Here is a 55,362-nt window from a genome sequence, read left to right as displayed (position 1 = left end):
AGATGGGCGGCAGCATCGGCGGCCGTGTGCAGCTCGCGACCCAGGGCGACAACTTGCGCCGCATGGCCGCCGGGGCGGACGGCCGCGTCACGATGGCCATGGGCAACGGTAAGGTCAGCGCGCTGATGGTCGAGGCGGTGGGCATCGATGCGGCCGAGGCACTCGGCTTCCTGCTCAGCCGCGACGAGCCCGTGCCCGTGCGCTGCATGGTCGCCGACCTGCGCGTGACCGAGGGCTATGCCGTGTCCGAAGCGCTTGTGTTCGATACAACCGATACGAATGTCACGGGCACTGCGAAAATTAACCTTGGCCGGGAGACCCTTGACATCGACATGCTGGCCCATCCCAAGGACCCGAGCCCCCTTTCTGCGCGCACCCGGGTGGGCATCGGGGGGACGTTCATCGAGCCCGCCGTGAAGGTCGGCTCGGAGGGCCTGATCGCCCGCGGGGCGGCGGTTCTGGGCCTCGGCGTGTTGCTCGGCCCGCTGGGCGCGCTGCTACCGTTGGTGGAGCTCGGACTGGGCGAGGACAGCCCCTGCGGCGCCCTTCTCCGGGAGGCCGGGAGAAAAGCGGACTAACTCCGGAAATCCACCTTCGGTCAAACTTACCTTAACCATCTGAACTGTAGCCTGCGCGCCATCGCCCACCCATGATGCGATGCGCTGCAGATCATGATCTCGACCTTGAAGGCCGGACACTTCCTCGCCATGGCTCTCGGAGCCGCCCTGCTGATTTCCGGCCCTGCCGCGGCGCGTCCGCCCGAGGCCGAGATCGTCATCGATGCCGGCACGGGCGAGGTGCTGCATTCCGAGAACGCAGACGTCCGGACGCAGCCCGCTTCGCTCACGAAGATGATGACGCTGTACCTGACCTTCGAGGCGCTGGACCGGGGCGATCTCCGGATCGACCAGTTCCTGACGGTCTCGGTGCATGCGTCCAACCAGTCGCCTTCGAAGCTGGGCCTGAAGCCCGGCGGGCGCATCATGGTCGAGGACGCGATCATGGGCCTCGTGACGCGGTCCGCGAACGACGTGGCGGTCGTGCTGGCCGAGGCTCTGGCCGGCTCCGAGAGCAGCTTCGCAGAGCGCATGACCCAGAAGGCCCGCGAGCTCGGCATGAGCTCCACGACCTTCCGCAACGCCTCGGGCCTGCCGAACAGCGGCCAGATCACCACCGCCCGCGACATGGCCACTCTGTCCCAGGCGCTGATCAAGAACCACCCGCGGCGGTACCAGTATTTCGGCCGCGCGCAGTTCGTCTATGACGGGCAGCAGATCCGCTCGCACAACCGGCTCATGTCGCGCTACGAGGGCATGGACGGGATCAAGACAGGCTTCGTCAACGCGTCGGGCTTCAACCTGGCGGCTTCGGCGCGCCGGGACGGGCGGCGGCTGATCGGCGTCGTCCTGGGCGGAAGCTCGGCCCGGTCGCGGGACGACCGCATGGCCGCCCTGCTGGACGATGCCTTCGGCGTCGAGCGGCTGGTCCGAAGCACGACGCGCGTCGCCGCGCTGCCTGAGCCGGCCGCCCCGCCGCGCCTGGCCCAGGGCGACACCGTCGCCTCGCGGGTACTGCCCGCCCCGGTCTCCAAGAAGGCCAGGAAGACCGCCGCGACCTGGACGATCCAGGTCGGTGCCTTCGGCTCCAACAAGCAGGCGCAGGTGAATCTCGCCACCGTCAGGCGCAACCTGACGGCGACGCTGCTGGGCGGCGCGAAGCCGGCGGTCGTCAAGTCCAACGGCAAGTACCTGGCCCGCTACACCGGCCTCGATCAGGACGATGCCGCTGCCGCCTGCAAGGCGCTCGAGCGGAAGGGCCAGGACTGCATGGTGCTCAAGAACTGACCAGGATGTCCTGAGGCCTCAGCCCGCCCCGCTCCCCAGCGGGGCGGTCTCACATAGCTTCCAGACGTCCCCCTGAAGGGCGAAGAGCATCGCGGAGGCTGGCTGGACGGAACGGTCCGTCACCACCCGGAACCGGCTTCCTGCGCATTGCCCGGCCGCCGCCGTCTCGACCGGCACCTTCACGTTCTTCGACCTCAGGCACGCCTCGGCGCCGCTCGGAACCGGGCCGCCGGCCTTCCCGGCCCGCTGCCCGTTCAGCAGCATGTGATAGTTCCTCACCTGCCCGCCGGCGACCTCGGCCATCACCTGGATCCGGGCGAAGCGCGAGCGGTACAGCCCTGCCTGCTGGTCGCCGTCGCCGCTGGGATTCTCGAGCGGCCGGAAGTTGATGGCGCCGCAGGACGGCGGCTGCTTGCCCGATTGGGCCGCGGCCGACCCGCCGGCCAGCGCCGCGCAGGCGGCCACCACCGCTGCGGCGGTCCAGAAGTTCCTGATCATCCCCGTCTCCATCAGACCTCGTTCGACTTCGCCGTGTCCGGCGCCTGGTTGGCCTGGTCCTCCGTGGGCTGCTGGTCCCGGCCGGATCGCCGGTACCAGGGTTCCGCGTCGGGGTTGCGCCGTCCCTTCGGGGCATCGCGCGGAGCCTGCCTGGAGCTGTCCCTGCCCATCTCTCACTCCTTCGATCGTAGGAAAGCGAAGCTCCAACAGGATCCGGGAACGCCCGTTACGGGGCGGCGGGCCCGAATCCGTCATGCCCGCAGATCCGGGAACAGCTGGTGAATTCGTGACCACCTGCGCCTTCCCGGTGTTTACCTCGGGGAAACGTCTTTCGAGGTGCCAATGAACTTCGTCGCCATCCGGGATGAGAGCGGACGCGAGGTCCGCCTGAACCCCGCAGCCGTCACGCTGCTGCGCACCGCCGGGGACGGGCGCACAAGGATCTGCCTGGGGCACGAGGACCACGCTGTGGTGGTCATGGGCGACCTGGACGCCGTCGAGGCGTTGCTGACCGATGCCGAGCCGCCGCCCGTCGACCCAACCCTGGCGCTGGTGTCCTGACATGCGTGTCGTCTATGCCTATACCGCCCCGCGCGACGAGGCGCTGGAGCGCGAGATCGCATCCGATCTCGGCAGCCGCTTCGGCGGCTCACGCCAGACGGACGCCATCGAGGCGTCGGGCGGAATCGTCACCGTCACGCTGGAGCTGGACGCCGTCGAGCACCCTGCGGATTCCGTCGCCGAGCGCATCCGGGTACGCCCGCGCGTGATCGACGCGGCGACCGACTCCCTCGGCGAGGGGGTCTGAGGGACGTCGGCTGCAAGGTGGCTGGATCCGGCGCGGCGATATGGCTAGCCTCGGTTCGTTCGACCGCAACCGGATGCGAGGATCCATGACCCAGTCCATCGAGAGCCGGCTTGCCCAGCTCGGGATCGAGCTGCCGCAGCCCGCAGCTCCCGCGGCCGCCTATGTGCCCACCATACGCACCGGCAACCTGGTCTACGTATCCGGCCAGCTTCCGGTCTGGAACGGCGAGATCCGGTTCAAGGGCAAGGTCGGGGCCACCGTGACGGTCGAGCAGGCTCAGGAGGCCGCCCGGCTCTGCGCGCTGAACCTTCTCGCGCAGGTGCATGCGGCCTGCGGCGGCAGCCTGGATGCGGTCCGCCGCTGCGTGAAGCTCGGCGGCTTCGTGGCCTCGGGGCCGGATTTCTACGACCATCCCAAGGTCGTCAACGGCGCCTCGCAGCTGATGCTCGACGTGCTCGGCGATGCCGGGCGCCATGCGCGCTTCGCGGTCGGCGCGCCCGCCCTGCCCTTCGACGTGCCGGTCGAGGTCGACGCCGTCTTCGAGGTTGCCTGATGCTGCATCGCACCCCAGTTTGCTGGGATGCCTGACACCTCGGAATCCCTGGAACTGTCGGTCCTGGATGGCATCGGCCGGGTCGATCCGGCCGAATGGGACGCCTGTGCCGGTACAGACAACCCGTTCCTGAGCCACGCCTTCCTGCTGGCGCTGGAGGACAGCCGCTCGACCGGTCCGAAGACGGGATGGCTGCCCCGTCACCTGGCCCTGCGCGACGCCTCCGGTCGGCTGATCGGCGGCGTCCCGGCCTATGTGAAGAGCCATTCCTATGGCGAGTACGTCTTCGACCATGCCTGGGCGAATGCCTATGAGCGCGCGGGCGGCCGCTACTACCCCAAGCTCCAGGTGGCGGTCCCCTTCACGCCTGTGACCGGACCGCGGCTGCTGGTCCGTCCGGACGCACCGGACGGAGCCGCGCGCCTGCTGATCGGCGGCCTGGAGCAGGTCGCCGAGCGGCTGGGCGTCTCCTCGGTCCATGCGACCTTCCCGATTGCGTCAGAATGGGAGGCCTTCGGCGAGGCCGGCTGGCTGCTGCGCCTCGGATACCAGTTCCACTGGCGCAACGAGGGATACGGCAGCTTCGAAGACTTCCTGGCCGCTCTGAGCTCGCGCAAGCGCAAGGCGATCCGAAAGGAGCGGGAATCCGTGGCGGCGAGCGGGCTGACGCTGCGCACGCTGACCGGGGGCGAGATCACGGCGCGGCACTGGGACGCCTTTCACCGCTTCTACGAGGGGACGGTGGACCGCAAGTGGGGCTGGGCCTACCTGACCCGCGACTTCTTCCACATGCTGGGCGAGCGGCTCGGGGACCGCGTCGTCCTGGTGGTGGCCGAGGACGACGGGCGGCCCGTCGCCGGGGCGCTGAACCTGCGCGGCGCGGACGCGCTGTACGGCCGCAACTGGGGCGCCGCAGGCGAGTACCCGAACCTGCATTTCGAGGCCTGCTACTACCGCGCCATAGACTTCGCCATCGCGCACGGCCTTGCCCGCGTCGAGGCCGGAGCCCAGGGCGAGCACAAGATCGCACGCGGCTACCTGCCGGTGCGCACCTACAGCGCCCACTGGATCGCCGATCCCGGCCTGCGTGACGCGGTGGACGATTTCCTCCGCCGCGAGCGCCCCTCCGTCGACCTCCAGATCGCGGCGATGATGGAGGAGAGCCCCTTTCGCAAGGAAGGATGAAGGTCGCCGCGGACGCGGCGGCAGGAAGGGCCGCTCAGGGCTGCGCGAGCGGCGCTTCCGGCGGGTCTCCGGGCCGCAGAAGGTGGATGCCGGTCCCCGCCGCGCCGAGCCCCAGCCCATCCTTTAGAACCTGCTGGCTGTCGTAGTGCCCGCCGTTCTGCCGCCGGTAGGGGATCGGCGCGTCCGTGAACAGGCTGTGCAGGCGGGCCCGGTAGCGCTCGGCGATCCCGGCCCAGTCATCGAGGGAGAGACGATCCGCCTGATAGATGACGAAGGGCTCGAGGACGGCCATGCCGGGATAGTAGAGGGTGCCGTGCTGGATCGGGAAGAGCAGGTCGTCCAGCATGCCGTTGACGCCTCGCGGGGAGTAGTGCGGCGCCCGGCCGCCAATCGTCACCGATACGAGCGCGCGCCGTCCCAGCAGCGTGCCCTCGCCGTAACGGTCGCCCCAGCGCTCGCCGCCGTGCTGGCCAACCCCATAGGCAAAGCCGTACGCAAACACGCGTTCGAACCATCCCTTGAGGATTGCGGGCACAGAGAACCACCACATCGGGAACTGCAGGATCACCGCATCGGCCCATAGCAGCTTCTTCTGCTCCGCCGCGACATCCTCGCTCTGGGAGCCGCCGAGATAGGCGCGCTTGGACTCGCGCCAGTAGACCAGGCGCTCCGAGTTCCCGGGGTCGGCGAAGTCGCCGGCGTCCGCCACCGCCTTCCAGCGCATGGTGTAAAGGTCGGACACCTGCACCTCATGCCCGAGTCCGCTCAGGGTGTCGACCGCAAGATCCTTTAGCGAGCCATTCAAGGACTTCGGCTCCGGGTGGGCATGGACAAGGAAGACGTTCAAAGCTCTCTCCATGGACATGAACGAATTGCCGGATGCGCCACCACCCTAGAGGGTTCCCCTGCCATTCTTGAAATCGGGACACCGGCGTGCTGCTATCCACCCGATGGATAGGAGCATCGACCTCAACCTGCTTGTCGCCCTCGACGCGCTCCTCGCGGAGAGGAACGTCACGCGCGCGGCCCGGCGGCTGAACCTGAGCCAGCCGGCGCTGTCCGCTCAGCTCGCCCGATTGCGCGACCTGTTCGGGGACCCGCTGCTCCTTCCGGCACAGCGCGGGATGATCCCGACGCAGCGCGCGATGGAACTGCAGGAGCCGCTGCGCCTTGCCCTGGAGGAAGTCCGTGGCGTCGTTCTATCGGGATCGCGGTTCGACCCATCCGCCGCGGAGATCACCGTTTCGATCGCCGCCAGCGACTATGGGCAATACTCAGCCTTGATGCCGCTCGCCTTCGCGCTCGCGCGCGAGGCTCCCGGGCTGAGGCTGGCCTTCCGCACCCTCGAGGCGACCGCACTCCTTTCACAGATGGAGCGGGGTGAGGTCGACCTCGCCGTGATGACGCCACAGACCGCGCCCGACCGGCTGCGCATGCGCGGCCTCTTCGAGGAGCGGTACGTGGCGATCACGCGCAGGAACCATCCGGCCGTCCTGAACGGGCTGGACCTCGACACGTTCTGCTCCCTGGACCATGTGATCGTCTCGCCGCGTGGTGGTGGCTTCGCCGGCCCGGCCGACGCGGCGCTCGCGGCGCACGGACGCACGCGGCGCGTCGCGTTGTCGGCGCCGGGCTTTCTGATCGTTCCGGAGCTCGTCGCCCGCTGCGACATGGTGGCGCTGGTGCCCTCGCGCATCGCGCACGAGCGTGCCGACCGGCTGCAGATCTTCGAGCCGCCGGTTCCCGTGCCCGGCTTCAGCATCGCAATGGTCTGGCACGACCGCACTGCGGACCACCCTGCCCAGAAATGGCTGCGCAGCCGGCTGGTGCAGCTCTTTGCCCACCCCGCTTAGTAGTGGATCCGGTCCTGCTTCGCCGCCCACTCGTCGAAGACGGCGCGCGCCTCGTCCGCCAGCAGTCGCCTGGACGGCATGGTGCGGGCGTCGATGGGCTTCGCGATCTCTCCGTAGAGGAAGCTGTCGTCGAAGCCGATGGCCGCGGCGTCGGCATGGCCGTTGGCGTAGACGAAGCGGTCCAGACGCGCCCAGTAGGCGGCCGCAAGGCACATGGGACAGGGCTCGCAGCTCGTGTAGAGGACGCAGCCCTTCAGCACATGGTCGCCGAGCTTGCGCGCGGCCGCCCGGATGGCCTCGATCTCGGCATGGGCCGTCGGGTCCTTGCCCGAGGTGACGCGGTTCCAGCCCTCGCCGACGATCACGCCGTCCTTGACCACGACGGCCCCGAAGGGCCCGCCCTCGCCCGCCAGCATCTTCTCCCGGCTCAGCGCGATCGCGCGGCGCAGGAAGCCTTCCTCGTCCATGCCTCGACCCCGTCAACGGCTCCAGGCGTCCAGGATCACCGCTGCCGCGGCCTCGCGCAACGGGGTCCGTGGCGGCTGGGGCGCGCCATCCAGCCGTAGTCCGAACAGCACCTCGACCAGATCGCCGCTTCGCCGGACCTGGCCACGCGCCGCGACTTGCGGATGTTCAGGGACCATGGCGGCGTCGAGGACCGGCTCGACGCAGCAGTCGATCCCGCGGAACAGCTCCGCCCAGTGGGAAAGGGGTCGGGAGGCGACGGCGGCGGCGACCTCGTCCGCCAGGCCGGTCTGCGGCAGCGGCTCGTCCTGCCGGGCGGCCCAGTCGGGCCGCCCCATGGCCTCGCAGAAGGCCGCCCAGAACTTAGGCTCCAGCGCGCCCACGGCGAGGAAGCCGCCATCCGCCGCCCGGTACAGCCGGTAGCAGGCCGTGCCGCCGTCGAGCAGGCCCTGCTCCCGCACCGCGGGCACTCTTCCGCGCGCAGCTGCCGTCAGCGACGCCGCCTGCCAGCCCAGCACAGTCTCCATCAGGCTGAGGTCCAGATGGGCCCCCTGCCCGTCCCGCTCGCGCGCGAAGAGGGCTGCCGCAACCGCGCAGGCGGCCTGGACCGCCGCGGCATGATCGGCTACCGGGGGAAATGCCATGGCCGGAGCCCCGGCGGGACCGGACCCCGACAGGCCGCCGCCCACCGCCATGTAGGTGATGTCGTGCCCGGCCCGCAGCCGGAAGGGTCCATCCTGCCCCCAGCCCGAGAGCGAGGCCACGATGAGGCGCGCGTTGATGGCACGCAGCCGCTCCAGCGGAAAGCCGAGCCTGTCGAGCGTTCCCGGGCGGTAGCTTTCGAGCAGGACGTCGGCCTGCGTCAGCAGCCCCGCCAGCAGCCCGGCCCCTTCGGGGTCCTAGAGGTCGATGCGCACCACGGTCTTGCCGGCGTTCAGCAGCTTGTACCAGGGCGTCATGCCATCGGCGTCGACGGGGCCGAGGACGCGCATGGGATCGCCCGAGGGCGGCTCAACCTTCACGACCTCCGCGCCGAGATCGGCCAGGATCTGGGTCGCCAGCGGCCCGGGCACATACTGGCTGAGGTCGAGGACGCGAACCCCCGCCAGCAGCCGGCGCGTCACGCCGGGGTCCCGCTGAACTGCAGAAGCGACGGCGCCTTGTCGATGATCTCCTCGAGAATTGCCTCGGCGGTCTCGAGATCGTTCCTGATATTGGCGTCCAGCCGTTCCTGCAGGTTGGGATTGCGGAGCTTCTCGTGGGCGTCGTAGAGGCTGCGCAGCTCCGAGATGAAGATCTCCCGCGCACCCAGCGGCAGCACCGTGTTGGCGGAAAGCACGAAGAAGAACTTCATGCTCGCCTTCACCAGGAGCGCGAGCATCAGAGTGTCGAGCCGCTCGTACTCGGCCTGGAGATCGTCCTTGCGGCCCTCGGCCAGGTTGCGGATCCGGCTCTCCACCAGGATGCAGAGCGCCTTGAACTCGCCGACCTTGTCCCGGAACTGCTGGTACGCGATGAAGCTCTGGCGGGCCGCCTCCTTCTGCGCGACAGCGGAGAGCTGCGCCGCCTCGCGCAGCTGGCGTTCCAGGGCCTGGAGAAGCCCGACCGCCTCGCTTCGGGAATAGGTCCTTCGCACCGTTTCGCTCCCGCGCCGACCGGGCATCGCTATAGCATGGGCGGACAGGCCCCGCCACGGGGCCGAGCGCCGCCCGTAACCGGCGGGCCGCGGCTCCGCCCGAGCAGCCGGCAGGCAAAAAGAAGGCCCGCCGGCGCTGCGCGCGGGCGGGCCCCGTAACAGGTCTGCGGAAGGCCGGCCGCCGCGCCCCATCCGGGACGGGCGGCCGGCGCGGCCGTCATTCGACCATTTCGGGCACCTTCTCCTCGTCCTCCTCGGACTTCGGCGGGTTCGGGTACTCGAAGCTCAGCTTGTCGTCCTCGACCGTCACGCGGACGAGGCCGCCCTTGGCGAGCTTGCCGAAGAGAAGCTCCTCGGCCAGCGGCTTCTTGATGTTCTCCTGGATCACGCGGGCCAGCGGACGGGCGCCGTAGAGCGGGTCGTAGCCCTTGTCGCCCAGCCACTCGCGGGCCTTGTCGGACAGCTCGATGGTGACGCCACGGTCGGCCAGCTGGGCCTCGAGCTGCATCACGAACTTGTCGACGACCTGCGAGATGATGTCCTTCGTGAGGGCCTGGAAGGGGATGATCGCGTCCAGCCGATTCCGGAATTCCGGCGTGAACAGCTTGTTGATCGCCTCCATGTCCTCGCCGATCCGCTTCTCGCGCTCGAAGCCGATGGCCGGCTTGGCGAGGTCGGCGGCGCCCGCGTTGGTGGTCATGATCAGGATCACGTTCCGGAAGTCGACCGTCTTGCCGTTGTGGTCGGTCAGCTTCCCGTGATCCATGACCTGCAGGAGGATGTTGTAGAGGTCAGGATGGGCCTTTTCGATCTCGTCGAGCAGCATCACGCAGTGCGGATGCTGGTCGACGGCGTCGGTCAGGAGCCCGCCCTGGTCGAAGCCGACATAGCCCGGAGGCGCACCGATCAGCCGGCTGACCGTATGCCGCTCCATGTATTCCGACATGTCGAAGCGGATCAGCTCGATGCCGAGCGTGCGGGCCAGCTGCCGCGCGACCTCGGTCTTGCCGACGCCGGTCGGCCCGGAGAACAGGTAGTTGCCGATCGGCTTCTCGGGGTCGCGCAGCCCGGCGCGGGCCAGCTTGATCGCCGAGGACAGCGCATCGATCGCCTTGTCCTGACCGAAGACCATGGTGCGCAGGTCGCGCTCCAGGTTCATCAGGACCTGCTTGTCGTCGCGGCTGACGGACTTCGGGGGGATGCGGGCGATCTTGGCGACCACGCCCTCGACGTCCTTGACCGAGATCGTCTTCTTGCGACGGCTCTCGGGAAGAAGCATCTGGGCCGCGCCGACCTCGTCGATGATGTCGATCGCCTTGTCCGGCAGCTTGCGGTCGCCGATGTAGCGCGCCGACAGCTCCACCGCCGAGCGGATCGCCTCATTGGTGTAGCGAACCCGGTGGTACTTCTCGTAGTAGGGCTTGATGCCCTGGAGGATCTTGATGGCGTCCTCGATCGAGGGCTCGTTCACGTCGATCTTCTGGAAACGGCGGACGAGCGCCCGGTCCTTCTCGAAGTAGTTCCGGTATTCCTTGTAGGTCGTGGAGCCGATGCAGCGCAGCGCGCCGCTGGCGAGCGCCGGCTTCAGCAGGTTCGAGGCGTCCATGGCCCCGCCCGAGGTGGCGCCGGCGCCGATCACCGTGTGGATCTCGTCGATGAACAGAACCGCGTTGTCCTGGGCCTCGAGCTCGGAGAGGACGGCCTTGAGCCGCTCCTCGAAGTCGCCGCGATAACGCGTGCCGGCCAGCAGGGCGCCCATGTCCAGCGAATAGATGATCGCGGTCTCCAGGACGTCGGGCACCTCGCCGTTCACGATGCGCCGCGCCAGGCCCTCGGCGATCGCGGTCTTACCCACGCCCGGGTCGCCCACATAGAGCGGGTTGTTCTTCGAGCGGCGGCACAGGATCTGGATCGTTCGCTCGACCTCCTGCTCCCGGCCGATCAGCGGGTCGATCTTGCCCGAGGCCGCCTTCTTGTTCAGGTTGACGCAGTACGCCTCGAGCGCTTCGGTACCCTTCTTCACGACCTTCTCCGCCGCTGCGTCCTCGTCGGCACCGGAAACCCGCCGCGTCTCGGTACGACCGGGGGCCTTCGCGATTCCGTGGGAGATGTAGTTCACCGCGTCAAACCGGGTCATCTCCTGCTCCTGCAGGAAATAGACCGCGTGGCTCTCACGCTCAGAGAACAACGCTACCAGCACATTGGCTCCAGTCACCTCCTCGCGGCCAGACGACTGGACATGGATGGCGGCGCGCTGCAGCACACGCTGGAAGCCTGCCGTGGGCTTCGCGTCCTCCCCGCGGTTCGTCACGAGGTTGGCGAGCTCGTTGTCGAGGTACTCACTCAGCTCCGACCTCAGCTTGTCGAGATCGACTCCGCAAGCCCGGAGGACGGCCACCGCGTCCTGATCTTCCGTAAGGGCAAGCAGCAGATGCTCGAGGGTGGCGTATTCGTGTCGGCGCTCGTTGGCGTACGCAAGGGCTCGGTGCAGTGATTGCTCGAGGTTACGCGAGAGCATACCGGGCTAATCCTTCTCCAAGGTGCACTGTAGAGGGTGCTGATGCTGCCTGGCGAAATCCATCACTTGTGTGACCTTGGTCTCTGCCACCTCGTAGGTGAAGACACCACAGATCCCGACTCCCCGCTTATGCACATGGAGCATGATGCGGGTTGCCTCTTCGCGGGATTTGTTGAAGAAGCGTTCCAGCACATGAACGACGAACTCCATAGGAGTGTAGTCGTCGTTCAACATTAGTACTTTGTACATAGAGGGCTTCTTGGTTTTCGGCTTTGTCTTTACGACAATGCCGGTCGCAATCCCCTCGTCTCCGTTCTTGTCGCTGTCGGCCATGAGCGGTGCGTGCAACCATCGAAGGATATCCTCATCGGATAATATGAGAACTCCCTCGGCGCTTGGAAGGGGCGATCTGGAAAGACCCAATCCTGTCACCCCGACGCCCGCGGCCACCGCCACGCCGTCCAGCGCCGCCGGGATGAGCGCCCCGAACGGGACGGGCTTCCGAAACGAGCCAGGGCCTCGACCCATGCGTTTCTTTCTGCCCGCAAAGAACTAAACCCGGGGCCGGGCCTCAGGTTGCCTCCACCGGAACCGGTCTGGCGGAAAATATTGGGCATACCCTCCCTCGAAAGGGTGCCGGAAAAGGCGAAGGCCCGGCCGCACAAGCGGCCGGGCCTCCCCGAGCATCGACACTCCGGCGCATGCCGCGCACCCATGGCGCCGGCCGGCGCGCGGTGCCGGATCAGGCGGCGATCGGCTTGGAGAGCTTCTCGACCGCGGCGTTGACGCGCGCGTTGATGGGCTCCAGCGCCTCGTTGGCCACCTTGACGCCAATTTCCGAGAGCTTGGTGCCCTCGGCGACCAGGCTGTCGAAGGACGACTTCGCGAAGCCCGTCTGGAGGTCCACCAGCTCGCGGACGGTCTTCACGCCGATCATGGCCTTGCCGGTGGCCACGCCGACCTCGAGCGAGGCCTGCCCAAAGGCGATCAGCGCGCGGCTCATCTCCTCGACGCCCTTGGCGACGATCGCCTGCGACTGGATGACGGCATCGACGTTCTGCTTGCCGAAGCTCGCCAGTTCCTCATAGCTCCGGAAGAACTTCTGGCTGGTCTTCTCGATCTGGTCCCGGGCCACGGACATGACCTGCTCGTAGTTCCGGGTGGCGGCATCCTGGCCGACCTTCACCAGGTTCTCGACGGTCTGCTTGGCCTCGGTGGCGGCGTCTTCGACGCTCTTGGTCGGCACGGTCTTGGTACGGGTCGTCATTTCGCGTATCCTCTCCTCTGGCCACGCAGCCGGACAGGGCGCGGGGCTTCGCTTTCGGACTCAGTCGATGCTGCACTGCAGCAATGGCCTAAATCTAAGCGCGCATTCCGTGATGTCAACCCGATTTTTGTGCACTGCACAATAAGTCGCAGGGTCACGTTAACGGCGCGTTCACCAACGGCGGGGCCAGATGGCGCGCCTCCCTCCTGACGGCCTTCGGAACCCCGCATGACTTACTGCCTGGGCATCAAGATCAAGGAAGGCCTCATCGGCCTGTCCGACGGGCGCATCACCGCCGGGACGCAGGTGACCGCGGCGCGCAAGGTCACCATGATGGGCGCCGGCGGCCACCGCTTCTTCGTGATGACGAGCGGCCTGCGCAGCGTGCGCGACAAGACCCTGGCCTATTTCCGCCGCGAGATGGGGAACACCCATGGCGGCAGCTACGCCACCATGCTGGACGCGCTGGGCGGCTTCACGCACAGCCTGCGGCAGGTCGCGGCCGAGGACCGCAAGGCGCTCGAGGAGTCGAAGCTCAACTTCAACATGCATGCGATCATCGGCGGACGTCTGGCCGAGGATCCCGAGCCCTGCATGTACCTTGTCTATCCCGAGGGGAACTGGATCGAGGTCGACGAGCGCACGCCCTACCTTTCCATCGGCGCTACCGCCTATGGCAAGCCGATCCTGGACCGAGCGCTGCGCTTCGACACGCCGATGCGCACGGCGCTGAAGCTCGCCTACCTCTCCTTCGATTCCAGCCGCTACAGCTCGGCCGACGTCGGCTTCCCCATTGACCTCGTGACCTACGGCAATGCCGACCGGCGCTGGCGCGAGGCGCAGTTCGACTACGACGACATGGTCGATCAGCGCCAGTGGTGGAACAGGAACATCACCGACCTCGCCCGCCGGATGCCCGACGGCCCCTGGGCCGGCACGCTGCTGAACCCCGAGCAGGCCGAGGCCGACGGTCCTGCGGGGTAAGCGCGGGGAATAGGCCGCGGACCTGGCTCAGGGCGGCAGGGCCGCCTCTTCCACCACCTGGCGGGCGGCGACGATGCCGACGAACCATTCGCCCTGGTGGCAGCCATTGGCAAACCAGTAGCTGCCGGTGGGGAGGCTCGCCCGGGTGCCTGCCCGGCCGCGAAGGCCCGCCACCTTGACGGCGGCCACCAGTGCTGCGAATTGCGGCCGCGACAGCACGACTTCCGGGCCGTCGGGGCGAAGCTGCCCGAGCGGCGCATCGGCCGAGAGGCGGGAGAGCTCGCCGACGAGGATCGAGCGCGTCTCCAGCCGGGCGCCCTCCGTGGTCTCGCGGAGATCGAAGGTCCTGATGCGGTCCGAGCCCGGGACGGTATGGATCATGCGCAGGCGCGTCGGCTCGGCGGGACGGCACTGCGCGCGCAGGTCGTCGCCGCTGACGTAACGGACCCATGTCAGCGGGCCGCCGCCCGCCGGTTCCGGCAGCGACGCGCAGGCGCCGAGCACCGATACGGCGACGAGCGGGCCCGCGAGGCGAGCTGCGAGGCGAAGGGCTTCCCGTGACCGGGCCGGTCCGGCGGCATTGCTCATGCAATAGGAATCGCATGCAACGCGCACATGCCCGCGAGGCGCGCTCGGCTTATACCAATTCCCCACCCCATCCGTTCGGGCGGGAAGCGCGGGGAAGGCTCCGACGTCAACGGCTTGGAAGCAGCTCATGGCCCACGGCGAAGCCAAGGCCGCTTCAGGCGATCTCGCCGGCCAGGAGCGCTCCGCGCGATGCCATGAAGTACAGCCCCATGTGATGGGCGAGGTCCTGCGGATGCGTCGCCGTCGCGGGAAGTGACAGCCTCTCGACCACCTCCGCCGGCAGGTCGTAGGTCGCGCATCCGGGCTCGTAGACGACGATGTCGCGCAGCGCGCCGAGAAGCCCGTGGTTCCGGGCCGACAGCAGCGTCAGCACGAAGTCCATCACGCAGATGTCGGTGCAGATGCCGACCACGACGACTGCGCCAAGCCCGTTGGCCGTGATCCATTCGGCGGCGCTGTTCCTGCCGCGCGCGTCGATGGCACCTACGAATCCGTTGATGCAGTCCTTCCGGATCAGGGTCGCCACCGGAGAGGTCTCGAGCCAGGCGAGGTCCGCGACCAGGTTCTCCTGGCCGGTGCCGATCTCGCAATGGGGCGGATAGGGCGGCTCGGGCTTGCCGGGCTCGTGGGTGTCGAGAAAGGCGAGGACCGGCCAGCCCTGCGCCTCGAAGCGCCGGGCCAGCGTCACGGTCTCGCGCAGCATGCGGTCGACCTGCGCGTTCGGCGCGGCCGGGGCCAGCGGACCGCATCCCACGGTGCAGAAGCCGTTGACCTCGTCGACGATCACGAGGCCCGTCGGCCGGGAGCCGGGATCAAAGGTGGCGAGCGCGACCGGCATCGCCCGAGCGAGATCGGCCAGCGCGACGCCCCGTTCCAGAAGACCGATCATGCCCCCTCTCCTTTCGGACCGGAGGGCAGCAAACCAGAAGCCCGGGACGGCCGCAACACCGGTCCGGACCGCCTTGGCGGTCCGGACCGGGCACGCGGGTCAGGTCGAGACCTTGTCCCTGCGGGCATTGATCTCGAGGCGCGAGGGACGGCCGACGCAGCTGTAGGCGAAGCCGGCCATCTCCATGTCCTCGGGATTGTAGACGTTGCGCAGGTCGACCATCACCGGCGCGCGCATCAGGTCGACCACGCGCTTGAGATCGAGGGCGCGGAACTCGTTCCATTCCGTCAGGATGGCGACGCAGTCCGCATCCGGCAGCGTGTCGTAGGCGCTGGTGCACCACTCGACGCCGGGGATCATCTTCTCGGCCTCGTGCATGCCGGCCGGGTCGTAGGCCCGGACCTTGGCGCCCGCCGCCTGGAGCGCGGGGATGATGTCCAGGGACGGGGCGTCGCGCATGTCGTCGGTGTTCGGCTTGAAGGTCACGCCGAGCACCGCCACCGTCTTGCCCTGCAGGCTGCCGCCGCAGGCCTCGACGATGCGGTCGGCCATGGCCTTCTTCCGCTTCGTGTTGATGTCGACGACGGTCTCGATGATGCGCAGGGGCGAGCCGTAGTCCTGGGCGGTCTTGACCAGCGCCAGCGTGTCCTTCGGGAAGCAGGAGCCGCCGTAGCCGGGACCCGGGTGCAGGAATTTCTTGCCGATGCGGCCGTCCAGCCCGATGCCCTTGGCGACGTCGTGGACGTCGGCACCGACCTTCTCGCAGAGATCGGCGATTTCGTTGATGAAGGTGATCTTGGCCGCGAGGAAGGTGTTCGCCGCGTACTTGATCAGCTCGGACGTCTCGAGCGAGGTCATCACGATCGGCGTCTCGATCAGGTACAGCGGCCGGTACAGCGCGCGCATGACGGCACGGGCGCGATCGCTGTCGGTGCCGATCACAACCCGGTCGGGCCGCATGAAGTCCTCGATGGCCGAGCCCTCGCGCAGGAACTCGGGGTTCGAGCACACGTCGAACTCGGCGTCGGGCCGGGTCCGGCGGATGATCTTGGCGACCTCGCGGCCGGTGCCGACCGGCACGGTCGACTTGGTGACGACGACCGTGTAGCCCTTCAGGTTCAGGGCGATCTCCTCGGCGGCGCCGTAGACGTAGGAGAGGTCGGCATGACCGTCGCCGCGGCGGGACGGAGTGCCGACCGCGATGAACACCGCGTCGGCGTCGGGCACCGCGTGCTCGATCTCGGTGGTGAAGCCGAGCCGGCCGGCCTTGACGTTCTTGGCGACGAGATCGTCGAGCCCGGGCTCGTAGATCGGGATCTCGCCGCGCTTCAGACGCTCGATCTTGCCCGCGTCCTTGTCGACGCACATGGTCGAGACGCCGAACTCGGAGAAGCAGGCGCCGGAGACGAGCCCGACGTAACCGGTGCCGATGACCGCAATACGCATGACGGTCCCTTTCAGGGGCTACGGAAGAAGAGTGATTTCAGTAATCGGGACGGCCCGTCAGACGAGCTTGGCGACCATGGCGCGGACCTTGTCCGCCATGTCCGGGCGCGCCAAGGCGAAGGCCAGGTTGGCCTCGAGCCAGCCGAGCTTGTCGCCGCAGTCGTAGCGAGTGCCCTCGAACCGCAGACCGTGGAAGGGTTGACGGCCGATCAGCCGCGCCATGCCGTCGGTCAGCTGGATCTCGCCGCCGGCGCCGCGCTCGTGGCGCTCGAGCTCGTCGAAGACCTCGGGCTGCAGGATGTAGCGGCCGATGATCGAGAGGGTGGACGGTGCATCGGCCGGCTTGGGCTTCTCGACCAGGCCGCGGACCTCGACCAGGGCGCCATTCTCGGCGCCGGTGTCCAGGATGCCGTACCGGTCGGTCTGCTCCCGCGGCACATCGACGACGGCCACAACGTTGCCGCCGATGCCGTCATAGGCCTCGACCATCTGCTTCAGGCAGGGCTGCTCGCCCAGGATCACGTCGTCGGGCAGCAGCACGGCGAAGGGCTCGTCACCGACCTGGGCCCGCGCGCACCAAACCGCGTGGCCGAGGCCGAGCGGCTGCTTCTGGCGCGTCGCGAACAGCTTGCCCGGCGGGATCTCGGCCTCGCGGGCGACCTCGAGCTGCGCGGTCTTGCCACGGCCTTCGAGCGTCCTGTAGAGCTCCCCCGCGATGTCGAAATGGTCCTCGAGCGCCTGCTTGCCCTGGGCCGTGACGAAGATGAACTCCTCGATCCCGGCCGCCCGCGCCTCCTCGACCGCATGCTGAATCAGAGGCTTGTCGACGAGCGGCAGCATCTCCTTGGCCATGACTTTCGTCGCCGGCAGGAAGCGGGTACCCAGTCCGGCGACCGGGAAGACCGCCTTGCGCACTCTCTTTGCCATCTCGCTCACTTCGTCATCGATCGTCAGCGCGGGACAAACCCTTGTCCTTCAAGGCACTGCCCGCTGGCGACGACTTGTGCCACAACGCCAGAGCGGGTCGCAACCTACCCATGCGGACGCCGGAGGCGCGATTTGGCCGCAGGCGTCGATCCCGGGTAGGTAGAAGGCACCGTCCCGTCGGGGTGGCCCGTATGCCGCGCCGCACGCGCCCTTGCTGTTCGGCCGACTGGACAAGCCGACACGGCCATGCCATCTCGCCTAACCCGCGGACGACCGCGCAGGCCATGACGCCAAGCCCGATGACCGAAGCCCCAGCCCCTTCCGTCTCCCCGCACGTCCTCCTCGTCGAAGATGACTGGGCCATCGGTGCGCTGTTCGAGGACGTCCTCGCCGAGGAAGGCTACCGCGTCACGCTGGCCATCAACGGCGAGAAGGCGCTGGAGATCGACGCGCGGCTCCCGGCCGATCTCCTGGTGACAGACCTCCGCATGCCCGGAATGACCGGCCGGGAGCTTGCCCAGCGCATGCGCGCGCGACACCCGGACCTGCCGATCGTCGTCGTCAGCGGCCTGCTCGAGGAGGCCGGCGATCTCGGCCGCGATGGCGCGCCGACGGTCCTGCTCCAGAAGCCCGTGGACACCAGCGCGCTGGTCCGCCACGTGGCGATGCTGCTGCACCGGCCCGGCTGAGGCCGCGCCTCCCGCGGAGGCCGCGCCCCCTGGCGTCAGTCCGGACGCAGCCAGACGGCGGCGTCATGGAAGGCGCCGCCGCCGTTGGGCGGCGCCGGATCCGACCCGATCAGCACGTTGATGCCGACCCCGCCGGGGAAAGCCTCCGCCGGCCAAATGCCCTCGACCACCAGCACCCCCGGCCGGACGCCGTCGAAGGGGCGCGCATGCAGGCGCACGACGCCCCGCCGGTTGCCGAGCTGCACAAGCCTTCCCTCGGTGAGCCCCAGACGGGCGCAGTCCTCGGGATGGACGAGGACCGTCGGGCGACCCTCGCGGCGGCGCGAGCCCGGCGTCTCCGTGAAGCTGGAGTTCAGGAACTGGCGCGCCGGCGGGGTGATCAGGCGGAACGGGTGCTCCGCATCGGCCGCCTCGATCAGCGGCGCATGGTCCGGCAGCTCCGGCAGCCCCGCCGCCTGCGGCCCCAGCGCCGCCCAGTCGGCCCGGAACCGGAAGCGTCCGTCCGGGAAGCCGAAGCCCCTGGCGAACTTGGAATCCACGCCCTCCATCGCATCGACCCAGCGCAGCCGCGCCATGGTCTCCATGTCGGGCCAGCCCGACGCGCGCAGCGTCGCGTCGGCGATCTCCCGGGCGCTCATCCGGAAGCCCGGATGCTCCGCCCCCAGCCGCGCCGCCAGCGCGCAGACCAGCTCATGGTTCTCCCGGCACTCGCCCGGCGGGTCGATCTGGCGCAGGGCGACCTGCAGGTGGACCTGCCCTCCCGCAGTGTAGAGGTCGTCGTGCTCGATCATCATGGTGGCCGGCAGCACCACGTCGGCAAGGCGCGCGGTCTCCGTCATGAACTGCTCATGCACGCAAAGGAACAGGTCGTCGCGCATCAGCCCGCTGCGGACCAGGCCGGACTCCGGGGCGACATCGGCGGGATTGCAGCTCTGGACGATCATCGCGGTGACCGGAGGCCCTCCACCCAGTGCCGCCGGGTCGCCGGCGAGGACCGGCCCGATCTCGCACATGTCCAGGACACGGGTCGCGGGATCGATCAGGTCCGCGCCCTCGATCAGCCGCTTGTCGATGTGGAAGATCGCCGCGTTCGCGTACAGCGCCCCGCCGCCGCGATGCGCCCAGGCCCCGGTGACCACGGGCAGGCAGGTCACGGCATGCATCTGCGCCGCGCCGTTGCGCGAGCGCGAGAAGCCATAGCCGAGGCGCAGGAAGCTGCGCGGGGTTTCGCCGTAGAGACGGGCGAAGGCCTCGATCTCGGCCGCGGGAATGCCGGTGATGCCCTCGGCCCAGGCCGGGTCGCGCGTGGCCAGGTGCCGCTCCAGCTCCTCGGCCCCGCTGGCATGGCGCGCCATGTACTCGCGGTCGGCCAGGCCGTCGCGGAAGAGCACGTGCATCACCGCGCAGGCGAGCGCCCCGTCGGTGCCCGGCCGGGGCATCAGGTGCAGGTCGGCAGCCTCGGCCGTGCCGGTCCGGTAGGGATCGACGACCACGAGCCTGGCCCCGCGCGTCTTCCGCGCCCGGGTCACGTGCGTCATCACGTTGACCTGGGTTCCCACGGGATTGCCGCCCCAGACCACGATCAGGTCGCTCTCCGCGATCTCCCGCGGGTCGGCCCCGCGCTTCACCCCGTGCCCCGCGAGCCAGCCGGCGTCGGCAAGCGCCGTGCAGATCGTCCGCTTCTGCCGGGACCAGCCCATGGCATGGGTCAGCCGCAGGATCCCGTCGCGCTGGACCAGCCCCATGGTGCCCGCGTAGCTGTAGGGCCAGACGGTCTCGGCCCCGTGCCGCTCGGCGGCCTCCCGCAGCCGGGCCGCGACCAGGTCCAGCGCCTCGTCCCATGACGCCTCGCGCCAGCGCCCCTCGCCCTTGGCGCCCACGCGCAGCAGCGGAACGGTCAGCCGGTCCGGGTGGTGCACCCGCTCCGCGTAGCGGGCGACCTTCGCGCAGACGACGCCCGCGGTGTAGGAGTTGTCCGCCGCTCCGCGCACCCGCCCGATGCGCCCGGGCCCGAGCTTCTCGACCTCGAGCGCGCAGGTGCTGGGGCAGTCGTGGGGGCAGACCGAGGGCACGAAGACGGGGGATGCGGCCTCGGGCAGGGCGGTATCTGGAACTGCGGCGTCTGGCACGGGAAGCTCGGCGGGATGGACGGTGCGGCCGATCCTAAGGCCGTACCGCGCGAGACGGAAGCGGCGCGACAGCGCGGCGGCGGACGGCGCGGCGCCGCCCAATCCGCCTCAATCGGGGCTTGCACGCGGTCCTTTGCCGTGCTGGTCTGCACGGAATCGAGGCGATGCAAGGGGATCGGATGTTCCTGTGGGAACTGCTGGTGGTCGTTCTGCTGATCATGCTGAACGGCTTCTTTGCCATGTCCGAACTTGCCCTGGTCTCGGCCCGTCGCGCGCGTCTCCAGCAGATGGCCGATGAAGGAAGCCGCGGCGCGCGCGTCGCGATGGCGCTTGCCGAGGATCCCAGCCGCCTGCTCTCGACCGTGCAGATCGGCATCAGCCTGGTCGGCGTGCTGGCCGGCGCCTACGGCGGCGCCACCCTCGCGGGGTACCTGGCTGTATGGCTCCGCGACGTGCCGCCGCTCGCCCCCTATGCCGACGGCCTGTCGATCGCCCTGGTGGTCATAGCCATCACCTACCTGTCCCTGATCATCGGCGAGCTCGTGCCCAAGCGCTTCGCGCTGGCGAATGCCGAGCCGATCGCGGCGCTGGTGGCCAGGCCCATGGCGCTGATCGCGCGCATCGCCAGCCCCGTCGTCTGGTTCCTCGGCATCTCCACCGACTTGGTCATGCGTGTCCTCGGCCTGCGCTCCGAGAAGGAGTCGACGGTCACCGAGGAGGAGGTGAAGACCATGATCGCCGAGGGCACGGAGAGCGGCGTCTTCGCGCCTGAGGAGCGGGAGCTGATCGAGAGCGTGCTGCGCCTCGCCGACCGCACCGTGCGCGGCATCATGACCCCGCGCCCGGACGTGGTCTGGCTGGACATCGAGGACGATCCGGACCTGATCCGCCGCGAGATCGCCGAGGGCGCCCATTCCCGCCTTCCCGTCTGCCGCGGCGACCTGGACGAGGTGCTGGGGATCGTTCACACCAAGGCGCTGCTGGACGCGGCGCTGGCGGGAAAGCCCTTCGACCTCCGCGCCGCCCTGACCAAGCCGCTGGTCGTCCATGACGGGACCCCGGTGCTGCGCCTGCTGGAGCTGTTCCGCCAGTCGGGCGTCCACATGGCGGTGGTCGTCGACGAGTACGGCTCGGTCGAGGGCCTGGCCACCGTCACCGACATCCTGGAGGCCATCGCCGGCGAGCTGCCGGAGCTCGGCCGCGAGGACGAGCCCGGCGTCGTCCGCCGCGAGGACGGCACCTGGCTGGTGGACGGCATGCTGCCCATCGACGAGGTCGAGGCGCGCCTGTCCCTGCGCAACATGCGGGGTGAGGACGACTTCCACACCCTTGCCGGGTTCGTGCTGCGCCGGCTGGGACGCATTCCGAAGCCGACCGACGCCTTCGTCTGGGAAGGCGTCCGCTTCGAGGTCATCGACATGGACGGCCGGCGGGTGGACAAGGTGCTGATCTGTCCGCCTCCGCCGCCCGAGGAGGACGGGCACCTGCTCTGACGGGCGGAACCGCGCAGGGAGACGGGAACATGCCGGGAAACGATCGAGATCATGACCATGAACACGGCGACGGGCATGACCACGCGCCTGTCGACTGGCGCGACCACGGGGTCAAGGTGATCCCCGGGAACAGCCTGGACCCGAACACGGCCCAGACGCCCGGCATGAACCGGGCGGCCGCCATCAACGCGGCCCGCGTCGGAGCCCAGAAGATCTGGGCCGGGACGGTCACGATCCATCCCAACGCCAAGACGGGGGCGCACCACCACGGCGCGCTGGAAAGCGTGATCTACGTCGTCCGCGGCCGGGCACGGATGCGCTGGGGCGAACATCTGGAGTTCACGGCCGAGGCGGGACCCGGCGACTTCATCTACGTGCCGCCCTACGTCCCCCACCAGGAGATCAACGCCAGCACGGAGGAGCCGCTGGAATGCGTCCTGGTTCGCAGCGACCAGGAGGCGGTCGTGGTGAACCTGGACATCGAGGCGGCGGAGACGGTGGAGGAAGTCGCCTGGGTGGACCCAATCCACCGCGGCTGAGGCCGCTCAGGCGGGAAGGTTGCCGGGCAGCGGCGCCTGATGGCGGTAGAAGCGCGGGTCGCTGAGCGCTGCCAGCGAAACCGTCTTGCGGTCGATCGGATAGTCGACGCGGGCGATCCGGGCATGAGGCGCGGCGCAGCCCGCCGGCCGCAGGATGTCGACCACGCGCCAGAGGCCGGAATGGAAGACGCCGACCTGCGCGAAGCACTCGCCGGGTTGGATCGCCATCGCAGCCTCCTTCTTCGGGACCGCCGACGCGGCGGGAATGGGACTATAGGACGAGGCGGCGCCTGCCTCCATCAGACGAAGGACAGCGGCGCCATACCGAAGCGCTCTGACTTCCGGCCAGGGCGGAGCTCCGCCTAGGCCGCAAGCGGCGTGATCAGGCCTTCGAGCCGGTCCAGCCCGGCGATCAGACCGGACAGTGCCGTATCCGTGTGCAGTCGGGCGGTTTGCCAGGCATCCTCCGGCGCGCGCCGGACATCCTCGATCCGCGCCGCGACGCGGTTGCATCCGCCACGCAGCAGGTCGAGCTCGTGCTGCCAGGCGCGGCGGTCGATCCCGCGTACCCTTTGCACCCGCGCCTGGAGTCGGTCGAGCCGGCCGGCAGCCTCGGCCAGGGCGGTGGTGGCGTCGGTCAGGTAACGGTCACGTCGCATGTCCATGCGCTCCTCCGGGCCGAGGGCCCGCGATCCGGGACAGTCATGCTCTGGGATCTCTCTAGCAAGAAGCGCGCCATCGCCTGCAAGGCTGCGCAAGACGCAAACCCCGGGAAGGCATCTTGGTTCCCGCCGGCAGCGCGAAATTTGCTTGCCCCAACAACAGTCCCCACAACACGACAGTACAACATCCGTCACCTCAAAGTAACTGTACTTCTTTCACACGAAAACCGGATTCAGATTTGAACAACCCTCGCTGCATCGGTTTCATCCAGCAGATCTCCGCGCGAACTTCATCAGTATTGTCGCGGCGCAGCAAAAGGAACGGACCATGGTCTTCGAGAAGCTGGATTTCGACGGGCACGAGCAGGTCGCCTTCGTGACGGATCGGCAGACCGGGCTGCGCGCCGTCATCGCGATCCACGACACGGCGCGCGGGCCCGCGTTGGGCGGCTGCCGCATGTGGCGCTACGGCAGCGAGGACGAGGCGGTGCGCGACGTCCTGCGGCTGTCGCGCGGAATGAGCTACAAGAACGCCCTGGCCGACCTGCCCTTCGGCGGCGGCAAGTCGGTGATCCTCGGCTGCCCGCGCACGGGCAAGACGCCGGCCCTGATGGCCGCGATGGGGCGCGCCGTCGAGCGGCTGTGCGGCCGCTACGTGATCGCCGAGGATGTCGGCACCACGGTCGAGGACATGGCGGAGATCCGCGGCCAGACGGCGCATGTCGCAGGGCTGGCCGAGGGCAGCGGCGATCCGTCGCCGGCGACGGCCTGGGGCGTGTTCCAGGGCCTGCGGGCGGCGGTCGACCACAAGCTGCGGCGCAACAGCCTCGACGGGCTGCGCGTGGCGGTCCAGGGGCTGGGCCATGTGGGCCGGCAGCTCTGCGGTCACCTGGCCCGGAACGGCGCCCGGCTGACGGTCACAGACATCGACGACGAGCGCACGCGGGAAGCGGCGGAAAGCCTGGGCGCCACGGTGGTCGCGCCGGAAGCCATCTACGACGTGGAGGCCGATGTCTTCGCACCCTGCGCGCTGGGCGCGGTGATCAACGACGGGACGGTGCCCCGCCTGAAGGTCGCAGTCGTGGCGGGCGCCGCGAACAACCAGCTCGCCGAGCCCCGGCACGGCGCGCTGCTGGCCGAGCGCGGCATCCTCTACGCCCCGGATTACGTGATCAATGCCGGCGGCGTCATCAACATCAGCCACGAGCGCGGCGGCTACGACCGCGAGCGCGCCTTCGCCCATGTGGCGCGCATCGGCGATACGCTGCGCCTGGTCTTCGAGCGCGCCGCGCAGGACGGCGTCGCCCCCCATGTGGCCGCCGACCACCTGGCGCGGGAGCGGCTTCATCGGGCGGCCTGAGGAAGCCTGAGCGGGAGAAAGAAGGAGGCCGCTACTCGGCGGCGAGCGGAAGCGCAAGCTCCGCGTCCACGCTCTGCGCCTGGTGGCGGTCGACCATCTGGCGCAGGGTCGGGACGCACTTTCCGCATTGCGGGGCGCACTTTCGTGCGCGGAATACGCCGGCCGGCGAGCGCACGCCCTGGTCGAGAGCAGTCCTGACCTGGCGTTCGGTGAAGGCGTTGCAGATGCAGACGTACATGGCGGTCCCGGAAGGGCGTGATCGGGAACCGTCTACGCGAGTTGCGAATGACTGTCAATTGCGGGAACTACCTACCCACCGGTCCGGGACTGTCGCCCGGCGTCGCGCTCTGCTAAGGGTCCCCCATGAGCGATACGGAAGCCTCCACGCCCCGGCCGGAGCCGCTCGGCATGACGGGCTATCTGGCGCCCGAGGGGTTCCTCGACGAGCTGCTGGCGGAACTCGGCGATGCCGCCGCGGTGCATGGCCGGCTGGTGCTGGCGCCCGGCCCTGCCCGCCCCACGGCCTGGGCGCAGAATGTCTGGCACGACCCGGTCCGCATCCCGTTCGGGTCCATCGGCGAAGCGGCGCGTGCGCTCCGCGCGATCCAGCGGAACTGGGCGCTCTACCCGCTGCACCACCATCGGCGGGCGGCGCTGATCCAGGAGAAGCTGCCCCATGTCTCGGCAAAGCCGCTGGTCTTTCCGGCGCCGGCCCCGGCCGCGCCGTTGGGATCCTGGATGCTCGAGGGCGAGCGCGCCCTGATCGCCGCCGCGCACTGCTCGAGCCCCTTCAGAAACGGCGAGGTCACCTTCGTCGAGGATCGCGAGACGCCGCCGAACCGCGCCTATCTGAAGCTTTGGGAGGCGCTGACCGTGATCGGCCGCAAGCCGGGTCCGGGCGACCTATGCCTGGATCTCGGCGCCAGCCCGGGGGGATGGACCTGGGTCCTGCACGAGCTCGGCGCCAGGGTGATCGCGGTGGACAAGGCGCCGCTCGCCCCCGCAGTGGCGGCGTTGCCGCGCGTCGAGGAGCAACGCGGCAGCGCCTTCGGGCTGGACCCCCGCTCTGCAGGGCCCGTCGACTGGCTCTGCTCGGACGTGATCTGCTACCCGGAACGGCTGCTGCGCCTGGTCACAGGATGGCTCGAGGCCGGAATGGCGCGGAACTTCGTATGCACGATCAAATTCCAGGGGCCGACGGACCATGCGGCGACGCGCGCCTTCATGGCGATCCCCGGCAGCCGGGTGATGCACCTGCACCACAACAAGCATGAGCTGACCTGGATCCGCCTGGACCCGGCCGAGGGTTAGCCCCCGGCCACGCCGCGGCGGCTCAGACGGTCATGTCGACGATCTGGCCGCGCCCCGAGTCGCGGGCGCTCTGCATGACGGTCATGACCGCCTGGGCCTCGACCGCCTGCTGCTGCATCGCGGATTTCAGCCCCACCATGACTAGCTGCGCCTTTGGGTCGAAACCCCGCAGGTCGCCTGCCGCCGAAACGGCCGAACTGATGTCCATCACAACTCCTCCGCGTTCTCGCGTCGGCTGGCTTCAACGTCCTCAGCCTATGGAGTTGCATCGAAAGGGTCAAGGCCGCTACCAATCCCGTCCAATCCAAAGGGACGCGTCGCGCGGCATCGATCATGACGGACACCTCGGCGCACCACTTCGAGGTCCAGACCTTCCACGGCGCCTACTGGCTCGTCGCGCGCCGGGAGGACGACATGGCCTCGGCCATGGCGGCCGCGGACCAGGCGGGGCTGGACGGTGTCGGCGAGGCGGTGCAGGTGGTGCGCTGCGAGGCCTTTCCGTCCTACGGACACGAGGTGCGGACGGTCCTGCGCCGCTGGTCCTCGGGAACGGCGGCCATCGATGCCGGAACGCCGCTGGTTCTACCGGGGACCGAGGAGGTCTGTCAGGATCTGGCCGACCTGCGCGAGGACCGTGGCCGCAATTCCGTGGCCCAGGCCCTCGCCAGATGGCTCGCCGAGAGCGCGCTGACCCCAGTCGAGCTGCTGCATTCCGAGGCGCATGCGCGCCGCCTAGCCGAGGCCGGGGTCGTGCTGCAGGGAGCCGCCCAGAAGGTCGCGGTCGCCCAGGTCCGGGAGAGCGGCACCCCGGTGCAGAAGCGTTTCAAGGACCTGCTGGCCCTGTGCGATTCCGCCCTGGCCGAGATGACGGCCGAGGCGCGGGCCGAGCCGTCCGTGCCCCTGGACGAGGTCGGCTGGGGCGCCTTCTGCGCGGGGCTGTCGGCGCGGCTGCCGGCGTCCCAACTATCCCCGGCCCGGCTGCGTGCGGCGCAGCTCCGCGCGCTCGCCGGCTGGCTGGCGTCCTGCAAGGGCTGGCTCGAACGGGCCGAGCGGATCGGCGCCCTGGTCTCCGCGGACCTGCCGCCCCGGGACCTCGCGCCGCTGGACATGGTGGCGGCTGAGATCGTGGCAGGCCGCGGCGCCCCGGCGGAGCTTGCCGGGCGGGGATCGGACCGCGAGACCCAGATCCGCACGCTGGTCGCCCTGAACGCCGGCGAGACGGACCGCGGACGCGAGCGTCCGACCCTGGCGACGCTCGCGACCCTGATCGGCATGGGCCTGGCGCCGCGCACGCGCTCGGCGATCCGCCGCCGCGTCGCCATCGAGATCGGCGGCGGCGGGCCGCTGCGGGCGGGAGCTTCCCTCGCGATGGAGGTCGAGGCGCTGGCGGAGATCCGCACGGCGCTGCAGGGCAGCCCTCCTCTCGGCGAGGATGCGGAGCTGGCCGAGCTGCTCGAGCGGCGGGCCCTGCGGGCCATCACCCCCGAGGCCGTTCATGGCTGGCTCGACGGCTGCCGCTCGGCCTCCGAGCGCTTCCGGTCCCTGATCCGGCTTGCCGACCGGATCCCCTTCGCTGCCGCCAAGGCGAAGCTCCTGGAATTCGCGCAGGGCACCTGCTCGGTCGAGGACCTGATCCGCGAGGGCGCAGGCTCCGTCCGGGACATCACGGGCTCCGTCCGGGACGTCACGGGCTCCGTCCGGGAGCGTGCGGCGGCGGTTCCGCTGCTGGCCGAGCTGCACCGCGAGGTAACGGCGGCCACCATCGATCCCGGCTCGAAGGCGCGGCTCCAGGACGAGCTCGACGCGGCGCTGCTGGAGCTCCTGCGCACCGATGTGATGGGCGCCGCGAACCGCAGCTATTCCGAACGGGTCGTTACCCTGATCAGGCTGTGCGGGGCCTGTCCGCTGCCCGAGGGACGGGCGCGGTCCATGGCCGTCGAGACCATCGGACGTGCCCTCGCGGGCCAGGAATTCGTATCGTCCTTCCTGAAGCGCTTCAGGACCGAGGCCGAGCGCAAGCAGGCGCTGGGCATGCTGCGGAACCTGCTGCTGGCCTCCGGCCTCGCGCGGGGCGGGTCCGAGGCTTCCCAGCCCCTGGCCGGGACGGGGCGCTGAGAGACGGGGTACTGAGGGACAAAGGACTGAGGGACTGGGCGGCGCTCAGCGGAAGTTCCTGCCTTCGGGAAAGACCCTTTCCGGGCCGCGCTGGCGCGGCTCGGGCGGCGAGCGGCGGACCTCGTCGGCACGCACCAGCCCGTCGCCCCGGAAGCCGTCCGGGTCGGCCGTCAGCAGAGCCAGCCGGTCCGAGACGTCGGTCAGGCGATCGACCTTCAGATGGACGACCTTGTGCTCGCCCTCCCCCTCGCTCTCGACGGTGCCGGTGGCGGCCAGCAGCTTGGCCGTCAGCAGCTCGCGCCGGAAGCGCTCGAAGGTCGCGCCGAAGACCACCAGGTTGGCGATCCCGGTCTCGTCCTCCAGGGTCACGAAGACCACCCCCTTGGCGGTTCCGGGGCGCTGGCGCACCAGGACCAGGCCGGCCACCGTCGCCCGCGCGCCGTCGCGCAGCCCGGCCAGGTCGCCGCACGGGCGGATGCGGGCCATGGCGAGCCCGTCGCGCAGCAGCGCCACCGGATGGCACTTCAGCGAGAGCGACAGGCTGGAGTAATCCTCGACCACGTGCTCGCCCAGCGGCATCTCGGGCAGGCGCACGGCAGGCTCGGGGGCTGCGGCGCCGTCGGGCAGGCGGCCGAAGAGGGGCAGCGGCGCCTCGCCCAGGGCCTCGACCGCCCAAAGCGCCGCGCGCCGATCCAGCCCCATGGAGCGGAAGGCGTCGCCCCGCGCGAGGACCGCCAGCACGGCGGGGCCAAGCCCTGTGCGCCGCCAGAGATCGCGGGGATCGACGAAGGGCCCGCCCCGCAGGCGCTCCGCGGCCAGCTCGGTCATCTCGGCCTCGCGCAGGCCCTTGATCTGGCGGAAGCCCAGGCGCAGGGCGAGCCACGCGCCCGCCTGTTCTTCCAAGGTGCAGTCCCAGTCCGAGTGGTTCACGTCGGGCGGGCGCACCGCGACCCCATGCTCGGCCGCGTCGCGGACGATCTGCGCCGGCGCGTAGAAGCCCATGGGCTGACTGTTCAGGAGGGCGCAGGCGAAGACCTCGGGGTGGCGGCACTTGATCCATGCCGAGACGTAGACGAGCTTCGCGAAGCTCGCCGCGTGGCTCTCGGGAAATCCGTACTCGCCGAAGCCCTCGATCTGGCGGAAGCAGCGCTCGGCGAAGTCCCGCGCATAGCCGTTGGCGACCATGCCCTCCACCAGCTTGTCCCGGAAGCGGTGGATCTCGCCGGTGCGCTTGAAGGTCGCCATGGCCCGGCGGAGCTCGTCCGCCTCGGACGGCGAGAAGCCGCCCGCGACGATCGCGATCTTCATGGCCTGCTCCTGGAAGAGCGGCACGCCCAGCGTCTTGCCCAGGACCTCCTTCAGCTCCTCCTTGGGGTAGTCGACCTTCTCCCTGCCCTCGCGCCGGCGCAGATAGGGATGGACCATGCCGCCCTGGATCGGCCCCGGGCGCACGATCGCCACCTCGATCACGAGGTCGTAGAAATTCCTGGGCTTCATGCGCGGCAGCATGGACATCTGCGCCCGGCTCTCGACCTGGAAGACGCCCAGGCTGTCGGCGCGCGAGAGCATGTCGTAGACCGCGGGATCCTCGCGCGGGACGGTCGCGATCTCGAGCTTCGTGCCCTTGTGCCGCTCCAGCAGGTCGAAGGCGCGGCGCACGCAGCTCAGCATGCCCAGCCCCAGCACGTCGACCTTCAGGATGCTCAGGGCGTCGATGTCGTCCTTGTCCCACTCGATGGTGGTCCTGTCGGGCATAGCCGCGTTCAGGACCGGGGAGAGTTCCGGCAGCGGCCCCCGGGTGATCACGAAGCCGCCGACATGCTGCGAGAGGTGCCGCGGGAAGCCGATCAGGACGCGCGTCAGGTCCAGCACCATGCGCAGGGTCGGGTCGGCGGGGTCGAGACCGGCCTCGCGCAGGCGGTCCTCGTCCACCCCCTCGCGTCCCCAGCCCCATACGAGGCCGGAGACCCGGGCGATCAGGTCCTCGGACAGGCCCATGGCCTTGCCGACCTCGCGCAGGGCGCCCCGGGTGCGGTAGCAGATCACGGTCGCGGTCAGCCCCGCATGGGTCCGGCCGTACTTCCCGTAGATGTACTGGATGACCTCCTCGCGCCGCTCGTGCTCGAAGTCCACGTCGATGTCGGGCGGCTCGTTGCGGGCGGTTGAGATGAAGCGCTCGAACAGCAGCTCGGATTCCATGGGATCGACCGCCGTGACGCCGAGGCAGTAGCAGACCGCCGAATTGGCGGCCGAGCCGCGGCCCTGGCACAGGATCCCGCGCCCGCGGGCGAAGCGGACGATGTCGTGCACGGTCAGGAAGTAGGGCGCGTAGGAGAGCTGGCCGATCAGTGCCAGCTCGTGCTCCAGCAGCCGGGCCACCTTGTCCGGGACGCCCGCGGGGTAGCAGCGCGCAGCCCCCTCCCAGGCCAGCATGACCAGCTCCTCCTGCGGGGTGCGGCCGCCCGTGGTCAGTTCGTCGGGATATTCGTAGCGCAGCTCGTCCAGCGAGAAGGCGCAGGCCGAGACGATCTCGGCCGTGCGGGCGATGGCCTCGGGATGACGCCGGAACAGCCGGACCATCTCGTCGGGGGACTTCAAATGGCGCTCGGCATTGGCGGCCAGCCGGTAGCCGGCCTCGTGGACCGTGACGTGCTCGCGGATGCAGGTCAGCACGTCCTGGAGGGCCCGGCGCTCGGGCGCGTGATAGTGGACATCGTTGGTGGCGACCAGCGGCACCCGTGTCCCGCGGCCGAGATCGGCCAGGGCCGCCAGGCGCCGGGCGTCGTCGCCGCGGTAGCGGTGGGTGGCCGCCAGGAACAGGCGCCTGCGGAAGGCGCCGCGATAGGCCGCCAGCGCCTCGGCGAAGGCGGCGTCCGGCTGGTCGGGCGGCACGGCGGCGAACAGCAGGCCCTCGGCATGGTCGTAGACGTCCGCCCGGTCAAGCCAGCACTCCCCCTTGGGCGCCCGGCGCTTGCCGACCGTCAGCAGGGTCGAGAGCCGGGCATAGGCGGCCCTGTCGGTGGGCCAGCACAGGAGGCTCGGCCCGTCGCGGAGGTCGAGGCGGCAGCCCGGCACCAGCCGGATGCCCGCCGCCTTCGCCGCCAGATGGGCCCGTACGACGCCCGCCAGCGTGTTGCGGTCGGTGACCGCGATCGCCCCATGCCCCAGCGCGGCCGCGGCCAGCGCCAGCTCCTGAGCATGCGAGGCGCCGCGCAGGAAGCTGAAGTTGGTGGTGACCTGCAGCTCGGCATAGGCGGGGCTCCGCGTCACGGGAACACTCCGTGCAGGAACCAGCGCGCCGTTCGGTCGAACCCCGTGCGGAACAGCCAGAAGCGGCACCCCGCCTCGTCCTCGACCCGGTAGTAGTCCCGCGGCTCGGTCAGCGCGCGCCACCATTCGGGCTCGATCCGCTCCGGCCCGTCGGCCCGGGACACCCGGTGCAACGCCTCGCGCCAGCGGAACATCACCGGTGGGTCGTCGGGCACCAGGGCGGTGGCCAGGATGGGCTCCGGCACGGCCAGCAGGCGCACCGGCCGCGGCCGGTCGACGGGCCAGGGAGCCGCGGCCGTCGGCCGGGCCAGGGCGGGCGCGGGTTCGACCGCGCGCTCGGGCCACCAGCTCTCGCGCGGCAGCAGGCGCTGCACCCCGTCCGGCCCCAGCCGGTTTCCCAGCCGGTCCACCAGCTCGGCCAGCGCCGGCGGCATGCCGGGATCGGCCAGGCCCGGCGCCGCCAGCCCGCCCTGGCTCGGGACCAGGGGCTCGGCCTCGGCCAGCAGGGACGCCGCCTCGAAGCCGGGCCCGGGATCCAGCCGCTCCAGCTTCTCGGCGAAGAGGCGGGCCAGATGGCCGGGATCGCGCACCGGGCGGGCCGTCCCGATGCGGGCCCGCTCGACGCGCCCGTCCATGCGGAAGAAGCAGAGCTCCAGGAGGCGTGCGCCCTGCCCCGCCCGCTCCAGCCCGGCGCAGAGCCGGGCCAGGAGGCCGGTGAGCGCCGCATCCATGGAGGCACGCTCCGAGATCGGCTCGGCGAAGGCCATGCGCGCCGCATGGGGCGGCACCGGCCGGCGCGGCGAGACGGGTTCCGCCGCCAGGCCCAATGCCTGGTCGAGCCGGCGCACCACGGCCGCGCCCAGGCGCACGGCCAGGGAGGGGCGCGGCAGCGGGTAGAGATCGCCGATGCGCCGCAGGCCCAGCCGGCCCAGCAGTGCGGTGGTCGTGGCATCCAGGCGCAGTGCCGCGACCGGCAGCGGGGCCAGCGCCTCGCGCCCGCGCCCGGACGGCGCGCGGACGGCGTCACGGGGATGGAACCGCGCCAGGGCCGCCGCTGCCGCCGGCGTGTCGGCCAGCGCCAGCCGGCAGGCATAGCCGAAGGCCCGCAGCCGGCGGGCGACGTCGTCCAGCAGGGCCGGCTCGCCGCCGAGGAGATGGGCGCAGCCGGTGACGTCCAGCACCAGCCCGTCCGGCGGGTCCGTTCCCACCCAGGGCGTGTAGCGTCCACACCAGTCGGCGAGCCCGTCGAGCGCGCGGGCGTCTGCCGCCGGGTCGGCCTCCACGGCCACCAGCCCGGGCTCGACCGCGCGGGCATCCGCCAGCGTCATGCCGGGGGCCAGCCCGGCCTGCTCGGCCAGCGCGTCGACGGCGGTCAGCAGGCGGCGCCCGCGAACCCCCGCCACCGCGGCGAGCGGCCGCCCTTCCCGGCCATGCCCACCCCCATCCCGCTCGGCAACGCCCCGGCGGGCCAGCCTGTCGGTCGCCAGGCGGGGCAGCCACACGGCCAGGATGCGCCGCGCCATCGGAGCCTCCCTGAGTGCCGGCCCAAGCGCCGGGATTGAAGGAACAAAAGAAGAACGCCTGGGTTGCGGCAGGAGTCAAGGGCTCCTCCCCGCAAGGCCCTGCACAAGGCATGGAATACCCGGGGCCGCAGCCCTTCCGCCCCCGCCGGGAAGGGGCGTCCCTGCCGCTGCGCGCAGCCTGGCCGGCCGACTCGGGCGTGCCCTGAAACGGATCGGGAAGGCGGCCCGGCAGAGGAGCTACGGCGAGATTCCCGGTGCCCGGCCCATCATTGTCATCACGTGCCGCAGCGCCCCGGCGATAGCCTTTCCTGGCCCCCAGCCCCGGAGGTCGGAATGCCTTTCCCGCGCCGTCCCGATCGGAAATGGACCCTTCTCGCCGGCCTGATGCTCGCCACCCTGCTGCCGGGCTGCGCCGGCGACGGCGCGGAGCCATCGGCGACCGCAGGCCTGGCCTCCGAACAGGCCATGGATTCCGGCGCGGCGAGCCGGATCGTGCTGCTCCACACCCGCCTGATGGTGGCGGGCCTCGGCTGCGGGCCGATGTGGCAGGATCCCAGCGCCTTCAGCCGCTATTCGGCCTTCGTCGCCCGGAACGCCCAGGTCATCAGCAGCGCGCAGCAGGGTGTCGCGACACGTCTCGGCGGCATGGCCGCCTTCGACGCCGAGCATACGGTGCTCTCGAACCGTGAATCCCTGCGCATGAACATGATCGGGATGCCCGCCTACTGCGCCGAGATGCGAGGGCCGTTCTACGCCGCCATGCTGGCATCGCCGGCGGATCTCGCGATCCTGCCGTATTAACCGCCGGTCTCCCCGGCGGCTTCCCGGAAGCCGGATACGGAAAGGGGAGGACGTCCGTCCTCCCCCAATCCCCGGCTTTTTCCAGCCGCGTACTCCCCGGCCGGAGCGCCCGGGCCCAGGCCTCAGCGCAGGCCGAGGAAGCTGAGCACGGCCAGAACGACCACGATGACGCCGATGATGTAGAAGACGTTCATGATGGAAACCTCTGCTGCTGTCATTCCGACAGAACTGACGCAGGGCGTTTCCGTTCCGTGTCTTCCTCGAAAGCTCCACGAATGCCGCGGACGGATGGCCCGGGCGCGGGAACCGCGGCCCCGCCCGGACGGCGGGCTCCCGGACCAGGAGCCTGGACCGGGAACCTGTCCGGGTCAGCCGACCGCGATCAGCCCACGATCTGCCAGGAGCCGTCCTGCTGCCGGCAGGCGCGGCCATTGGCCTGCTCCATCCGGCCGCCGACATTGATGGTCTGCTGGAACTCGCGGCAATAGGCGCCGGTCTGGGTCTGCCCCTCGCGAATGGGGGTGATGGTGCCGGAATTGCCGGTCTGCGGGTTCTGCCAGGAGATCGTCTGGCCCATGGGGGCGGCATAGGCCTGCGATGCGGCCTGGGTCGCCGCCATCTGGTCCGCGCGGTCGAGCGACTGGCCGAGCTCGCTGCCGAGGAAGGCGCCGAGCAGGACGCCGGCGCCGGTCGCGACCAGGTTGCCGGTGCCCTTGCCGAACTGCGCGCCGGCGAGGCCGCCTGCGGCCGCGCCGCCCAGGGTGCCCACGGCTTGCTTCGTCCCGTAGCCGTTCGTCTGGCAGCCCGCCAGCGCCAGGGTCACGGTGGCGGCGATCAGGATCTTTCTCATGGGAGGTCCTCTCCTTTTGTCGGGGGGCGAACCTCTCATGGCGATACTCCGATCGGGTGGAACAATGCCGTGACCCGCGCGCCTCACTGCCATGAAGCTACCGAGGCGGGTACGCACTCAGGATTCCGCCTTCCGCACGACATCCGCCATGAAGCTCTCCTGCCATGCGCCGCTCTCCGCGAGCTCCTCGAAAAGCCACTCGCGAAAGCTCCTGATCTTGGGCAGGTCGGCCTTGGCCTTCAGACAGTAGAAGCCGTGGCCCGTCACGTTCATTCCCATGCTGGAGAAGGGCACGATCAGCTTCCCGCTTTGAAGCTCCTGCTCGGCGAGGAGAAGGCTGTCGAGGCAGACGCCGAGCCGGTCGACCGCAGCCCTGATCGCCATGAAGGACCGGTCGAACCGGGGCCCCCGTTCCAGATCCAGACGCACATTGCCGTTGCGACGTGCCCAGTCGCGCCAGCCGAGGATCGTGACCTCGGAATGGATCATCGTGTGCTGGCCGAGATCCCTAGGCCGCCGGATGGGCTTCAGCCCTTTGGCAAGTTCCGGAGAGCACATCGGCACGACCGTATCGTCCGGAAACGGGATCAGCACCACGCCCGGTGGCGGGGCCCCGGGATTGTAGCGGATGTCCACGTCAACCACGCTTTGACCGAGATCCACCGGCTCCAGCGTCGCATGCAGGCGGATGTCGATTCCCGGGTGACGCTCGTTGAAGCCCGCCAGTCTCCGCATCAGCCATTGCGTCGCAAAGCTCGGCGTCGAGTGCACGGTCAGCACGGTGCTGCCACCGGCCGTCGCTATGTTCCGCGTCGCGGTTTCGATCCGCACGAATGCCGCCGTGATCTCCACGGCGTATTGCCGTCCTGCTTCGGTCAGCACCACGGAGCGATGCACCCGGTGGAACAGGCGAAGTCCGAGCTGCTCCTCGAGAACCTTTATCTGATGGCTTACTGCCGAAGGGGTAACAACCAGCTCCTCTGCTGCAAGCGCAAAGGATTTCAGGCGCGCGGCTGCCTCAAACGCTTGTATGGCTTTGATGGAGACACGGTTCCGCATCGCACCGGACAGGTGAATTTACCTCATCAATGCGCGATCTTATTCATTTGTCAGTCTCACCTCAAGAACGTAGCGTAATGTCCATGATCGGCTGAACAAATAGTTCGGCCGCCACCACGAAAATCGGGAAGTCCTCGTCCGGAGCGGCAATGCAAGCCGCGCCCGCAGGAGACCCTTGACTCCCGTTCCTTGCGAAGGAGTGGACATGCTGCTTTCCAACAAGGTCTGCGTGATTACCGGTGCGGCCTCGCAGCGCGGCATCGGGCGGGCGACGGCCAGGCTCTTCGCCCTGCATGGCGGCCGCGCGATCATCCTGGACCTCGATGCAGACCAGGCAGCCCGCGCCGCGGCCGAACTGGGCGAAGCGCACCGCGGCTTCGCCTGCGACGTGACGGATAGACGTGCCTGCGCCGCCGTCATCGACCGCGTCGTCAGCGAGTTCGGACGCGTGGATGTCCTGGTCAACAACGCAGGGATCACGCAGCCGCTGAAGTTCATGGAGATCGCTCCCGAGAACTACGACGCGGTGCTCGACGTGAACCTCCGCGGCACGCTCTACATGAGCCAGGCCACCCTTCCCCACATGCGCGACCAGCGCTCGGGGTCGATCATCTGCATGTCCTCCGTGTCCGCCCAGCGTGGCGGCGGGATCTTCGGCGGCCCCCACTACAGCGCCGCGAAGGCGGGTGTCCTCGGCCTTGCCAAGGCCATGGCCCGCGAGTTCGGCCCGGATGGCATCCGCGTCAACTCCATCACCCCGGGCCTCATCCAGACCGACATCACCGGCGGCAAGCTGACCGACGACCTCAGGAAGGAGATCCTCAAGGGGATTCCCATGAACCGGCTCGGCGACGCCGAGGACGTGGCGCGCGCCTGCCTCTTCCTGGCGTCCGACCTGTCCTCCTACACCACCGGCGCGGTGATCGATGTCAACGGCGGCATGCTGATCCACTGACCGGCCGGGCGCCACGCGGCGCCCTCCGCAATCCCCGATCTGCCGACGACGCCGGAGAACACCATGCAATCCAATCCCCTAGGCCACAAAGTCGACCTTGCCGAACGCGCGTACCGGATCCGCCGCAACGCCCTCAAGATGGGCGAGGTCCAGGGACAGGGCTATATCGGCCAGGCGCTGGATATCGCCGACGTGCTGGCCGTCTCCTACTTCCACGCCATGCGGTACCGGCCGGAGGATCCGGCCTGGGAGGAACGCGACCGCTTCCTGCTGTCGAACGGGCACTACGCCATCGCCCTCTACGCGGCCCTGATCGAGGCCGGCATCATCCCCGAGGAGGAGCTCGAGACCTACGGAAGCGACGGCAGCCGACTTCCGATGTCCGGCATGGCCAGCTACACGCCGGGCATGGAGATGTCCGGCGGGTCCCTCGGACTGGGGCTGACGATCGCCGTCGGGATGTGCCTGGGCCTCCGGCGCAAGAGCTCCGCCGCCCGCGTCTACACCCTGTTCTCCGACGGCGAGCTCGATGAAGGCTCCGTCTGGGAGGCCATCATGTCGGCGGGCCACTGGAAGCTCGACAACCTGATAGGGATCGTCGACGTCAACAACCAGCAGGCCGACGGTCCCTCGACCCAGGTTCTGGCCTTCGAGCCGCTGGTCGACAAGCTCGAGGCGTTCGGATGGTTCGTCCAGCGGGTCGACGGAAACGACCTGGACGCCGTCGTCGCAGCCTTCGACGCGGCCCGGAATCATGCGGCCCAGAAGCCCAGGATGATCGTCTGCGACACCCGCATGGGATGCGGCGTGCCGTTCCTCGAGGCCCGCGAGAAGAACCACTTCATCCGCGTCGACGCCCACGAATGGCAACTCGCCCTCGAGGCGCTGGAAGCAGGGAGGACCCAATGACCCGCACGGCCGCCAATTCCGCGAGCGTGGCCGCGAAGCCGCGCCTGACCACATCGGCGATGATCGCCTCGATCGCGTCCGAGGGGCAGCGTACGAAGCCGGCCCCCTTCGGCCACGCCCTGATCGCGCTGGCCCGCTCCCGCCCGGACATCGTCGGCATGACCGCCGACCTCGGCAAGTACACCGACCTGCACGTCTTCGCGAGGGAGTTTCCCGACCGCTATTACCAGATGGGAATGGCCGAGCAGCTGCTGATGGGCGCTGCTGCCGGCATGGCCCACGAAGGCTTCACCCCCTTCGCCACGACCTACGCGGTCTTCGCCTCGAGGCGAGCCTACGACTTCATCCACCAGACCATCGCGGAAGAGAACCTCGACGTTAAGATCGCCTGCGCCCTGCCCGGCCTGACCTCAGGCTACGGGCCGAGCCACCAGGCGGCTGAGGACCTGGCGCTGTTCCGCGCCATGCCGAACCTCACCGTGATCGACCCCTGCGATGCGCACGAGATCGAGCAGGTGGTGCCCGCCATCGCGGCCCATCGCGGACCCGTCTACATGCGGCTCCTGCGCGGCCAGGTTCCCCTCGTGCTGGACGAGTACGGCTACCGCTTCGAGCTCGGGAAGGCGAAGGTCCTGCGTGATGGCGCGGAGGTGCTCGTCATCTCGTCCGGCATCATGACCATGCGTGCCCTGGAGGTGGCCCAGGCGCTGGAAGCCGACAAGGTTGGGGTGGCCGTCCTGCACGTACCGACGATCAAGCCACTCGACGCCGAGACGATCCTGCAGGAGGCCTCGCGCAGCGGCCGCATGGTGGTGGTCGCCGAGAACCACACCGTCATCGGAGGCCTGGGCGAAGCCGTCGCCGGCCTGCTGCTCCGGTCCGGCGTGACGCCGAAGTTCCGGCACATCGGCCTGCCCGACGAGTTCCTGGCGGCCGGCGCACTTCCCACGCTGCACGACCGGTACGGCATCTCGACCGAGGTCATGTCGACGAGGATCAAGGGCTGGCTCTGATCCGCCACGACAGGGGCGGCAGCTGCGGGACGCCCGCCCCCGGGCCGGCATGGATCATGCCGGCACAATTCCCGCACCGAAAGGAGGAAACATGAACAGGATTGGTGTCTGCATCGCCGCGCTGCTCGCCTTCGCGGCCGCGCCGGCCCTCGCGCAACAGGTCAAGCTGACGCTCGGCCACGGTGCCGCCGCGGGCAACCCGCGGGACGAGGGTGCGAAGAAGTTCGCGGAGCTCGTCAAGGAGAAGAGCGGCGGCCGCATCGAGGTCCAGGTTGCCGGCAGCGCCCAGCTCGGCGACGACGCGGCCATGGTGACGGGCATGCGCACGGGCTCCATCGACATGTCCCTGAACTCCCAGGGCGCCGTCACGAACGTCGTCCCGGAATACGCCGCGCTCGGAATGCCCTACCTGTTCGACAGCGCCGAGCACGCCTGGAAGGTCGTCGACGGCCCGGCGGGCGACGAGCTCGCGAAGAAGTCGGAGGCCAAGGGGCTGATCGTTCTCGGCTACATGGATAACGGCGTCCGGCACACGTCGAACAACAAGCATCCGATTCAGAAGCCCGAGGACCTGAAGGGCCTCAAGATCCGCACGCCGCCCGACACCGTGACGGTCAGCATCTTCCGCACGCTCGGCGCGGACACCCAGCAGATCAAGTTCTCGGAACTCTACATCGCGCTCCAGCAGGGCGCCGTCGACGGGCAGGAGAATCCCGTCACGAACTTCTACTACTCGAAGCTTCACGAGGTGCAGCCGCACCTCGCAATGACCGGGCACAAGTACGAGACCACGCCTTTCCTGATGTCGAAGCGGAGCTGGGACAAGCTCGGCGACGCCGATCGGCAGGCCATCCGCGCGGCGGCCAAGGAGGCCGTTCGGCACCAGCGGAACCTGGCCCTCGCCGACGACAAGCGCCTCATCGAGCTGCTGCCCAAGGAAGGCGTCAAGATCACCCAGATCGACCGCGAAGCCTTCCGAAAGGCCACGGCGCCGGTCATCGACGAGGCCTCGAAGGGTGCGATCGGCGACTTCGTGCGCCAGGTCGTCGCGGAGGCGCAGAAGGCGCGCTGAGCGCCGCGGGGCGCGGCCGAGCCGCGCCCCCGAACCCACCAGCAGCCCGCCCGCCGACGCCCGGCCGGGCCGGGGGAGGAAACCCAATGGATACCAACGGAACGTCGTGGCTCGCCTGGCCCGACCAAATCGTCGACGTGATGTGCAAGCTCGTGCTCTGCGTCACCAGCGCCGCCATGTTCGCGATCCTCCTGGCCAACGTGTTCCTGCGCTACCTGTTCGGCACCAGCCTGGAATGGGCGGCCGAGCTTCCGGAACTGCTCTTCCCCTGGTTCGTCATGTCGGGCGTCGTGCTCGCCACGTCGCACAACGCGCACATCTACATCGGCTTCGTCACCGACCGCACCTATGGCGCCATGCGCGTCTGTCTCGCGCTGCTGCGCTCGGCCCTGATCGTCAGCACCTACGCGGTGCTCGCCTGGGTCACGCTCGACCTGCTGCCGATCGTCGCCGACGAGCGCACGCCCATCCTCGGCGTGCCCGGCTCCCTGACCTACTTCTGCCTGCTCCTGGGCTTTGCCCTGATCGGCCTGAAGGAAATCACGCTCCTTGTCCGGGCCCTGCACGGCGTCCCCACCCCTCACGAGAAGGTGGCCTACGAATGAGCGCGATCGTCTTCTCCTGCTTCTTCCTGCTTTCGATCCTGGGCCTGCCCATCGCCCATGCGCTGGTGATCGGCTCGACCGTCGCGATCGGCACGTCGGAGCGAGGCTCCCTTTCCCTGGTCATCGAGCAGATGGTCTCGCAGGTCGGAAGCTTCCCGCTGCTTGCCATCCCCTTCTTCATGCTGACCGGCAGCATCATGATGGGCGGAACGCTCGGTAGGAACCTGCTCGACCTGCTAAGCACGCTGATGGCACGGTTCCATGGCGGCCCCGGCCAGGTGGGCGTCGTGTCGTCGACGATCTTCGGCGGCATCAGCGGCTCGGCCGTGGCCGACGCCTCGGCGATAGGCTCGCTGCTGATCCCCTGGCAGAAGAAGCTGGGCTACCCGCCGGGCTTCGCAGCGGCGACGATCGCCGCCTCGGCGACCATCGACATCCTGATCCCGCCCTCCATCCCTTTCATCATCTACGCGCTGGTCTCGCAGACCTCCATCGCGGACCTCTTCGTGGCCGGAATCCTGCCAGGCATGATGCTGTGCTTCGGCTTCATGGCGGTCTGCTACGTGGTCGGCCGATCCAGAGGCTTCCAGCGCGAGAAGCGCCCCATCAACGGCCGGATCCTGCTCAAGGAGCTCGGTTATTCGCTTCCCGGCGTCCTGCTGCCCGTCCTGATCATCATCGTCCTGCGCTTCGGCATCGCGACGCCGACCGAGGTCTCGGTCATGGCAACGGCCTACGCGCTTGCCGTCTCGCTGCTGCTGTACCGCGACCTCAGCTGGAAGCGCGCGCTCGAATGCGTCCAGGAGGCGGGGCTTGCGACGGGTGTCGTGCTGCTCGTGATCATGGCCTCGAGCGTCGTCGGCTGGATCGTGACCTTCGAGCAGATCCCGGCCGCGGTCACGGCCTGGATGTCCACCTATCTGAGCTCGCCGTGGCTGATCATCCTCGCGATGAACCTGATCCTGATCTTCCTCGGGATGTTCATCGACCTGCCGGCCGCGGTCCTGCTGGTTACGCCCATCTTCCTGCCCCTCGCGAGCAGCATTGGCATGGATGGGGTCCAGCTCGGCGTGATGATGGTCGTGAACCTCGCCATGGGCCTCTATACGCCGCCCGTGGGCACCACGCTCTTCATCGCGAGCTCTGTCGCCAGGGTCCCGATGGGTGCCGTGGTCAAGGAGATGATGCCCTTCTATGGCGTCGCCCTACTGGTGCTCTTCCTCGTCAGCTACGTCCCGGCCTTCATCCTGAAGGGCTGAGCCGAGCCCCGGCCCGCCGGCCCATCCGAGCCGGCGGGCCCCGCCAACGCGATGCAGCGGCTTCGCGCCCCGCCCGAAGTCTGCCTTCAAAGCGAGTTGCCGAAATGCAGGAAACCATCGTCTTTCTAGACCAGGACACGCTCGGACCCGAGGTGTCCATGCGCCGACCCGCCATTCCCCATGAATGGACGCATTATGGACTGACCGCGCCCGGCGAGATCGTCGAGCGCGCCCGGAACGCGACCATCCTCGTCGTCAACAAGGTCCCGCTGCGTGAGCCCGTGCTCGCGGAGCTTCCGAAACTGCGCTTCGTGGCCGTCGCTGCGACCGGCACCGACAATGTGGACCTCGCGGCTTGCCGGCGCCGGGGCATTCCCGTCTCGAACGTCCAGGCCTATGCGGTGCATACCGTGCCCGAGCACACTTTCGCGCTGATCCTGGCGCTGCGCCGCTCGCTCTTCGCCTACCGGATCTCGGTCGCAGCCGGCAAATGGCAGGAATCCGGGCAGTTCACGCTCCTGACCCATCCCATCCGGGACCTGCACGGCTCCACGCTGGGTGTGATCGGAGAGGGAGCGATCGGCCAGGCCGTCGCCGCCCTTGGCCGTGCCTTCGGCATGCGGGTCCTGTTCTCCGCCCACAAGGGCAGCAGCGGCATGGGCCCTCTCTACACGCCCTTCGAGGAGGTGCTGGAGCGGAGCGACGTGCTGACGCTCCACTGCCCGCTCGTGCCGGCGACGCGCAATCTGCTCGGCGATGCCGAGTTCGAGCGGATGAGGCGCCGGCCGCTCGTCATCAACACCGCCCGCGGTGGGCTGATCGACGAAGCGGCACTCGTCCGCGCCCTGGAGGAAGGCCTCATCGGCGGGGCGGCGGTGGATGCCGTCTCCTCCGAACCGCCGCCGCCCGAACATCCCTTCATGCGCCTCGTCGAGCGCCCGGACTTCATCCTGACGCCCCATGTCGGATGGGCAAGCCGTGAAGCCCGCCAGGAGGTTGCCGACCAGGTCACCGCTTGCATCGAGGCCTTCGCCGAGGGGCGTCCAGGAACCTGGTAGCCGTGCCCTGAAGCCCTGCCCGCGAAGGAAAGAGGAACCGCTCAGCATGACCTGCATCGACCCACGTCTGATGGCCAACGCGATCCGCTTCCTGTCCATGGACGCGATCGAGCGCGCGGCGGAAGGCCATCCCGGCACTCCGCTCGGGGCCGCCGACGTCATGACCGCGCTCTTCACGCGGCATCTCAAATTCGATGCCGGGGACCCGACGTGGTTCGACCGGGACCGGTTCGTGCAGTCGAACGGCCACGGCTCGATGCTGATCTATTCGCTGCTTCACCTCACGGGCTATCGGAAGATCGGGCTCGACGAGATCAAGCGGTTCCGCGTCCTGGGCTCGCATTGCGCCGGGCACCCGGAGTTCGACCAGGCGGCCGGCATCGAGGTCACGACGGGTCTTCTGGGCCAGGGGATCGCGAACGCGGCCGGCATGGCGCTAGCGGAGGCGTTCCTGAACGATTGGTTCGGGCCAGGTATCGTCGATCACCGCACCTACGCGCTCGTCGGCGATGGCTGCCTTCACGAGGGGGTCGGCCAGGAGGTCATATCGCTGGCCGGGCATCTCGGCCTCGGCAAGCTCACCTTCCTCTGGGACGATAACCGCATAACCGATGACGGGGACATCGGGCTCGCTCTGTCCGATGACATGGCCGCCCGCTTCCGCGCCAGCAACTGGCACGTCCAGGAGGTCGACGGGCACGATATCGATGCGGTTTCCGCCGCGCTGGAGCGCGCGAAGGCCGATCCGCGTCCGTCGATCATCGCCTGCACCACCAGGATCGGCCGAGGCATCCCACGGGTCGAGGGACAGCGCGCCGCCCATGGCGGGCGGGTGTTCAAGGAGGATACCGACGACGCTCGCCGGGATCTCGATTGGCCCTATCCCCCGTTCGAGATCCCCGGCGACATTCTCGCCGCCTGGCGTGATGCTGGGCGCCGGGGCGCCCCTGAGAACGAGGCCTGGCAGACGCGCGTTGCGGCCCTCGAGCCCGGACGCCGCCGCGATTTCGAACGCATCCGGGAAGGAAGGCTGCCGCGAGGCTGGGACACCGCGCTTCAAGCCTTCAAGCGCCGGGCCGCGGATGCCGGATTGTCGGAACACGGCTACAAGATCTCCGGCGAGATCCAGGACATGCTGGCCGAGGCGATCCCCGAGCTCATCTCAGGTGCGCCGGACCTCGAGGGCGCGACGCTGCACAAGCGCAGCCTCACCGGCTTCTCGGCCAGCGAGCGCGGCGGACGCTACGTGCATTACGGCGTCCGGGAGCACGTCATGGCCTCCATGCTGAACGGCATGGCGTCCCATGGCGGGGTTGTGCCGATCGGCGTCACCTACCTGGTCTTTTCCGACTACAACCGTGCCGCAATGCGGATGTCGGCGCTCATGGGGCTGCCGGTGAAGTACGTCTTCAGCCACGATTCCATCGGCATCGGTACCAACGGCCCCACCCACCAGCCGGTGGAATTCCTGGCAGCGTTCCGGGCCATGCCCAACATGCTCGTGATGCGTCCGGCTGACGCGGTGGAGGCGGCGGAGTGCTGGGAAATCGCGATGAACCATCGCACCGGCCCCTGCTCGCTGATGTTCGCGCGTCAGCCGCTCGCCCCGGTTCGCAACCGCCACTCCGCCGAGAACCTGTCGAACCTGGGCGCCTATGTCCTCGCCGAGGCAGAGGGCGGACCGCGGCGCGCAACGATTCTCGCGACGGGGTCCGAGGTCTCGATCGCGCAGAAGGCGCGCGCCATGTTGCAGGCCGAAGGCGTTCCGACGGCCGTGGTCTCGATGCCGTGCTGGGAACTCTTCGAGATGCAGGACGAGGCATATCGGCGCCAGGTAATCGGCCGTGGCACCGCCCGGGTCGCCGTGGAGGCGGCCGTGCGGCAAGGCTGGGAACGCTACGTCGGCGAGGACGGCGGCTTCGTCGGCATGAGCGGGTTCGGTGCGTCGGGAGCGGTACCTGACCTCTACGCGCATTTCGGGATCACGCCGCAGCGCGTGGTCGAAGAGGTCAGGCAGCGCCTGTGATCCCGCGGACGGGAGGAAAGCCATGGACGTCGAACGAGAGGCGGAGGCGGCGCGGGACCGGGATCTTCTCCAGACCTGCTTCGATCGAGCCGTCACGGCCTGCCGGCCATCGGAAATCCTGGCTCCGCATCTTCCCGCCCGGCCGCCCGGCCGCACGGTGGCGATCGGAGCCGGCAAAGCGGCAGCATCGATGGCCGCGGCCCTCGAGCGCCACTGGCCCGGACCGCTCGACGGCATGGTCGTGACGCGGCACGGGCATGGACAGCGCTGCAAGCGGTTGCGCGTCGTCGAGGCAGGACATCCGAACCCCGACGAGGCCGGGCAACGCGTCGCAGCGGAGATGCTGTCCCTGATCGGTGGCCTCTGCGAGCGGGACCTGGTCCTGTGCCTGCTTTCGGGTGGCGGCTCGTCCTTGCTGATGCTGCCGCCTCCCGGCGTATCCCTCGGGGCGGTGAAGGCCGTGAATTCCGCGCTGCTCGCCAGCGGTGCGCCCATCGAAGACATGAACCGCGTTCGTTCGGTCGTCTCGCGCCTGGGTGGCGGGCGCCTCTGCATGGCCGCGTGGCCGGCGCGGATGGTGACGCTGGCGATCTCGGACGTCCCCGGCGACACGCCGACGACGATCGCATCGGGGCCGACGGTCGCCCCGGAATCGGACGCGATGATCGCCCGGGGCATCCTGAAGCGTTACGATGTCGCGGTTCCCGCGGATCTGGATCGCTTCCTCGCGTCTTCGGAGGCTGCCATGCCGGCCCCCGGGCATCCCGCCTTCTCCGCCTCGGCGTACCGCCTGATCGCCTCGGGCCGTACTGCGCTGGAAGCCGCGGCCACGCACGCTCGATCGCTTGGCCTCGAACCCTTTCTGCTTGGCGACGCCGTGGAGGGCGAGGCGCGCGAGGTCGGCAGGGCTATGGCCGGCATCGCGAAGGCGGTGCAGTCGGGCACGTCCTCGTTCCGCCGCCCATGCCTGCTCCTCTCGGGTGGGGAGACCAGCGTCACGGTCCGGGGCAAGGGCCGCGGCGGACGCAATGCCGAATTTCTGCTCGGCTTCGCCTTGGCGATCGAGGGATCGTCCGGGATCACGGCAATCGCCTGCGACACCGACGGCATCGACGGATCCGAGGACAACGCCGGCGCCATCGCCGACGGCGCCACCGTGAGAAAGGCGCGTGAGCTGGGCCTCGACCCGCGGGCGCGTCTGGCTTCGAACGACGCCTACTCCGTCTTCGAAGCGACTGGCGAACTCGTCGTCACCGGCCCGACACTGACGAACGTCAACGACTTCCGCGCCATTCTCGTCAGATAGGAGCCCGGCCGAAAGGACGACCGTCCTCGCCAACGGCGTGCGGGACCTTCCCTCCTCGCGGATCTCGTCTATCCTCCCGCGTCTCGTCTGTTATCCCAGCGCCGCCAAAGCGCCCATCGCATGGCGGCGGCCCGCAACGGGAGGATCCCTGATGAAGCTGACATGGTACGGGCATTCGGCCTTCCGGCTGGAGTTCAAGGGTGCGGTCGTGCTGATCGATCCCTTCCTCACCGGAAACCCGTCCTTCAAGGGCAGCGTCGAGGACGCGGCGCGCGGCGTCACCCACATCCTGCTGACCCATGGCCATGGAGACCATTTCGGCGACACGGTGCCGCTCGCCAAGGCGACCGGCGCCAAGGTGGTCGCCGAGGCTGATCTCTGCGGCTTCCTGGGGGCCCAGGGCGTCGAGAAGCTGGATCCCATGAACAGTGGCGGCACCGTCGACCAGGGGCCGTTCCTGGTCAGCATGGTCACCGGCCACCATTCCTCCGGCACGTTCCAGAACGGCGTGGCCCAGGGCCTGGGCTCCGCCCATGGACTGCTGGTCAAGCCGCCGGGAGAGCGCGTGCTCTACCACATGGGCGACACCGACATCTTCGGCGACATGGCCCTGATCGCCGAGATCCACGAGCCCCGCATCGGCCTCGTGCCGATCGGTGACCGCTTCACCATGGGCGGCAAGGTGGCCGCCATGGCGTGCCGCCGCTTCTTCCGCTTCGAGACCGTGATCCCCTGCCACTACGGCTCGTTCCCGATCATCGACCAGACGCCCGACAAGTTCCTGGACGCCATGGGCGAGGATCGCGGCAAGGTCAGGACGCCCGCCGTCGGCGAGACCATCGAGGTCTGAAGCCGCAAGCTCCGAAGCAGGGCGATCCCAGGGATCTCCGGTGGCACCGGGACGCAGGGCGATAGACCCGCCCTGCGTCCCCCGGGGCCTCAGCGCCGGCGGGTCAGGCTCGCCATGTCACGGACCGCGCCGCGAGCCGCGCTGGTCGCCAGGGCCGCATAGGCCTGGAGTGCCACCGAGACCTGGCGCTGGCGGTTCCGGGGCGTCCAGGCGGCATCGCCCCGCGCCTCCATGGCAGCGCGGCGGGCGGCCAGCTCCTCGTCGGTCAGGGCGACCCGGATCGAGCGGTTCGGGATGTCGATCTCGATCAGGTCTCCCTCCTCGACCAAGCCGATGGCTCCTCCCTCGGCCGCCTCCGGAGAGACGTGCCCGATGGACAGGCCCGAGGTGCCGCCCGAGAAGCGCCCGTCGGTGACCAGCGCGCAGGCCTTGCCCAGGCCCTTCGACTTCAGATAGCTCGTCGGGTACAGCATCTCCTGCATGCCGGGGCCGCCGCGCGGGCCCTCGTAGCGGATCAGCACGACGTCTCCGGCCTGGATCCGGTCGCCCAGAATGGCCTCCACCGCGGCGTCCTGGCTTTCGAAGATTCGCGCCGGGCCCGAGAACTTCAGGATCGCGGCGTCGACACCGGCCGTCTTCACGATGCAGCCGTCCTCGGCCAGGTTGCCATACAGCACCGCAAGGCCGCCGTCGCGGCTGAAGGCGTGCTCGGCATCCCGGATCACACCGCCCTCGCGGTCGAGGTCCAGCGATTCGTACCGACGCTCCTGGCTGAAGGCGACCGTGGTGGGGATGCCGCCCGGCGAGGCCGCATAGAACCGCATCACGTCGTGGTCGGAGCTGCGCTTGACGTCCCAGCGCTCCAGCGCCGCACCCAGGCTGGGCGCATGGACCACCGGCAGGTCGCGGTGCAGGTGCCCGGCCCGGTCGAGCTCGCCCAGGATCGCCATGATGCCGCCGGCCCGGTGCACGTCCTCCATGTGGACGTCGGGGACCGAGGGCGCCACCTTGCAGAGATTGGGGATGCGGCGGGAAAGCCTGTCGATGTCCTTCATGGTGAAGTTAACGCCGCCCTCGTGCGCAGCGGCCAGCAGGTGCAGCACGGTGTTCGTCGACCCGCCCATGGCGATGTCGAGCATCATCGCGTTCTCGAAGGCCTCGAAGCTGGCGATCGAGCGCGGCAGCACGCTCGCGTCATCCTGCTCGTAGTAGCGCCGCGCGAGATCGACCACCGTGCGGGCGGCCTGCAGGAAGAGGCCCTTGCGGTCGGCATGGGTCGCCACGATCGAGCCATTGCCCGGAAGCGCCAGGCCCAGAGCCTCGGTCAGGCAGTTCATCGAGTTTGCGGTGAACATGCCCGAGCAGGACCCGCAGGTCGGGCAGGCCGAGCGCTCCATCTCCATGACCGTCGCATCGTCGAGCCGGCTGTCTGCCGCGGCGACCATGGCGTCGATCAGGTCAACCTTGCGCGTCTTGCCGTGCAGCTTCACCTTGCCGGCCTCCATGGGCCCGCCCGAGACGAAGACCGTCGGGATGTTCAGGCGCAACGCCGCCATCAGCATGCCCGGGGTGATCTTGTCGCAGTTCGAGATGCAGACCAGCGCGTCCGCGCAATGCGCGTTGACCATGTATTCGACGCTGTCGGCGATGATCTCGCGCGAGGGCAGGCTGTAAAGCATGCCCGCATGGCCCATCGCGATGCCGTCGTCCACCGCGATGGTGTTGAACTCCTTCGCGACCGCCCCGGCCGCCTCGATCTCCCGCGCCACGAGCTGCCCCAGGTCCTTCAGGTGCACGTGGCCGGGCACGAACTGCGTGAAGGAGTTGGCGATGGCGACGATGGGCTTTCCGAAGTCGCCGTCCTTCATTCCGGTCGCGCGCCACAGGCCCCGGGCGCCCGCCATGTTGCGGCCATGGGTGGTCGTTCTGGAACGGAGTACCGGCATTTTTCTTCCTCGTATTTCGCGCATCCTCTCGGGCGGGCAAGACTATGGCGTCACCGGCCGCCGGACGCCACGCGAATCGCGATGCGCGCACCGCGCGGGACCCTTGCGTCGGCTCCGCCTGTGCCGGGAGGCGGTCACGATCGGCGAATCCCGGAGGATCTATGGAAGTACTCGCAAAGATATGGCAATCATGCCTCGCGCTGCAGAAAGGCTTCGAGACGCGGATCCGGCGCGCACCGGCCTTTTCCCGGCGCCTCGTCGCGAGCTAATCCGATCGCCTCATTGCAGAATCTTCGCCGCTGAAGAGGATTCGCGCTGGAATATTCCGGGGATCATGCCTTGGCAAGAAGCGACGCCCTCGATCCGTTGCGCGGAGCACCGACCACCACCGTTCCGGAACGCCCGGATTCCGCGCGGCATGGTACTTCCAGGATCGGATGGCTGGACGTCTTCCGGGGCGTCACGATCCTCCTGATCCTGTTCGAGCACGCCCTCGAGTTCACGGTGCGCGTCGGCTTCGCCGTGCCCTCCTGGATGACGCTGCTGAGCGTCGCGCTGAGCCCCGCGCGCATGCCGGCCATGGTGTTCCTGGCCGGCATGCTGCTCCAGCATTCGCTCGCGAAGGGGCTGGCCGCCTACATCGACGGCAAGGTCCGGAACATCCTGTGGCCCTTCGTCCTGTGGTCGCTGATCTATGCGGCGCTCCAGGTCCTGGTGGGGGGAAGCTCGGGCATCGATCACGACTGGACCCTGCTGCTCCGGATCGTGGACAAGCCTCCGGGCCACATGTGGTTCCTGCGCGACCTCTTCGCCTTCTTCGTCATCGCGCTGCTGATCCGGCGGCTGCCGCGGCTGCCCCTGGCGGCGCTCGCGCTCGCGGTCTCGGGGATCGCCCTGGCCTTCTACGAGGTCGACAACAACAGCCAGCCGATTCCCAGGTTCTTCTTCCTTCTCGCCTTCTTCCTGCTGGGCGACTGGGTGGCCGCCCGAAAGGACGAGCTGGGGCCGATCCTGTCCCGCCGCGGCCCGGTCCTGGCAGCCGTCGCGGGCGGGGTGCTCCTGCTGCCCGCCGCAGCCGCCTTCGGCAACATGCGCTACGAACTCGCGGGGCTTCCGCTGACGCTGGCCGGCGGCGCATGCCTGATGCTGTGCGCCAGGGCGCTGTCGCGCGGCCGGATGGCGGCGCCGCTCCGCTTTCTCGGCAGGAATTCGCTGGTGATCTACGTCGTTCACTGGGCGATCCTGGCGGCCCTCAGCATGGCATTCGACCGCCTGCTTCCGTCCGTTCCGGGCACCGTCGTCGTGGCAGTGGCGTTCTCAGGAGCCCTCGCCGGGGCGTCGCTCGCCGCGGCGCTGCACCGGCCGCTCGGCCTGGGCTGGCTGTTCGCCTTCCCCGTGCCGCTGTTCCGGCGGGACCGGAATCGCCCGTCGGCGCCGGCCGCGCAGCCCGCTTGACGGCTCGGAGCGGACTGCCTCCCCCGCCGCTCCCCCATGGTCTCCGCGACGCTCAGCGTATGCGGCTCGTTCAGACGTGCCGGCCTCGGAGGTGGTCGGCAAGCCTGAGCGCCAGGGCCACGATGTTGGCCGTCGGCATGTTGGCGCCGGCGGTCGGGAACACGGAACCGCCGGCGACATAGAGATTGCCGACCCCGTGCACGCGGCAGTCGGCATCGACCACGCCGCGCCGCGGATCCGCGCTCATGCGCGTCGTGCCCATGAAATGGGACAGCGAACTGGCGGCGGGGAACGGCTTGTCCATGTCGAGGTCGCGGACCTGCACGGCTCCGAGGCCGAGGCGCCCCGCCTCCCGTGCCAGGAGGTCCTGGACCGCGGCCAGGGTTCGCTTTTCCATCTCGCCCAGCCGCCATTCGACGCGCAGCTTGCGGCAGCCCAGACGATCGCTATCGGCGGCCAGCATGACGCGGCTGTGCCTGTCCGGAACCTGCTCGATAATGTAGAAGAGATCCGCGATGCGGTGCTCGGTGTGTTCCGTCAGACGCAGGTAGGTCGCATAGGCGATCGCGTCGACATCGCCCAGCACTGTGGCGATGTCCGCCGCGAGGTCACGCGGTCTCTGCCCGTTCTTGAGCTTCCGCCCGATCCGGCGCAGCGCCCGGAAGCCGGGCGTCGACGAGCCTTCGATGGCCTCGGCCAGGAATACCGTGCAGTTCGCGATCTGGTGGCGCTCCAGGAACTCGCGCCGCGGCTGGAAGCCCAGCGCCGCCGGGACATCCTGCCCCGTGGCCTTGTCGCGCCATGCGCCGAGACCGTAGAGATGCAGGGTCTCCTGCGGCGCCCTGAGCATGATGCGGCCGGCATGCAGACCGGCATGGGCCATGAAGCAGCGCCCCACCATATCGTGCTCGTTTCCGAGGCCCTGCGGCCGGGCGCCGTTGGACAGCAGCAGCAGCCGGGCGTTCTCGATCCCCGCGGCCAGGACGAAACGCCGGGCGACGAAGCGATGGCTGCGGCCATCCAGGCCACGCGTCCGCACCGCGGTGACCATGGTCCCGTCCGGGTTTGTCTCCAGCTCGACCGCATTGGCGTGGGCATAGACCGTGCAGTTGGAGCCCGGCCGCTCGAGCGCGGCCCTGTAAACCTCGCCGAAGCGGGTCGGCGGGCTGTGCAGGAAGACCTTCTCCTGCAGTTCGCCGCCGTCGAGGCGCAGGCGCAGGCGTGCGAGCCATTCGGGCAGCGCCTCGACGTCAGCAGGATCGGCTCCCGGCGGCTCGACCTCGCAATAGGACAGAGCACGCCGGAAGTAGGGCGCCATCGTCGCGGCCGTGATCGGCCATCCGCTGTGCGGGATCCAGCTCCGGGACTCGAAGTCGATCGCGTCGAAGGGCGCGCAGTTGCCGCCCCAATGATTCGTCGAGCCTCCGAAGTAGCGCAGCCGGCTCTCGACGAGATCCACGGAATGCGTGCCGGTGCTTTCCCCGGCGCAAAGGTCCTGGACCGTGTCCTCGTACTCGAGGCCACCGCTCTCCAGCAGCGTCACCCGGACCTGATGGCCGAGCAGTTCCCGGGCGATGGCGATGCCGGCGGCACCGGCCCCGACGATACAGAGGTCGGACTCGATCGACGCCTCGTCCGGAACGGAGCGGAGATCCACGAACATGGTGGGGATTCACTTCGGAAATGATCCCCTGACCATATCAGCAGCAGTCTACGGCGTTTGCGGGACATTCGCGGTTAGGGCCTCACCGAGGAATTAGCCGGAGATGGTCATGCGCCAGGCTCCGGAATGGCTGGCCGCCTACGTCTTTTTCGGAAGGCCGAATGCTCCGGAGCGGCGCATCGGATGCCGGGTGGCGCCGTGCGCAGAGTCGAGCCGATGATGACCCGCGAACGAGGACATCCGGGGAGGATCAGCATGATCCTCGATCTCCACGGGCTCGAAGACGGCGCAGCGCTTCATGCCGATCTCTGCATCATCGGCGGCGGTCCTGCCGGGATCAGCCTGGCGCTCCAGTTCGCCGACACCGCGACTTCGGTGCTGCTCGTCGAGAGCGGCGGGTTGGAGCTGGAGCGCGACACCCAGCTCCTGGCGGGGGGAGAAAATCTTGGATTGCCCTATTGGGACCTCGAAGTGGCGCGGCTGCGCTTCCTGGGCGGCAGCTCGAACCATTGGCACAACTGGTGCGGCGAGCTCGACGAGGCCGACATGCTGCCGCGCCCCTGGGTCCCGGACAGCGGCTGGCCGATCACGCGCGCCGAACTGACGCCCTACTACGCGGCGGCCCGCCCGCTCGTGGGGCTGGGCCCTGCGCGTTCTGACGACTGGGTCTGGCAGCGGATGGGCCTCTCGCCCCTGCCCCTGGATCCCGATCACCTGACGGTGCGGTTCTGGCACAAGCACGATGGCAGGACGGCCTTCGGGGTCGCTTATCGAGCCCGGCTCGGAGCCGCGAGGAACCTCCGCGTCCTGCTTCATGCCAATGCGACAGAGTTGCACGCGGATCCGTCGGGAAATCTGGTGGAGCGCGTCTCGGTGCGATCGCTCGGCGGCAAGGCGGCCGAGATCCGCGCGCGCAGCTTCGTCATCGCCTGCGGCGGCATCGACAGCGCGCGCCTGCTGCTCCTGTCGGACTCGGTGGAGCCTGCCGGGATCGGCAACCGCCACGACCTCGTGGGGCGCTACTTCATGGAGCATCCGGACCCCCTGGCAGCGAGGGTCGCGACCGCTGATCCGCTCCGCCTGCTGACATATCTGCGCCATGTGAACCTGCTGGGCCGGCAGGGCCATGCGGCGGGCATCTGCCTCTCGCCGGCCGCTCAGCGTCGCGAGGGGCTCCTGAACGGCAGCCTGCGCCTGGAGTTCACCGCGGCCGCGGGAGATGCCTCCGAGAGCTTGCGGCTGCTGCGGCAGCACTGGCGCAGCCAGGGTATCGGCCTGGAGATGGTGGACGACCTATGGCGCGTGGTCAGGGACGTAGACATCTCGGCCTACAATCTCTACCGACGCAGCCTGCACGGCCTCAGCCTCGTCCCGCGCCCCGAGAATGTGATGGCGCTCGAGTTGCTGGCCCAGGTCGAGCAGTCGCCCAATCCCGACAGCCGCGTCATGCTGACGCGCGAGCGCGACGCCCTCGGCCTTAGGCGGGTCGGACTGGATTGGCGCATTGCCGATATCGACAAGCGGACGCTGCGCCGGCTGACGGAGAAGACGGGAGCCGAGATGGTACGCCTCGGGCTTGGCATCCTGCGGATCGAGCCGTGGCTGCTCGACGAGGGGCTCGACTGGGGCGGCATCCCGAATGGCGGGTTCCACCATATGGGAACGACGCGGATGAGCGATGATCCCCGCAAGGGCGTCGTGAACCGCGACCTGCGAGTCCACGGCGTGATGAATCTCTACGTCGCCAGCAGCTCGGTCTTCCCCAGCGCGGGCTACATCAATCCGACCCTGACCATCGTGGCGCTGGCATTGCGGCTCGCCGACCACCTCAAGGGCCTGGCTCCCGCGGCTCGGGCGTTCTGAGAAGCCTCGTCAGTCCTCCGCCTCGGCCGTTACCGCCGGCCGCTGGGGCCATATCCGGGCGACGCGCCGGGCAAGGGCCCCCTGACGCCAACGGATCGAGCGGGCCAGCCGCGCATTGATGCGGGGCAGGCAGAACCCGGGCCCCATCAGAACGGCCAGGGTGACCGCCGCCGCTGCCTTGGCGAAACGGCTTTCGGCCGCGTGGATGACGGCATTGCGGTAATGCTGGCGCGAGCGCCCGGAGAGCCATTCCGCCGCCCTGCTCCAGACCGGGGCAGCATCGAGCTTGTGCAGGAATTCCTCCAGCCTCTCTTCCGGGCGGTGCGCGAGGCGGGCCTGATTCCGCAGGGGGATGTATTGAAGCAGGCGCGCCTGATGCGCGGCCTTGCCTGCCGTGATGCTGCCGCCATGGAGGCGATAGAGCGTCAGGGCCCGGGGCAGCGTCAGGACTGGCCCCCGCTCCGCAATCCGTGAGAGGAACTCAAGATCCTCGGCGGAATCGAAACGAGGGTCATAACCGCCGAGTTCGAGGAAGAGGTCGCGCCGGAACATAACCGTGGGGCCGAGGATCACCATCATGCGGCCGGCCTCGCGCTGGCTTTCGTACTCGGCATGCGTGGTGGGTCCGCACCAGGCGGTCCTGAGAATCCGGCCCTCGCGGTTGGTCAGGCGGGCGTAGCCCCCCCACAGGACGACGGCGGGATCCCGTTCGGACGCGCGCATCTGCCACTCTAGGCGGCGTGGAACCATAACATCGTCGGCATCCAGGCGGGCGATCCACGGATACCTGGCCGCGGCGATGGCGGCGTTGCAGTTGCGGCTGACGCTCCGGAACCCGTGCTGGAGCAGCCGGATACGGCTGTCGGCCCTGGCGTAGGATTCAACGATGTCCTGCGTCCCGTCGCTGGATCCGTCGTCGCAGACCAGCAGCTCCCAGTGGGGATAGGTCTGCCGGATGACGCTCTCGATCGCCTCTGCCACGAATGCGGCTGAATTGTACGACGGCATGACGACGGATATCACTGGCCCCTCCCGCTGATTGGGCGCGTTGCGCCTGCATTCCTTGCGCAGCTTCGTCAGGGCGCGTCGTGCCGCCGCGGTAATTCCCGCCGAAGCCAGCGTAACCCTACCGTGGCGAAGCGCGATCCGTTCGGCATCTCGGCAGCCGGAGTAATGCCGGATCGGTCCGAAAGGGCTCGCAGACCCAATCGGAATGGCGGCACACGACCGAGCGCGGCGGTTATGAGATCGACGAGCGGAATCACGAATTACCTCTGCGGTGCGCATTCTCTTGCCTCACCGCACGGAAGCGAGTTTTCTGCTGGATGGGAACGCCTGAACGTATTCCTCTCGTCCGTCTGTAGGAACGCTTGAGGCCGGCTGAGGGCGGTTGAGGATACATGGCGCCAAGTGGCGACTATCCTCTCGTGCGCCGATATCGAAGGGACGGCGGCTCCCTCGCCGGAGGTGGTAGATCCCGGGATCAAGGATCCAGGCCGGTCCAGATCCGAACTGTACCAATTACCCTGCCCTGGGTTCATGACGGCCCGACCTGCGCAATCTAAGGTCAACGCCACCGCACCTGCAGACTTCCCACAATGAGAAGTCCTGGCGATGCGGAAATTCGCGAATGCCGCTGCAGCAGGCCAAGAAACTGCACTGCGGCATCGACCACCGATACCACGGCGTTGGAGGAAACGATGCATGCGCAACCTCTTCAGGGCGCATCCTGGTCTACGACGGCGAACCAGGGGGCGATGGCACCGCAAGGTTTGGTAGGCGACATTCTCGGCAGCATCGCTGCCCCAGTGGGCGGCGCCCTCGGCGGTGCCCTCGGCAATCGCCAGATGGGTCAGCAGATCGGCAACATTGCCGGACAGGTCGCCGGCTTCCTGCCCTTCAGCGCAGGGCCGCAGCAACAGCAGCAGCAGGAACCCACGGTTCCCGTGCTGAACGAGACCACCGGCCAGGTGCAGCTGGTCCCGCAGGGGCTGTTCGGATCGATCCTGAAGACCATCGCGGCGCCTGTCGGCGGCGCCCTCGGCGGTGCCCTCGGCAATCGCCAGATGGGTCAGCAGATCGGCAACATTGCCGGACAGGTCGCCGGCTTCCTGCCCTTC

52 protein-coding genes and 1 pseudogene (1 of these 53 running past the window's edge) are annotated in these 55,362 nt (G+C 69.1%); 28 read left to right on the top strand and 25 right to left on the bottom strand.

Going from position 1 to position 55,362, the window contains the following annotated elements; genetic code table 11:
- Both JUB13_RS07650 and JUB13_RS07645 read left to right on the top strand, forming a co-directional pair.
- A protein-coding gene (locus tag JUB13_RS07650; RefSeq protein WP_207478214.1) for an AsmA family protein crosses the window boundary here: on the top strand, positions 1–578 show its final stretch. It extends 1,393 nt beyond the left edge of the window; only the last 578 of its 1,971 coding nucleotides appear in the window; its start codon lies beyond the left edge, outside the window; it ends in the stop codon at positions 576–578.
- 93 nt (positions 579–671) lie between these two features.
- Positions 672–1,844, top strand: coding sequence for a D-alanyl-D-alanine carboxypeptidase (locus JUB13_RS07645; protein WP_207478213.1), 1,173 nt, complete (start codon positions 672–674; stop codon positions 1,842–1,844).
- Between the two features lie 18 nt (positions 1,845–1,862).
- Here the strand turns inward: JUB13_RS07645 and JUB13_RS07640 are convergent, their stop codons facing one another.
- Positions 1,863–2,342 (bottom strand): hypothetical protein, encoded by a 480-nt coding sequence (locus JUB13_RS07640; protein ID WP_207478212.1) that lies wholly within the window; start codon positions 2,340–2,342, stop codon positions 1,863–1,865.
- Positions 2,343–2,353: 11 nt separating this feature from the next.
- Positions 2,354–2,512, bottom strand: a complete 159-nt coding sequence (locus tag JUB13_RS07635; protein ID WP_207478211.1) for a hypothetical protein — start codon at positions 2,510–2,512, stop codon at positions 2,354–2,356.
- A 172-nt stretch (positions 2,513–2,684) separates the two neighbouring features.
- Here JUB13_RS07635 and JUB13_RS07630 point away from each other — a divergent pair, with 172 nt between their 5' ends.
- The 4 genes from JUB13_RS07630 to JUB13_RS07615 all read left to right on the top strand — a co-directional run bounded on the left by JUB13_RS07630 (position 2,685) and on the right by JUB13_RS07615 (position 4,888).
- Positions 2,685–2,903 carry a hypothetical protein gene (locus JUB13_RS07630; RefSeq protein WP_207478210.1) on the top strand — a complete coding sequence of 73 codons (219 nt, stop codon included), beginning with the start codon at positions 2,685–2,687 and terminating at the stop codon, positions 2,901–2,903.
- Position 2,904: 1 nt separating this feature from the next.
- Entirely contained in the window at positions 2,905–3,150 is a 246-nt protein-coding gene (locus JUB13_RS07625) for a hypothetical protein (protein ID WP_207478209.1), read from the top strand.
- An 85-nt stretch (positions 3,151–3,235) separates the two neighbouring features.
- Positions 3,236–3,703 (top strand): RidA family protein, encoded by a 468-nt coding sequence (locus JUB13_RS07620; protein ID WP_207478208.1) that lies wholly within the window; start codon positions 3,236–3,238, stop codon positions 3,701–3,703.
- A 27-nt stretch (positions 3,704–3,730) separates the two neighbouring features.
- The gene (locus JUB13_RS07615; protein ID WP_207478207.1) at positions 3,731–4,888 is read left to right on the top strand and encodes a GNAT family N-acetyltransferase; all 1,158 of its coding nucleotides are present in this window, start codon (positions 3,731–3,733) and stop codon (positions 4,886–4,888) included.
- 34 nt (positions 4,889–4,922) lie between these two features.
- Here the strand turns inward: JUB13_RS07615 and JUB13_RS07610 are convergent, their stop codons facing one another.
- Complete coding sequence (locus JUB13_RS07610) at positions 4,923–5,735, bottom strand: NAD(P)H-dependent oxidoreductase (RefSeq protein ID WP_207478206.1); 813 nt, start codon at positions 5,733–5,735, stop codon at positions 4,923–4,925.
- Positions 5,736–5,838: 103 nt separating this feature from the next.
- Between JUB13_RS07610 and JUB13_RS07605 the strand changes: the two genes are divergently transcribed.
- The gene (locus JUB13_RS07605; protein WP_207478205.1) at positions 5,839–6,741 is read left to right on the top strand and encodes a LysR family transcriptional regulator; all 903 of its coding nucleotides are present in this window, start codon (positions 5,839–5,841) and stop codon (positions 6,739–6,741) included.
- Here JUB13_RS07605 and JUB13_RS07600 read toward each other — a convergent pair.
- From JUB13_RS07600 to JUB13_RS07575, 6 genes and pseudogenes are all read right to left on the bottom strand, one after another.
- On the bottom strand, positions 6,738–7,208 hold the full coding sequence (locus JUB13_RS07600; protein WP_207478204.1) for a nucleoside deaminase: 471 nt from the start codon (positions 7,206–7,208) through the stop codon (positions 6,738–6,740). The genes JUB13_RS07605 and JUB13_RS07600 overlap by 4 nt on opposite strands.
- Positions 7,209–7,220: 12 nt before the next feature.
- Positions 7,221–8,330 (bottom strand): annotated as a pseudogene (locus JUB13_RS07595) (CaiB/BaiF CoA transferase family protein).
- Positions 8,327–8,842, bottom strand: coding sequence for a hypothetical protein (locus JUB13_RS07590; RefSeq protein WP_328702888.1), 516 nt, complete (start codon positions 8,840–8,842; stop codon positions 8,327–8,329). Before JUB13_RS07590 ends, JUB13_RS07595 begins: the two are co-directional and overlap by 4 nt.
- A 217-nt stretch (positions 8,843–9,059) precedes the next feature.
- A complete protein-coding gene (clpA, locus tag JUB13_RS07585) occupies positions 9,060–11,360 on the bottom strand; it encodes an ATP-dependent Clp protease ATP-binding subunit ClpA (RefSeq protein WP_207478202.1) in 2,301 nt (766 codons plus the stop codon).
- Positions 11,361–11,366: 6 nt separating this feature from the next.
- The gene (gene clpS, locus JUB13_RS07580; protein ID WP_207478643.1) at positions 11,367–11,693 is read right to left on the bottom strand and encodes an ATP-dependent Clp protease adapter ClpS; all 327 of its coding nucleotides are present in this window, start codon (positions 11,691–11,693) and stop codon (positions 11,367–11,369) included.
- Between the two features lie 409 nt (positions 11,694–12,102).
- On the bottom strand, positions 12,103–12,627 hold the full coding sequence (locus JUB13_RS07575) for a phasin family protein (protein WP_207478201.1): 525 nt from the start codon (positions 12,625–12,627) through the stop codon (positions 12,103–12,105).
- Between the two features lie 228 nt (positions 12,628–12,855).
- Here JUB13_RS07575 and JUB13_RS07570 point away from each other — a divergent pair, with 228 nt between their 5' ends.
- The gene (locus tag JUB13_RS07570; protein WP_207478200.1) at positions 12,856–13,611 is read left to right on the top strand and encodes a peptidase; all 756 of its coding nucleotides are present in this window, start codon (positions 12,856–12,858) and stop codon (positions 13,609–13,611) included.
- A gap of 27 nt (positions 13,612–13,638) precedes the next feature.
- Here the strand turns inward: JUB13_RS07570 and JUB13_RS07565 are convergent, their stop codons facing one another.
- From JUB13_RS07565 to galU, 4 genes are all read right to left on the bottom strand, one after another.
- Positions 13,639–14,199 (bottom strand): hypothetical protein, encoded by a 561-nt coding sequence (locus JUB13_RS07565; protein ID WP_207478199.1) that lies wholly within the window; start codon positions 14,197–14,199, stop codon positions 13,639–13,641.
- A gap of 154 nt (positions 14,200–14,353) precedes the next feature.
- The gene (locus JUB13_RS07560) at positions 14,354–15,088 is read right to left on the bottom strand and encodes an isochorismatase family protein (protein WP_207478198.1); all 735 of its coding nucleotides are present in this window, start codon (positions 15,086–15,088) and stop codon (positions 14,354–14,356) included.
- Between the two features lie 99 nt (positions 15,089–15,187).
- Complete coding sequence (locus JUB13_RS07555; RefSeq protein WP_207478197.1) at positions 15,188–16,534, bottom strand: UDP-glucose dehydrogenase family protein; 1,347 nt, start codon at positions 16,532–16,534, stop codon at positions 15,188–15,190.
- Between the two features lie 57 nt (positions 16,535–16,591).
- Entirely contained in the window at positions 16,592–17,461 is an 870-nt protein-coding gene (galU, locus tag JUB13_RS07550; protein WP_207478196.1) for a UTP--glucose-1-phosphate uridylyltransferase GalU, read from the bottom strand.
- A 299-nt stretch (positions 17,462–17,760) separates the two neighbouring features.
- Between galU and JUB13_RS07545 the strand changes: the two genes are divergently transcribed.
- Positions 17,761–18,150 (top strand): response regulator, encoded by a 390-nt coding sequence (locus tag JUB13_RS07545; protein ID WP_207478195.1) that lies wholly within the window; start codon positions 17,761–17,763, stop codon positions 18,148–18,150.
- 35 nt (positions 18,151–18,185) lie between these two features.
- Here JUB13_RS07545 and JUB13_RS07540 read toward each other — a convergent pair whose 3' ends face one another.
- Positions 18,186–20,279 carry a molybdopterin oxidoreductase family protein gene (locus tag JUB13_RS07540; RefSeq protein WP_407928095.1) on the bottom strand — a complete coding sequence of 698 codons (2,094 nt, stop codon included), beginning with the start codon at positions 20,277–20,279 and terminating at the stop codon, positions 18,186–18,188.
- 164 nt (positions 20,280–20,443) lie between these two features.
- On the opposite strand from JUB13_RS07540, the gene JUB13_RS07535 reads away from it, so the two are divergent.
- Both JUB13_RS07535 and JUB13_RS07530 read left to right on the top strand, forming a co-directional pair.
- Positions 20,444–21,772 carry a hemolysin family protein gene (locus JUB13_RS07535; protein ID WP_236024812.1) on the top strand — a complete coding sequence of 443 codons (1,329 nt, stop codon included), beginning with the start codon at positions 20,444–20,446 and terminating at the stop codon, positions 21,770–21,772.
- Positions 21,773–21,801: 29 nt separating this feature from the next.
- Positions 21,802–22,311: a cupin domain-containing protein gene (locus tag JUB13_RS07530; protein WP_207478194.1), complete on the top strand. Its 510-nt coding sequence runs from the start codon at positions 21,802–21,804 to the stop codon at positions 22,309–22,311.
- A 6-nt stretch (positions 22,312–22,317) separates the two neighbouring features.
- On the opposite strand, the gene JUB13_RS07525 is transcribed toward JUB13_RS07530, so the two are convergent.
- Positions 22,318–22,539 (bottom strand): hypothetical protein, encoded by a 222-nt coding sequence (locus tag JUB13_RS07525; RefSeq protein WP_207478193.1) that lies wholly within the window; start codon positions 22,537–22,539, stop codon positions 22,318–22,320.
- Positions 22,540–22,673: 134 nt separating this feature from the next.
- Positions 22,674–22,976, bottom strand: coding sequence for a hypothetical protein (locus tag JUB13_RS07520; protein ID WP_207478192.1), 303 nt, complete (start codon positions 22,974–22,976; stop codon positions 22,674–22,676).
- 325 nt (positions 22,977–23,301) lie between these two features.
- On the opposite strand from JUB13_RS07520, the gene JUB13_RS07515 reads away from it, so the two are divergent.
- On the top strand, positions 23,302–24,333 hold the full coding sequence (locus JUB13_RS07515) for a Glu/Leu/Phe/Val family dehydrogenase (RefSeq protein ID WP_207478191.1): 1,032 nt from the start codon (positions 23,302–23,304) through the stop codon (positions 24,331–24,333).
- Between the two features lie 31 nt (positions 24,334–24,364).
- On the opposite strand, the gene JUB13_RS07510 is transcribed toward JUB13_RS07515, so the two are convergent.
- Positions 24,365–24,571 carry a (2Fe-2S)-binding protein gene (locus JUB13_RS07510; RefSeq protein WP_207478190.1) on the bottom strand — a complete coding sequence of 69 codons (207 nt, stop codon included), beginning with the start codon at positions 24,569–24,571 and terminating at the stop codon, positions 24,365–24,367.
- A gap of 125 nt (positions 24,572–24,696) precedes the next feature.
- Between JUB13_RS07510 and JUB13_RS07505 the strand changes: the two genes are divergently transcribed.
- Positions 24,697–25,644 carry an SAM-dependent methyltransferase gene (locus JUB13_RS07505; RefSeq protein WP_207478189.1) on the top strand — a complete coding sequence of 316 codons (948 nt, stop codon included), beginning with the start codon at positions 24,697–24,699 and terminating at the stop codon, positions 25,642–25,644.
- A 22-nt stretch (positions 25,645–25,666) separates the two neighbouring features.
- On the opposite strand, the gene JUB13_RS07500 is transcribed toward JUB13_RS07505, so the two are convergent.
- Positions 25,667–25,852, bottom strand: coding sequence for a hypothetical protein (locus JUB13_RS07500; RefSeq protein ID WP_207478188.1), 186 nt, complete (start codon positions 25,850–25,852; stop codon positions 25,667–25,669).
- A 125-nt stretch (positions 25,853–25,977) separates the two neighbouring features.
- Here JUB13_RS07500 and JUB13_RS07495 point away from each other — a divergent pair, with 125 nt between their 5' ends.
- The gene (locus JUB13_RS07495; RefSeq protein ID WP_207478187.1) at positions 25,978–27,759 is read left to right on the top strand and encodes a hypothetical protein; all 1,782 of its coding nucleotides are present in this window, start codon (positions 25,978–25,980) and stop codon (positions 27,757–27,759) included.
- A gap of 45 nt (positions 27,760–27,804) precedes the next feature.
- Here the strand turns inward: JUB13_RS07495 and JUB13_RS07490 are convergent, their stop codons facing one another.
- Positions 27,805–31,029, bottom strand: a complete 3,225-nt coding sequence (locus JUB13_RS07490) for an error-prone DNA polymerase (protein ID WP_207478675.1) — start codon at positions 31,027–31,029, stop codon at positions 27,805–27,807.
- Entirely contained in the window at positions 31,026–32,552 is a 1,527-nt protein-coding gene (locus JUB13_RS31795; protein WP_207478186.1) for a Y-family DNA polymerase, read from the bottom strand. Before JUB13_RS31795 ends, JUB13_RS07490 begins: the two co-directional genes overlap by 4 nt.
- A gap of 333 nt (positions 32,553–32,885) precedes the next feature.
- Between JUB13_RS31795 and JUB13_RS07480 the strand changes: the two genes are divergently transcribed.
- Positions 32,886–33,353 carry a hypothetical protein gene (locus JUB13_RS07480; RefSeq protein WP_207478185.1) on the top strand — a complete coding sequence of 156 codons (468 nt, stop codon included), beginning with the start codon at positions 32,886–32,888 and terminating at the stop codon, positions 33,351–33,353.
- A gap of 382 nt (positions 33,354–33,735) precedes the next feature.
- Here the strand turns inward: JUB13_RS07480 and JUB13_RS07475 are convergent, their stop codons facing one another.
- Positions 33,736–34,203, bottom strand: coding sequence for an RT0821/Lpp0805 family surface protein (locus JUB13_RS07475; RefSeq protein ID WP_207478184.1), 468 nt, complete (start codon positions 34,201–34,203; stop codon positions 33,736–33,738).
- Between the two features lie 117 nt (positions 34,204–34,320).
- Positions 34,321–35,262, bottom strand: coding sequence for a transcriptional regulator GcvA (gcvA, locus tag JUB13_RS07470; protein WP_207478183.1), 942 nt, complete (start codon positions 35,260–35,262; stop codon positions 34,321–34,323).
- A gap of 205 nt (positions 35,263–35,467) precedes the next feature.
- Here gcvA and JUB13_RS07465 point away from each other — a divergent pair, with 205 nt between their 5' ends.
- From JUB13_RS07465 to JUB13_RS07420, 10 genes are all read left to right on the top strand, one after another.
- Positions 35,468–36,217: an SDR family NAD(P)-dependent oxidoreductase gene (locus JUB13_RS07465; protein WP_207478182.1), complete on the top strand. Its 750-nt coding sequence runs from the start codon at positions 35,468–35,470 to the stop codon at positions 36,215–36,217.
- Between the two features lie 63 nt (positions 36,218–36,280).
- On the top strand, positions 36,281–37,126 hold the full coding sequence (locus JUB13_RS07460; RefSeq protein WP_207478181.1) for a transketolase: 846 nt from the start codon (positions 36,281–36,283) through the stop codon (positions 37,124–37,126).
- Positions 37,123–38,139: a transketolase family protein gene (locus JUB13_RS07455; RefSeq protein WP_236024811.1), complete on the top strand. Its 1,017-nt coding sequence runs from the start codon at positions 37,123–37,125 to the stop codon at positions 38,137–38,139. The genes JUB13_RS07460 and JUB13_RS07455 overlap by 4 nt, the downstream gene beginning before the upstream one ends.
- A gap of 91 nt (positions 38,140–38,230) precedes the next feature.
- Positions 38,231–39,211: a TRAP transporter substrate-binding protein gene (locus JUB13_RS07450; RefSeq protein ID WP_207478179.1), complete on the top strand. Its 981-nt coding sequence runs from the start codon at positions 38,231–38,233 to the stop codon at positions 39,209–39,211.
- A gap of 86 nt (positions 39,212–39,297) precedes the next feature.
- Positions 39,298–39,816: a TRAP transporter small permease gene (locus tag JUB13_RS07445; RefSeq protein WP_207478178.1), complete on the top strand. Its 519-nt coding sequence runs from the start codon at positions 39,298–39,300 to the stop codon at positions 39,814–39,816.
- The gene (locus JUB13_RS07440; protein WP_207478177.1) at positions 39,813–41,075 is read left to right on the top strand and encodes a TRAP transporter large permease; all 1,263 of its coding nucleotides are present in this window, start codon (positions 39,813–39,815) and stop codon (positions 41,073–41,075) included. The genes JUB13_RS07445 and JUB13_RS07440 overlap by 4 nt, the downstream gene beginning before the upstream one ends.
- 104 nt (positions 41,076–41,179) lie before the next feature.
- Entirely contained in the window at positions 41,180–42,133 is a 954-nt protein-coding gene (locus JUB13_RS07435; RefSeq protein ID WP_207478176.1) for a D-2-hydroxyacid dehydrogenase, read from the top strand.
- 46 nt (positions 42,134–42,179) lie between these two features.
- Entirely contained in the window at positions 42,180–44,159 is a 1,980-nt protein-coding gene (locus JUB13_RS07430; protein ID WP_207478175.1) for a transketolase family protein, read from the top strand.
- 22 nt (positions 44,160–44,181) lie between these two features.
- Positions 44,182–45,465 (top strand): glycerate kinase type-2 family protein, encoded by a 1,284-nt coding sequence (locus JUB13_RS07425; RefSeq protein ID WP_207478174.1) that lies wholly within the window; start codon positions 44,182–44,184, stop codon positions 45,463–45,465.
- Between the two features lie 151 nt (positions 45,466–45,616).
- Positions 45,617–46,315 carry a metal-dependent hydrolase gene (locus JUB13_RS07420; protein ID WP_207478173.1) on the top strand — a complete coding sequence of 233 codons (699 nt, stop codon included), beginning with the start codon at positions 45,617–45,619 and terminating at the stop codon, positions 46,313–46,315.
- Positions 46,316–46,404: 89 nt separating this feature from the next.
- Here the strand turns inward: JUB13_RS07420 and ilvD are convergent, their stop codons facing one another.
- Positions 46,405–48,261 carry a dihydroxy-acid dehydratase gene (gene ilvD / locus JUB13_RS07415; protein ID WP_207478172.1) on the bottom strand — a complete coding sequence of 619 codons (1,857 nt, stop codon included), beginning with the start codon at positions 48,259–48,261 and terminating at the stop codon, positions 46,405–46,407.
- A 339-nt stretch (positions 48,262–48,600) separates the two neighbouring features.
- Between ilvD and JUB13_RS07410 the strand changes: the two genes are divergently transcribed.
- Complete coding sequence (locus JUB13_RS07410) at positions 48,601–49,716, top strand: acyltransferase family protein (RefSeq protein ID WP_207478171.1); 1,116 nt, start codon at positions 48,601–48,603, stop codon at positions 49,714–49,716.
- Between the two features lie 70 nt (positions 49,717–49,786).
- Here JUB13_RS07410 and JUB13_RS07405 read toward each other — a convergent pair whose 3' ends face one another.
- Entirely contained in the window at positions 49,787–51,379 is a 1,593-nt protein-coding gene (locus tag JUB13_RS07405; RefSeq protein ID WP_207478170.1) for a GMC oxidoreductase, read from the bottom strand.
- A 255-nt stretch (positions 51,380–51,634) separates the two neighbouring features.
- Between JUB13_RS07405 and JUB13_RS07400 the strand changes: the two genes are divergently transcribed.
- Positions 51,635–53,242 (top strand): GMC oxidoreductase, encoded by a 1,608-nt coding sequence (locus JUB13_RS07400; RefSeq protein WP_207478169.1) that lies wholly within the window; start codon positions 51,635–51,637, stop codon positions 53,240–53,242.
- A gap of 9 nt (positions 53,243–53,251) precedes the next feature.
- On the opposite strand, the gene JUB13_RS07395 is transcribed toward JUB13_RS07400, so the two are convergent.
- Positions 53,252–54,265: a glycosyltransferase family 2 protein gene (locus tag JUB13_RS07395; RefSeq protein WP_207478168.1), complete on the bottom strand. Its 1,014-nt coding sequence runs from the start codon at positions 54,263–54,265 to the stop codon at positions 53,252–53,254.
- Positions 54,266–54,942: 677 nt separating this feature from the next.
- On the opposite strand from JUB13_RS07395, the gene JUB13_RS07390 reads away from it, so the two are divergent.
- The coding region (locus JUB13_RS07390) for a hypothetical protein (protein ID WP_407928094.1) at positions 54,943–55,362 on the top strand (420 nt) is incomplete at its 3' end.

The organism is Arenibaculum pallidiluteum (genome assembly GCF_017355985.1).
GTDB classification, from domain to species: Bacteria; Pseudomonadota; Alphaproteobacteria; order Azospirillales; family Azospirillaceae; genus Arenibaculum; species Arenibaculum pallidiluteum.
The sequence above is the reverse complement of the archived record's forward strand: the minus strand, read 5'-3'. Positions and strand labels throughout refer to the sequence as shown.

What these genes read in the sequence shown, in the direction of transcription:
- JUB13_RS07645 (WP_207478213.1), top strand. Translation starts at nt 672, where the DNA reads ATGATCTCGACCTTGAAGGCCGGACACTTCCTCGCCATGGCTCTCGGA.
- JUB13_RS07640 (WP_207478212.1), bottom strand. Translation starts at nt 2,342, where the DNA reads ATGATCAGGAACTTCTGGACCGCCGCAGCGGTGGTGGCCGCCTGCGCG.
- JUB13_RS07635 (WP_207478211.1), bottom strand. Translation starts at nt 2,512, where the DNA reads ATGGGCAGGGACAGCTCCAGGCAGGCTCCGCGCGATGCCCCGAAGGGA.
- JUB13_RS07630 (WP_207478210.1), top strand. Translation starts at nt 2,685, where the DNA reads ATGAACTTCGTCGCCATCCGGGATGAGAGCGGACGCGAGGTCCGCCTG.
- JUB13_RS07625 (WP_207478209.1), top strand. Translation starts at nt 2,905, where the DNA reads ATGCGTGTCGTCTATGCCTATACCGCCCCGCGCGACGAGGCGCTGGAG.
- JUB13_RS07620 (WP_207478208.1), top strand. Translation starts at nt 3,236, where the DNA reads ATGACCCAGTCCATCGAGAGCCGGCTTGCCCAGCTCGGGATCGAGCTG.
- JUB13_RS07615 (WP_207478207.1), top strand. Translation starts at nt 3,731, where the DNA reads ATGCCTGACACCTCGGAATCCCTGGAACTGTCGGTCCTGGATGGCATC.
- JUB13_RS07605 (WP_207478205.1), top strand. Translation starts at nt 5,839, where the DNA reads ATGGATAGGAGCATCGACCTCAACCTGCTTGTCGCCCTCGACGCGCTC.
- JUB13_RS07600 (WP_207478204.1), bottom strand. Translation starts at nt 7,208, where the DNA reads ATGGACGAGGAAGGCTTCCTGCGCCGCGCGATCGCGCTGAGCCGGGAG.
- clpA (WP_207478202.1), bottom strand. Translation starts at nt 11,360, where the DNA reads ATGCTCTCGCGTAACCTCGAGCAATCACTGCACCGAGCCCTTGCGTAC.
- clpS (WP_207478643.1), bottom strand. Translation starts at nt 11,693, where the DNA reads ATGGCCGACAGCGACAAGAACGGAGACGAGGGGATTGCGACCGGCATT.
- JUB13_RS07575 (WP_207478201.1), bottom strand. Translation starts at nt 12,627, where the DNA reads ATGACGACCCGTACCAAGACCGTGCCGACCAAGAGCGTCGAAGACGCC.
- JUB13_RS07570 (WP_207478200.1), top strand. Translation starts at nt 12,856, where the DNA reads ATGACTTACTGCCTGGGCATCAAGATCAAGGAAGGCCTCATCGGCCTG.
- JUB13_RS07565 (WP_207478199.1), bottom strand. Translation starts at nt 14,199, where the DNA reads ATGAGCAATGCCGCCGGACCGGCCCGGTCACGGGAAGCCCTTCGCCTC.
- JUB13_RS07560 (WP_207478198.1), bottom strand. Translation starts at nt 15,088, where the DNA reads ATGATCGGTCTTCTGGAACGGGGCGTCGCGCTGGCCGATCTCGCTCGG.
- JUB13_RS07555 (WP_207478197.1), bottom strand. Translation starts at nt 16,534, where the DNA reads ATGCGTATTGCGGTCATCGGCACCGGTTACGTCGGGCTCGTCTCCGGC.
- galU (WP_207478196.1), bottom strand. Translation starts at nt 17,461, where the DNA reads ATGGCAAAGAGAGTGCGCAAGGCGGTCTTCCCGGTCGCCGGACTGGGT.
- JUB13_RS07545 (WP_207478195.1), top strand. Translation starts at nt 17,761, where the DNA reads ATGACCGAAGCCCCAGCCCCTTCCGTCTCCCCGCACGTCCTCCTCGTC.
- JUB13_RS07535 (WP_236024812.1), top strand. Translation starts at nt 20,444, where the DNA reads ATGCAAGGGGATCGGATGTTCCTGTGGGAACTGCTGGTGGTCGTTCTG.
- JUB13_RS07530 (WP_207478194.1), top strand. Translation starts at nt 21,802, where the DNA reads ATGCCGGGAAACGATCGAGATCATGACCATGAACACGGCGACGGGCAT.
- JUB13_RS07525 (WP_207478193.1), bottom strand. Translation starts at nt 22,539, where the DNA reads ATGGCGATCCAACCCGGCGAGTGCTTCGCGCAGGTCGGCGTCTTCCAT.
- JUB13_RS07520 (WP_207478192.1), bottom strand. Translation starts at nt 22,976, where the DNA reads ATGGACATGCGACGTGACCGTTACCTGACCGACGCCACCACCGCCCTG.
- JUB13_RS07515 (WP_207478191.1), top strand. Translation starts at nt 23,302, where the DNA reads ATGGTCTTCGAGAAGCTGGATTTCGACGGGCACGAGCAGGTCGCCTTC.
- JUB13_RS07510 (WP_207478190.1), bottom strand. Translation starts at nt 24,571, where the DNA reads ATGTACGTCTGCATCTGCAACGCCTTCACCGAACGCCAGGTCAGGACT.
- JUB13_RS07505 (WP_207478189.1), top strand. Translation starts at nt 24,697, where the DNA reads ATGAGCGATACGGAAGCCTCCACGCCCCGGCCGGAGCCGCTCGGCATG.
- JUB13_RS07500 (WP_207478188.1), bottom strand. Translation starts at nt 25,852, where the DNA reads ATGGACATCAGTTCGGCCGTTTCGGCGGCAGGCGACCTGCGGGGTTTC.
- JUB13_RS07495 (WP_207478187.1), top strand. Translation starts at nt 25,978, where the DNA reads ATGACGGACACCTCGGCGCACCACTTCGAGGTCCAGACCTTCCACGGC.
- JUB13_RS31795 (WP_207478186.1), bottom strand. Translation starts at nt 32,552, where the DNA reads ATGGCGCGGCGCATCCTGGCCGTGTGGCTGCCCCGCCTGGCGACCGAC.
- JUB13_RS07480 (WP_207478185.1), top strand. Translation starts at nt 32,886, where the DNA reads ATGCCTTTCCCGCGCCGTCCCGATCGGAAATGGACCCTTCTCGCCGGC.
- JUB13_RS07475 (WP_207478184.1), bottom strand. Translation starts at nt 34,203, where the DNA reads ATGAGAAAGATCCTGATCGCCGCCACCGTGACCCTGGCGCTGGCGGGC.
- gcvA (WP_207478183.1), bottom strand. Translation starts at nt 35,262, where the DNA reads ATGCGGAACCGTGTCTCCATCAAAGCCATACAAGCGTTTGAGGCAGCC.
- JUB13_RS07465 (WP_207478182.1), top strand. Translation starts at nt 35,468, where the DNA reads ATGCTGCTTTCCAACAAGGTCTGCGTGATTACCGGTGCGGCCTCGCAG.
- JUB13_RS07460 (WP_207478181.1), top strand. Translation starts at nt 36,281, where the DNA reads ATGCAATCCAATCCCCTAGGCCACAAAGTCGACCTTGCCGAACGCGCG.
- JUB13_RS07455 (WP_236024811.1), top strand. Translation starts at nt 37,123, where the DNA reads ATGACCCGCACGGCCGCCAATTCCGCGAGCGTGGCCGCGAAGCCGCGC.
- JUB13_RS07450 (WP_207478179.1), top strand. Translation starts at nt 38,231, where the DNA reads ATGAACAGGATTGGTGTCTGCATCGCCGCGCTGCTCGCCTTCGCGGCC.
- JUB13_RS07445 (WP_207478178.1), top strand. Translation starts at nt 39,298, where the DNA reads ATGGATACCAACGGAACGTCGTGGCTCGCCTGGCCCGACCAAATCGTC.
- JUB13_RS07440 (WP_207478177.1), top strand. Translation starts at nt 39,813, where the DNA reads ATGAGCGCGATCGTCTTCTCCTGCTTCTTCCTGCTTTCGATCCTGGGC.
- JUB13_RS07435 (WP_207478176.1), top strand. Translation starts at nt 41,180, where the DNA reads ATGCAGGAAACCATCGTCTTTCTAGACCAGGACACGCTCGGACCCGAG.
- JUB13_RS07430 (WP_207478175.1), top strand. Translation starts at nt 42,180, where the DNA reads ATGACCTGCATCGACCCACGTCTGATGGCCAACGCGATCCGCTTCCTG.
- JUB13_RS07425 (WP_207478174.1), top strand. Translation starts at nt 44,182, where the DNA reads ATGGACGTCGAACGAGAGGCGGAGGCGGCGCGGGACCGGGATCTTCTC.
- JUB13_RS07420 (WP_207478173.1), top strand. Translation starts at nt 45,617, where the DNA reads ATGAAGCTGACATGGTACGGGCATTCGGCCTTCCGGCTGGAGTTCAAG.
- ilvD (WP_207478172.1), bottom strand. Translation starts at nt 48,261, where the DNA reads ATGCCGGTACTCCGTTCCAGAACGACCACCCATGGCCGCAACATGGCG.
- JUB13_RS07405 (WP_207478170.1), bottom strand. Translation starts at nt 51,379, where the DNA reads ATGTTCGTGGATCTCCGCTCCGTTCCGGACGAGGCGTCGATCGAGTCC.
- JUB13_RS07400 (WP_207478169.1), top strand. Translation starts at nt 51,635, where the DNA reads ATGATCCTCGATCTCCACGGGCTCGAAGACGGCGCAGCGCTTCATGCC.